59 protein-coding genes, 3 tRNA genes and 1 pseudogene (1 of these 63 running past the window's edge) are annotated in these 57,671 nt (G+C 44.7%); 28 read left to right on the top strand and 35 right to left on the bottom strand.

Annotated elements, in window-relative coordinates; all coding sequences use genetic code 11:
• Positions 1-407, bottom strand: partial view of a hypothetical protein gene (locus WD077_14560; protein ID MEX0968451.1) — the 5' portion only. 184 nt of this gene lie to the left of the window's left edge; only the first 407 of its 591 coding nucleotides appear in the window; its start codon is at positions 405-407; its stop codon lies beyond the left edge, outside the window.
• 149 nt (positions 408-556) lie between these two features.
• On the opposite strand from WD077_14560, the gene WD077_14555 reads away from it, so the two are divergent.
• Complete coding sequence (locus WD077_14555) at positions 557-790, top strand: hypothetical protein (protein MEX0968450.1); 234 nt, start codon at positions 557-559, stop codon at positions 788-790.
• Positions 791-853: 63 nt separating this feature from the next.
• Here the strand turns inward: WD077_14555 and WD077_14550 are convergent, their stop codons facing one another.
• Genes WD077_14550 through WD077_14540 form a run of 3 tightly spaced genes read right to left on the bottom strand, consistent with a single transcriptional unit; the run spans position 854 to position 2,845 of the window.
• Positions 854-1,261, bottom strand: a complete 408-nt coding sequence (locus tag WD077_14550; GenBank protein ID MEX0968449.1) for an acyl-CoA thioesterase — start codon at positions 1,259-1,261, stop codon at positions 854-856.
• A gap of 8 nt (positions 1,262-1,269) precedes the next feature.
• Positions 1,270-2,238, bottom strand: coding sequence for a GNAT family N-acetyltransferase (locus WD077_14545; protein MEX0968448.1), 969 nt, complete (start codon positions 2,236-2,238; stop codon positions 1,270-1,272).
• The gene (locus WD077_14540; GenBank protein MEX0968447.1) at positions 2,228-2,845 is read right to left on the bottom strand and encodes a TetR/AcrR family transcriptional regulator; all 618 of its coding nucleotides are present in this window, start codon (positions 2,843-2,845) and stop codon (positions 2,228-2,230) included. Before WD077_14540 ends, WD077_14545 begins: the two co-directional genes overlap by 11 nt.
• Before the next feature lie 383 nt (positions 2,846-3,228).
• Between WD077_14540 and WD077_14535 the strand changes: the two genes are divergently transcribed.
• The 3 genes from WD077_14535 to WD077_14525 all read left to right on the top strand — a co-directional run bounded on the left by WD077_14535 (position 3,229) and on the right by WD077_14525 (position 7,032).
• Entirely contained in the window at positions 3,229-4,932 is a 1,704-nt protein-coding gene (locus WD077_14535; protein ID MEX0968446.1) for a T9SS type A sorting domain-containing protein, read from the top strand.
• Between the two features lie 68 nt (positions 4,933-5,000).
• The gene (locus WD077_14530) at positions 5,001-5,585 is read left to right on the top strand and encodes a sigma-70 family RNA polymerase sigma factor (protein MEX0968445.1); all 585 of its coding nucleotides are present in this window, start codon (positions 5,001-5,003) and stop codon (positions 5,583-5,585) included.
• Positions 5,560-7,032: an outer membrane beta-barrel protein gene (locus WD077_14525; GenBank protein MEX0968444.1), complete on the top strand. Its 1,473-nt coding sequence runs from the start codon at positions 5,560-5,562 to the stop codon at positions 7,030-7,032. Before WD077_14530 ends, WD077_14525 begins: the two co-directional genes overlap by 26 nt.
• A 36-nt stretch (positions 7,033-7,068) precedes the next feature.
• Here WD077_14525 and WD077_14520 read toward each other — a convergent pair whose 3' ends face one another.
• From WD077_14520 to WD077_14500, 5 genes are all read right to left on the bottom strand, one after another.
• Positions 7,069-7,734 carry an NAD(P)-binding oxidoreductase gene (locus WD077_14520; GenBank protein MEX0968443.1) on the bottom strand — a complete coding sequence of 222 codons (666 nt, stop codon included), beginning with the start codon at positions 7,732-7,734 and terminating at the stop codon, positions 7,069-7,071.
• Between the two features lie 33 nt (positions 7,735-7,767).
• Positions 7,768-8,853: a PKD domain-containing protein gene (locus tag WD077_14515; protein MEX0968442.1), complete on the bottom strand. Its 1,086-nt coding sequence runs from the start codon at positions 8,851-8,853 to the stop codon at positions 7,768-7,770.
• An 11-nt stretch (positions 8,854-8,864) separates the two neighbouring features.
• Positions 8,865-10,058 carry an outer membrane beta-barrel protein gene (locus WD077_14510; protein ID MEX0968441.1) on the bottom strand — a complete coding sequence of 398 codons (1,194 nt, stop codon included), beginning with the start codon at positions 10,056-10,058 and terminating at the stop codon, positions 8,865-8,867.
• Positions 10,055-10,624 carry an RNA polymerase sigma factor gene (locus WD077_14505; GenBank protein ID MEX0968440.1) on the bottom strand — a complete coding sequence of 190 codons (570 nt, stop codon included), beginning with the start codon at positions 10,622-10,624 and terminating at the stop codon, positions 10,055-10,057. Before WD077_14505 ends, WD077_14510 begins: the two co-directional genes overlap by 4 nt.
• A 66-nt stretch (positions 10,625-10,690) precedes the next feature.
• Positions 10,691-11,959: a T9SS type A sorting domain-containing protein gene (locus WD077_14500; GenBank protein MEX0968439.1), complete on the bottom strand. Its 1,269-nt coding sequence runs from the start codon at positions 11,957-11,959 to the stop codon at positions 10,691-10,693.
• A gap of 448 nt (positions 11,960-12,407) precedes the next feature.
• Between WD077_14500 and WD077_14495 the strand changes: the two are divergent.
• Positions 12,408-12,716 (top strand): annotated as a pseudogene (locus tag WD077_14495) (VOC family protein).
• 225 nt (positions 12,717-12,941) lie between these two features.
• Here WD077_14495 and tsf read toward each other — a convergent pair.
• The 13 genes from tsf to WD077_14430 form a co-directional block, all read right to left on the bottom strand.
• Positions 12,942-13,778 carry a translation elongation factor Ts gene (tsf, locus tag WD077_14490; GenBank protein MEX0968438.1) on the bottom strand — a complete coding sequence of 279 codons (837 nt, stop codon included), beginning with the start codon at positions 13,776-13,778 and terminating at the stop codon, positions 12,942-12,944.
• Between the two features lie 24 nt (positions 13,779-13,802).
• Positions 13,803-14,567: a 30S ribosomal protein S2 gene (gene rpsB, locus WD077_14485; GenBank protein ID MEX0968437.1), complete on the bottom strand. Its 765-nt coding sequence runs from the start codon at positions 14,565-14,567 to the stop codon at positions 13,803-13,805.
• A gap of 10 nt (positions 14,568-14,577) precedes the next feature.
• On the bottom strand, positions 14,578-14,964 hold the full coding sequence (rpsI, locus tag WD077_14480) for a 30S ribosomal protein S9 (GenBank protein ID MEX0968436.1): 387 nt from the start codon (positions 14,962-14,964) through the stop codon (positions 14,578-14,580).
• 1 nt (position 14,965) lies between these two features.
• The gene (gene rplM / locus WD077_14475) at positions 14,966-15,409 is read right to left on the bottom strand and encodes a 50S ribosomal protein L13 (GenBank protein ID MEX0968435.1); all 444 of its coding nucleotides are present in this window, start codon (positions 15,407-15,409) and stop codon (positions 14,966-14,968) included.
• A gap of 240 nt (positions 15,410-15,649) precedes the next feature.
• Positions 15,650-16,996 carry an acetyl-CoA carboxylase biotin carboxylase subunit gene (gene accC / locus WD077_14470; GenBank protein ID MEX0968434.1) on the bottom strand — a complete coding sequence of 449 codons (1,347 nt, stop codon included), beginning with the start codon at positions 16,994-16,996 and terminating at the stop codon, positions 15,650-15,652.
• A gap of 56 nt (positions 16,997-17,052) precedes the next feature.
• Positions 17,053-17,568, bottom strand: coding sequence for an acetyl-CoA carboxylase biotin carboxyl carrier protein (gene accB, locus WD077_14465; GenBank protein ID MEX0968433.1), 516 nt, complete (start codon positions 17,566-17,568; stop codon positions 17,053-17,055).
• 100 nt (positions 17,569-17,668) lie between these two features.
• Positions 17,669-18,235: an elongation factor P gene (efp, locus tag WD077_14460; GenBank protein ID MEX0968432.1), complete on the bottom strand. Its 567-nt coding sequence runs from the start codon at positions 18,233-18,235 to the stop codon at positions 17,669-17,671.
• Positions 18,236-18,320: 85 nt separating this feature from the next.
• Complete coding sequence (locus WD077_14455; protein ID MEX0968431.1) at positions 18,321-19,331, bottom strand: beta-ketoacyl-ACP synthase III; 1,011 nt, start codon at positions 19,329-19,331, stop codon at positions 18,321-18,323.
• A gap of 10 nt (positions 19,332-19,341) precedes the next feature.
• Complete coding sequence (gene plsX / locus WD077_14450) at positions 19,342-20,283, bottom strand: phosphate acyltransferase PlsX (protein MEX0968430.1); 942 nt, start codon at positions 20,281-20,283, stop codon at positions 19,342-19,344.
• A 43-nt stretch (positions 20,284-20,326) separates the two neighbouring features.
• Positions 20,327-20,518 (bottom strand): 50S ribosomal protein L32, encoded by a 192-nt coding sequence (rpmF, locus tag WD077_14445; protein ID MEX0968429.1) that lies wholly within the window; start codon positions 20,516-20,518, stop codon positions 20,327-20,329.
• A 21-nt stretch (positions 20,519-20,539) separates the two neighbouring features.
• Positions 20,540-21,073, bottom strand: coding sequence for a DUF177 domain-containing protein (locus WD077_14440; GenBank protein ID MEX0968428.1), 534 nt, complete (start codon positions 21,071-21,073; stop codon positions 20,540-20,542).
• 122 nt (positions 21,074-21,195) lie between these two features.
• On the bottom strand, positions 21,196-22,260 hold the full coding sequence (pdxA, locus tag WD077_14435) for a 4-hydroxythreonine-4-phosphate dehydrogenase PdxA (GenBank protein ID MEX0968427.1): 1,065 nt from the start codon (positions 22,258-22,260) through the stop codon (positions 21,196-21,198).
• 19 nt (positions 22,261-22,279) lie between these two features.
• A complete protein-coding gene (locus WD077_14430; GenBank protein ID MEX0968426.1) occupies positions 22,280-23,728 on the bottom strand; it encodes a leucyl aminopeptidase in 1,449 nt (482 codons plus the stop codon).
• Between the two features lie 255 nt (positions 23,729-23,983).
• Here WD077_14430 and argS point away from each other — a divergent pair, with 255 nt between their 5' ends.
• The 3 genes from argS (at position 23,984) to WD077_14415 (ending at position 27,840) form a co-directional block, all read left to right on the top strand.
• Positions 23,984-25,768 carry an arginine--tRNA ligase gene (gene argS / locus WD077_14425; GenBank protein ID MEX0968425.1) on the top strand — a complete coding sequence of 595 codons (1,785 nt, stop codon included), beginning with the start codon at positions 23,984-23,986 and terminating at the stop codon, positions 25,766-25,768.
• A gap of 55 nt (positions 25,769-25,823) precedes the next feature.
• Complete coding sequence (locus WD077_14420) at positions 25,824-26,696, top strand: lysophospholipid acyltransferase family protein (protein MEX0968424.1); 873 nt, start codon at positions 25,824-25,826, stop codon at positions 26,694-26,696.
• 73 nt (positions 26,697-26,769) lie between these two features.
• Positions 26,770-27,840, top strand: a complete 1,071-nt coding sequence (locus WD077_14415) for a glycosyltransferase family 2 protein (protein MEX0968423.1) — start codon at positions 26,770-26,772, stop codon at positions 27,838-27,840.
• A 48-nt stretch (positions 27,841-27,888) separates the two neighbouring features.
• Here WD077_14415 and WD077_14410 read toward each other — a convergent pair whose 3' ends face one another.
• The 6 genes from WD077_14410 to WD077_14385 form a co-directional block, all read right to left on the bottom strand.
• A complete protein-coding gene (locus WD077_14410) occupies positions 27,889-28,662 on the bottom strand; it encodes a LytTR family DNA-binding domain-containing protein (protein ID MEX0968422.1) in 774 nt (257 codons plus the stop codon).
• Between the two features lie 11 nt (positions 28,663-28,673).
• Positions 28,674-31,562, bottom strand: coding sequence for a two-component regulator propeller domain-containing protein (locus WD077_14405; protein ID MEX0968421.1), 2,889 nt, complete (start codon positions 31,560-31,562; stop codon positions 28,674-28,676).
• A complete protein-coding gene (locus tag WD077_14400) occupies positions 31,559-32,128 on the bottom strand; it encodes a YceI family protein (GenBank protein ID MEX0968420.1) in 570 nt (189 codons plus the stop codon). Before WD077_14400 ends, WD077_14405 begins: the two co-directional genes overlap by 4 nt.
• Before the next feature lie 104 nt (positions 32,129-32,232).
• Entirely contained in the window at positions 32,233-32,799 is a 567-nt protein-coding gene (locus WD077_14395) for a YceI family protein (GenBank protein ID MEX0968419.1), read from the bottom strand.
• 306 nt (positions 32,800-33,105) lie between these two features.
• Entirely contained in the window at positions 33,106-34,167 is a 1,062-nt protein-coding gene (locus tag WD077_14390; protein MEX0968418.1) for an AraC family transcriptional regulator, read from the bottom strand.
• 192 nt (positions 34,168-34,359) lie between these two features.
• Entirely contained in the window at positions 34,360-35,196 is an 837-nt protein-coding gene (locus WD077_14385) for a hypothetical protein (GenBank protein MEX0968417.1), read from the bottom strand.
• Positions 35,197-35,437: 241 nt separating this feature from the next.
• Here WD077_14385 and WD077_14380 point away from each other — a divergent pair, with 241 nt between their 5' ends.
• The 6 genes from WD077_14380 (at position 35,438) to WD077_14355 (ending at position 40,927) form a co-directional block, all read left to right on the top strand.
• The gene (locus WD077_14380; GenBank protein ID MEX0968416.1) at positions 35,438-36,511 is read left to right on the top strand and encodes an SPOR domain-containing protein; all 1,074 of its coding nucleotides are present in this window, start codon (positions 35,438-35,440) and stop codon (positions 36,509-36,511) included.
• 1 nt (position 36,512) lies between these two features.
• Positions 36,513-37,190, top strand: a complete 678-nt coding sequence (locus WD077_14375) for a MotA/TolQ/ExbB proton channel family protein (protein ID MEX0968415.1) — start codon at positions 36,513-36,515, stop codon at positions 37,188-37,190.
• A gap of 2 nt (positions 37,191-37,192) precedes the next feature.
• Positions 37,193-37,594 (top strand): biopolymer transporter ExbD, encoded by a 402-nt coding sequence (locus WD077_14370; protein MEX0968414.1) that lies wholly within the window; start codon positions 37,193-37,195, stop codon positions 37,592-37,594.
• A 139-nt stretch (positions 37,595-37,733) separates the two neighbouring features.
• Positions 37,734-38,651 (top strand): energy transducer TonB, encoded by a 918-nt coding sequence (locus WD077_14365; GenBank protein ID MEX0968413.1) that lies wholly within the window; start codon positions 37,734-37,736, stop codon positions 38,649-38,651.
• Positions 38,652-38,837: 186 nt separating this feature from the next.
• Entirely contained in the window at positions 38,838-39,983 is a 1,146-nt protein-coding gene (gene gmd / locus WD077_14360) for a GDP-mannose 4,6-dehydratase (GenBank protein MEX0968412.1), read from the top strand.
• Positions 39,983-40,927 carry a GDP-L-fucose synthase gene (locus WD077_14355; GenBank protein ID MEX0968411.1) on the top strand — a complete coding sequence of 315 codons (945 nt, stop codon included), beginning with the start codon at positions 39,983-39,985 and terminating at the stop codon, positions 40,925-40,927. The genes gmd and WD077_14355 overlap by 1 nt, the downstream gene beginning before the upstream one ends.
• Here WD077_14355 and WD077_14350 read toward each other — a convergent pair.
• From WD077_14350 to WD077_14340, 3 genes are all read right to left on the bottom strand, one after another.
• The gene (locus WD077_14350; GenBank protein ID MEX0968410.1) at positions 40,924-41,871 is read right to left on the bottom strand and encodes a mechanosensitive ion channel; all 948 of its coding nucleotides are present in this window, start codon (positions 41,869-41,871) and stop codon (positions 40,924-40,926) included. The genes WD077_14355 and WD077_14350 overlap by 4 nt on opposite strands.
• Positions 41,872-41,971: 100 nt before the next feature.
• Positions 41,972-43,039 carry an o-succinylbenzoate synthase gene (locus tag WD077_14345; protein MEX0968409.1) on the bottom strand — a complete coding sequence of 356 codons (1,068 nt, stop codon included), beginning with the start codon at positions 43,037-43,039 and terminating at the stop codon, positions 41,972-41,974.
• A gap of 95 nt (positions 43,040-43,134) precedes the next feature.
• Complete coding sequence (locus WD077_14340; protein MEX0968408.1) at positions 43,135-44,034, bottom strand: 1,4-dihydroxy-2-naphthoate polyprenyltransferase; 900 nt, start codon at positions 44,032-44,034, stop codon at positions 43,135-43,137.
• 457 nt (positions 44,035-44,491) lie between these two features.
• On the opposite strand from WD077_14340, the gene WD077_14335 reads away from it, so the two are divergent.
• Entirely contained in the window at positions 44,492-45,634 is a 1,143-nt protein-coding gene (locus WD077_14335; GenBank protein ID MEX0968407.1) for a putative sensor domain DACNV-containing protein, read from the top strand.
• A gap of 51 nt (positions 45,635-45,685) precedes the next feature.
• On the opposite strand, the gene WD077_14330 is transcribed toward WD077_14335, so the two are convergent.
• On the bottom strand, positions 45,686-46,669 hold the full coding sequence (locus WD077_14330; protein ID MEX0968406.1) for a bifunctional phosphoglucose/phosphomannose isomerase: 984 nt from the start codon (positions 46,667-46,669) through the stop codon (positions 45,686-45,688).
• 59 nt (positions 46,670-46,728) lie between these two features.
• Positions 46,729-47,034 carry a hypothetical protein gene (locus tag WD077_14325; protein ID MEX0968405.1) on the bottom strand — a complete coding sequence of 102 codons (306 nt, stop codon included), beginning with the start codon at positions 47,032-47,034 and terminating at the stop codon, positions 46,729-46,731.
• A 130-nt stretch (positions 47,035-47,164) separates the two neighbouring features.
• On the opposite strand from WD077_14325, the gene WD077_14320 reads away from it, so the two are divergent.
• The 12 genes from WD077_14320 to WD077_14265 all read left to right on the top strand — a co-directional run bounded on the left by WD077_14320 (position 47,165) and on the right by WD077_14265 (position 54,696).
• Positions 47,165-48,238 carry a tetratricopeptide repeat protein gene (locus WD077_14320; GenBank protein ID MEX0968404.1) on the top strand — a complete coding sequence of 358 codons (1,074 nt, stop codon included), beginning with the start codon at positions 47,165-47,167 and terminating at the stop codon, positions 48,236-48,238.
• A 44-nt stretch (positions 48,239-48,282) separates the two neighbouring features.
• Positions 48,283-49,104, top strand: coding sequence for an N-acetylmuramic acid 6-phosphate etherase (gene murQ / locus WD077_14315; GenBank protein MEX0968403.1), 822 nt, complete (start codon positions 48,283-48,285; stop codon positions 49,102-49,104).
• 190 nt (positions 49,105-49,294) lie between these two features.
• Positions 49,295-49,370 (top strand) — tRNA-Gly (locus tag WD077_14310).
• A 98-nt stretch (positions 49,371-49,468) separates the two neighbouring features.
• Positions 49,469-49,554: transfer RNA gene (locus WD077_14305), tRNA-Leu, on the top strand.
• A 296-nt stretch (positions 49,555-49,850) separates the two neighbouring features.
• A complete protein-coding gene (locus WD077_14300) occupies positions 49,851-50,699 on the top strand; it encodes a hypothetical protein (protein ID MEX0968402.1) in 849 nt (282 codons plus the stop codon).
• Between the two features lie 143 nt (positions 50,700-50,842).
• Positions 50,843-51,112, top strand: coding sequence for a helix-turn-helix domain-containing protein (locus tag WD077_14295; protein ID MEX0968401.1), 270 nt, complete (start codon positions 50,843-50,845; stop codon positions 51,110-51,112).
• Positions 51,113-51,119: 7 nt separating this feature from the next.
• Entirely contained in the window at positions 51,120-51,350 is a 231-nt protein-coding gene (locus WD077_14290; protein MEX0968400.1) for a hypothetical protein, read from the top strand.
• An 893-nt stretch (positions 51,351-52,243) separates the two neighbouring features.
• Positions 52,244-53,251 (top strand): tyrosine-type recombinase/integrase, encoded by a 1,008-nt coding sequence (locus tag WD077_14285; GenBank protein MEX0968399.1) that lies wholly within the window; start codon positions 52,244-52,246, stop codon positions 53,249-53,251.
• A gap of 147 nt (positions 53,252-53,398) precedes the next feature.
• A tRNA-Phe gene (locus WD077_14280) sits at positions 53,399-53,472 on the top strand.
• Positions 53,473-53,542: 70 nt separating this feature from the next.
• Positions 53,543-53,761 carry a hypothetical protein gene (locus WD077_14275; protein MEX0968398.1) on the top strand — a complete coding sequence of 73 codons (219 nt, stop codon included), beginning with the start codon at positions 53,543-53,545 and terminating at the stop codon, positions 53,759-53,761.
• Between the two features lie 42 nt (positions 53,762-53,803).
• Complete coding sequence (locus WD077_14270) at positions 53,804-54,229, top strand: hypothetical protein (protein MEX0968397.1); 426 nt, start codon at positions 53,804-53,806, stop codon at positions 54,227-54,229.
• A gap of 26 nt (positions 54,230-54,255) precedes the next feature.
• Entirely contained in the window at positions 54,256-54,696 is a 441-nt protein-coding gene (locus WD077_14265; protein ID MEX0968396.1) for a type II toxin-antitoxin system PemK/MazF family toxin, read from the top strand.
• 41 nt (positions 54,697-54,737) lie between these two features.
• Here the strand turns inward: WD077_14265 and WD077_14260 are convergent, their stop codons facing one another.
• Positions 54,738-55,436 carry an N-6 DNA methylase gene (locus WD077_14260; GenBank protein MEX0968395.1) on the bottom strand — a complete coding sequence of 233 codons (699 nt, stop codon included), beginning with the start codon at positions 55,434-55,436 and terminating at the stop codon, positions 54,738-54,740.
• 305 nt (positions 55,437-55,741) lie between these two features.
• Between WD077_14260 and WD077_14255 the strand changes: the two genes are divergently transcribed.
• On the top strand, positions 55,742-55,993 hold the full coding sequence (locus tag WD077_14255; GenBank protein ID MEX0968394.1) for a hypothetical protein: 252 nt from the start codon (positions 55,742-55,744) through the stop codon (positions 55,991-55,993).
• Between the two features lie 83 nt (positions 55,994-56,076).
• Here WD077_14255 and WD077_14250 read toward each other — a convergent pair whose 3' ends face one another.
• Positions 56,077-57,624 (bottom strand): hypothetical protein, encoded by a 1,548-nt coding sequence (locus WD077_14250; protein MEX0968393.1) that lies wholly within the window; start codon positions 57,622-57,624, stop codon positions 56,077-56,079.
• Positions 57,625-57,671: the final 47 nt, after the last annotated feature.

The raw sequence follows: 57,671 nt of genomic DNA, 5'->3' as shown, positions 1-57,671 counted from the left end.
AGCACTTCTGTTTCTACATTATTGCTGGAGTTGCTATAGCTCCAGGTATCGCCAATCTTGGCATTTTGCTTATAACGGATAGAGCCGCCATCGCCATCCCAAGCTTTCAACAGATTGCCATCTATGTACCAATACATATCTTCTTCAACGCCATCACGTTCGTTTTTCACCTTATACACACCATTTTGAACCTGGCTGGAAATGGTTACAACCTGAGTGGCTTTGTTTCCGTAGAAATCCTCCAATTCATACGTCCACGAATTGCCTACCTTGACAAAGTCAATAGGAATGGAAGATGTGGGAGCGGGAAATGGCAGGTTCGATGCCGGCTCATTGTCGTCATCATCTTTCTTACAGGAAAACAGCACAAGCAGCAGCATGCTGACAATTAGGATAAGATTTTTCATGGGTAAATTTTTTTTTAGGAGGGAAAAGTAGACTTTTTTTTGGTTTTGAGGAAAAATCAGAATGGAGCGTGTCCTAGGAAAAGCTCCATTATTTTCCGCCTGAAAAAAATAAGATTTCCTACCTTGCCAATGAACATTTTTAAAAGGACATGAAGGAATTTCTTAAGCGGATAAAACTCTTAGATCATTTAACCACTTCGCTAGAACTGGAGAAAAATGAATTTGTGACAAGATTCAAAGAACACGTGGATGAAGGGGATATGGGCTTCTTCGATCTTACATTTGAAGTTTTCTCCACAAGCAAGAATGAATATATAGGGGCATATTGCCGGGATTGCTCTGAGAGCACGTCATTCATTATTCGTTCAAATTTTGGTTCATGACGACTCCAGAGAGAATACTGACGGTTTGCCTGTAGTTCTCAGTGTCTATTTTCACGGCATATTTCACTTCAGTTTCTCTATATTCATTCTCAGGTTGTCCGGAATGGTCAGTTTTCTGTTTTTATTAAAATCGTAAAGCACCATTGTATCTTTACCCAAGGCTGCAATTTCACTATTGTCGTCCTGAATGGAGTATTCCAAACCAAAACTGGTATTTTTTATAAAAACCGGTGCATATTTGATAATTGTATTTCCAGGATATAGAAGTGGTTTTTTAAAATCTATACTTGCAGATGCAAGCAGTGGTGCAATACCTTCCTTTTCATACATGCCATACAACCCTATCTGCTCCCAAAACTTAACCCTGGCTGATTGGATGTATTTGTAAAACATTACATTGTTCACATGACCAAATAAATCAAGTTCGCTCCAGTCTATTCTCAGCTTAATTTGTAGAGGATGTTTTGTCATAGGGATGATTACAATAGATTGAATTGTTTAAAGTGGTGGGTAAAATGCTTGTTATGGAATTTTACCCATTCGAGATAATTTAATCGGCCGAGAACCGGATGAACGGTTTGAGCTTTGATATCGCAGGAAAAATGCTTGTGAAATTCCTGCAATGCCTTTTTGAGTTCTCCAATCGCTGTTTCCAGATCAGGTTGTGTAAAGGGCGGTAAGTTATCTCCCATTCCCGGAAACATAATTCCCTCCGGTAGTTCTTTGTCTGTGTTCACAACAAAATTTTTTGATCGCTCTTCCTCTTCCTTTGAGACGGAAATCGTTTGGGCGTCTTTACCATAGGAGAATAGAATAACAAATGTCAGGTGCTCTACCATGTGCTGTGCGCTCATTTTGCCAAACCGTGGAAGAGTATCCGGACGGAGCAGGCTGAGCTTTTCAAAAATCTCTTTTGGGTTCGTGAGATCCAGAAAACGTCTTTCTTTAAGAACCACGTCATACCGTTGCTCTCTCAGTGTTTTTCCGAAAGCTGTTGATGGTATCTCTTCTGTAAACTGGAAGCCATATTTTTGATACAGATGGGCAGCCCTGCCAAGCTCATGGGTAGTCCAAAGGAAAGATGACTGGTAGCCACACTCTTTCATGAAATCCATATACAACCGCATTAATCTATTTCCAAGCCCGATACCCCTGTATTCAGGCATGATAAGGAAATAACGCAATTGGGCTGAATGGCCTCTGTCAGCCAATAAAAGAAATCCGATTATTTGTTGCCGGTGTTCACATAGCCACACCCTCTCACGCTTTGGATTGTAGGAGCTATAGAATTCATGTAGCCCTCCGGCTACGTAGGACTCAAATTCAATTCCATGACTGCGCTCCCGGCTGTAGAGTATACCGTGCAGGTAAATTATGTGCCCAATATCTCCAGGCTGCAATTGATTGCGAATATGAATTTTTCTGATATTTAAGTTTTCAGTATTCATGTTCTATTGTTCTGTATTGCTCAAGGCCTTTCTCTGTAAGATGAGGCAACATTATTTTCCACACATGCACTACCTCACTGTTCGAGTCAATTGAAGGATGGTGCTCACCTAATATTTTTGTTTGCTGCAGCCAGAAAGTGGACATTACCCATATTCCATGCACCAGTGTTTTGTAGTAACCAGGTTCCGGTTCTGGCTTGAGCAGTTCCATTTCTATAAGGGTATTAAATAGCAACTTGAATTGATCCCTCCTAATTTTTATGGTGTGCCTGTACCGTTGGATGATCTCAGGGTGGTGACGGGAGATTTCCAGGATGTCCATGTAAAAGAAGCGGTATTTCTTCTGAAAATTGCTGATGCGCATGAACAGGTTGTTGAAATGAAAAAGGTCGATCTTTTCTTTTGAGGGGTAAACGGTAGTAGCCATTTCTTCATCCATTCGGGTATAGATCTCACCCAAGATGACTCCTTTATTGCTGTAATGATAAGCCAGATTGCCATGACTGATACCTATCTCGACTGCAATCTGGCGAAGCGTTACAGTAGTCAGCCCGTGCTGGTTGAATAGCTTTATAGTCGCTTTTACGATCTTATCTTTGGTAGTCATGCCAGCACAAAGTTAGAACAAATGTTCTAACTTTGTATCCGGGTTGATTGATTCTTGGACTTGTGGGTAAGTCCTGCTACTTCAGGTGGGACTAATAAACACTGGGGGTATTATTTTATTCCCATTCATAATCACCGGATTTGACCGGCATCTGGCAGCGCTGTTTCCTGCTACCGGATGCGGCAGCCTTTGCACCCAGCAGCAGAATGCAATAAACCAATTCTGGTTGTCGAACTGCTGGGGTATCCTGATGCCCGGATACAGGAGTTGTGATTTGATGCAGCTTTTCACCTGCCGGAAATTTTTCACCACCGTAAAAAAAACCCTACCCAACCATTGCTCCAACCTTTCGTATATAGGAGTAACAAAACAAAATCTATATTATGAAAAAAGTATTTACAATTCTTCTGATGGCAATCTTACTTATAGCCGGGCCAGATAAGATTTGGGGCCAAACCAATGTACCCGCTCTTATCCAGACAAATCAGGTTTGGGACATTTCAGGCAGTCCCTATGTGATTAGCCAAAACACCTACATTGATACGGGTGTTTCGGTAAAAATTCTGCCTGGTACGGAGGTGTTGTCACAAAGCACTGTTTACACTTTGCTGGTTGGGGGAGAATTACAAGCCCTGGGCACCCATGATTCGACTGTTCATTTTGAAAATTTACAAATTGAGTTAAATAAAGATGCCTGGTCTTATGACAGCTCGAACGGAACTGGAGCATTATTTAGCTATTGCTCGTTTATAACTCCAGGTATAGGTAAGCGGGGAATTTATGCTAATAGCACAGGGGTAAGAATTGAAAACTGCCTTTTCACGGATATTTATTATGCCGTTTATGCCATGGCATCAGGGTCTGCTATACGATTAGAAGTGATCAATTGCACTTTTAATGACAGTACAGGAACATCTTACCCCATTTATGCAAGCAGCACATACATTGATGCTGTTATTATCGGAAACACCTTTAATAACTTTAACAAAGGCGGAGGATTCTTCCTAACCAATAATTCTCTTTATATGGTCCGTAACACCATAAACGGCCAAAACAGGGTTTCCATTAAAGCTGTTGGCTCCAACATCAGTTGCAACCTTTTCAAAAATCTGAGGTCGGGAGTTGAAATACAACTGTATGCTAAAGACACAATAAACAGTTGCATATTTATACACAATACCCTTGACAGCAATGGGAGTACCCTTACAGGTGACGGTATGTTAACAGTTTACAAGTTGTTTAATTTGAATAATTCACGCTTTAACAACAATAATTTCCTTAAAAATAGTGGCACCAATGAGAAGGTAACTATCAACGGTTATAATCCCAACCCTGCCTCTTCCGAGCCAGTAGATATGACAGAAAATTACTGGGGCAGCACTGACTCTGCAACCATCGAAACCTATATTAAGGACTATTCAGACGACATCAACATATTTGGCCGTGTGGACTTCTCCGGATTTCTGAATGCCCAGGATACTACCTGTGATGAAGATCCCTTCGTTTCAACCTGCAATGCCTCATACTACCTGGCTGTTGACACCAGTGATATTTATTCACTCTACGTCATTCACAACAGCACGGGAATAACTTCCAATACTTCTTTTCATTGGGATTTCGGTGATGGGTCAACATCAAATCAAAAATATCCAACACATGATTACGCTTCTTTTGGCAAGTACAACCTGTGCCTTACACTTTATGATTCAGCGGAAAGCTGCAGCAGCATCTACTGTGATAGCATCGGAATTGACAGTGCAGGCAATCTTTTAAAGAGGAATGCATTCAGGATAATCGTGATTGATGAATCCGATGTAACCAGCATAGATGAGCTGAACCTGCAAAATGCCATCAGTATTTTTCCAAATCCTTCCAACGGCACGATAAATATTGAGACTCAGGAAAAGGGCCGGATGGAGGTGTCTGTTATGGATTTGACGGGCAGACAGGTATACGGATCAACGATGGAAACATTTACCGGCCAAACCAACTCAATGAATTTGTCTAACTTGCCGAACGGAGTTTATCTGTTACAATTTCAAATGGGAAGTGACAATTTCACGAAAAAAATTGTGATCAACAAATAAACTCATATCGCATATAAGAAGTTAATTTTAAATCAAAGGACAAGGTCTATACCTTGTCCTTTTTTAAGGTGACAGAAAAAGAACTTATAGCAGGATGCATCAAAAACGACAGGAGATGCCAAAGTGAACTATACAAGCGGTACTTCCTTATGATGAGCAATGTAGCCATGCGGTACTGTAAATCGGAGGATGAAATTCTGGCAGCGATAAATTATGGATTTTTAAAAGTGCTTCAGAATATTTCAAAATATAACGACAAGTATTCGCTGGCCACCTGGATAAGGAATATACTAGTAAATCACTTGATTGATGAATTTCGGAAATCCGTGAAGCAAATTCAAAATGTCGCGATTGACGAAAATACCTCACCGAAATCAGTAACTTATAATCTTGCGGAGTATCATTATTCTGAAATGGAACTCCGTTCAATGCTCGGTCAATTACCTTATGTGACCCGGACTGTTTTTAATCTCTTTGCTATTGAGGGTTATAAACATGCAGAAATTGCCAAATCACTGAATATATCGGAAGGTACTAGTAAATGGCATGTAAATGAAGCACGTCAACGTTTGGGGGCAATGTTGAACAAGACTTTACAGAATCAAAAAAAAACAATAAAGACAACAAATGAGCGAGAAGAATTCCATAGATGAACTGTTCCGCGATAAATTGGACGGAGCAGGTTTAAAATATACTTCCGAATATTGGGAGCAGATGGATGCTTTGTTGAATAAAAAGAAACGGAGATCCTTCAAAACTGCTAAAGCAGCAGGCTTGATAGCTGCTCTGCTCCTCCTGCTCGTTCCGGTAGTTTACTTCACAACCGGAAAAATGGAGAAACAGACAACCCATAACTCACAAAAACCAAATATTTCCCAAACGGAAAAACCAGAGCATGAAAAGCAAATAACAACGGATATAGAAATCACAAAGCCATCTCATAAACAAAATACATCAACACCCGAACTCACGCCTTCCGGAAAAGACCTTATTAAAACTGAAGTTCCTCAGGTTGATGACGATCAAACTGTCACGGTACAGAAAAATGATGTCCGCCAGGATGAAGACGGTCGAACTGCCGCAGTACAAGTAAATGATGTTCCCCATGTTGAGGATGATCAAACCGCACCGACACAAGGAAATGATGTTCGGCAAGTTGAGGGTGACCAAACTGCTACAGTAGAAATAAATGAATTTGGTCAAAATTCGGAGAAGCCAAATGAAGCCCTTGCAGGCTCATCCACCACGGCAGGCTTACCCTTAGTTCCGATGCCTACCATTGGATTAGTGTTTCCGGTAGTGGCACAAAAGGAAATTGCCGAAAGAATTACCCTGCGTCCATCCACCAAGCCAAAACATAAGTCTCCCTACGTTAATATTTATGCAGCACCATTTTTTAATTATGGTTTAATTCGGCACCGAGGTGATGAAACCGTGGCCGACTGGAAATCTTCCCGGGAGGAAACCCAGCCGTACATCAACTACGGATTGGATTTGCGCCTGCAGAAAAAAAGATTGGGTTTGCTTTTAGGTTTAGGCATCATGCAATGGAGCGAAATCACCAATTATACGAGCCAATTAAACCACTATACCTTTGACACCAGTTTATTCATGGTTTCACGGAATTACAAACAACGGCCGGATAGTTCTTATGTGGCTTTAATTGGTACCAGGATAGACACCACCTCTCACACCACCACCGATACTGCTTATTGCCCAAATTGTAAAGTAAAGTTCCAATACTTTACCTTGCCCCTGGCCTTTCGCTACGAAGTGGGTCACGGCTCCTGGCAATATTTCACCGAAGTCGGAATTAGCCTTTCCTTTTTGCTCAAAACCCAGGGCGAATACAGCACCCAATGGAATATCGTTGACAATGAAAGAAACGGAATGCAGACCGAAAATTCCGGCAAAAAGTATTTTACCAACACCCTCATACACTCCGGCTTGTCTTTGGGCGTTAAATACAGCCCAACTCCCAACTTAGGAATAAATGCCCGCCTGCGCTACAACAGGGCGATCAACTCGATGATGCAACGGTATAACCAACGTCCTGATTTCTACGGTATTGGTTTGGGCATTGAATACAGGTTATATTAAATGTATACCGGGTAAAGAATGGCAGGCATTCTATTCTTATTTCTTGGATATTACAATTTTTTTTCTGATCAGTTCGGTTTCATTTAAACAGCCCACAAGATACTGAGCTACACTTTGTCGGCTTATAGTCAGACTTGGTTTAGGCTTATTGTCAATGGTTTCTTTAATATTTTCCTCCCTCATTGAATTTGTCAGTCCAACAGGTCGAATAATAGTCCAGGCCAATTTTGATTCTGTAACTAATTTTTCTTGTCTCTCGTGATCTTCATATGTAATTCCGATATTACTATTTTTAATGAACCATTTAAACCATTTTGGAATATCATTATTAGTTTCAGAAGCTCCCCAAGCTGAAACTACAGCCAGTCGGTTAATATTCTTTTTTTCCGCGATTGAAACCAAAAGTTTCATTACATCTGACAGATAATTTCCAGGTGTTTTTAATTTCGCCCAGGGAAAATCAGATCTTCTTGAGATATTCAAAACGCTGATTACTGCGTTGCAGTCTGAAATAGCTTTTTCTAAGTCCGGTTTATGGTTCGGATTTCCTTCAAACAAGGTTAATCCATTTTGTTTTTCAATTCGATCGGAGTTCCGTGAAAGGCAGTTTACTGCATAGCCGCTTTCAACTGCTTTTTTTAAGACTAGTTTTCCAGTTCTTCCGGTTGCGCCAAGTAATAGTATCTTTCTCTTCTGTTTCATAGTGCATAGGGTTCCGTGAGAGATTAAAGCGCTTCAGGGATAGGCTACTCCAATTTCTCCACTGAAATCCTCAAACTTAATAGAGTCTGTATCAGAATATAACCAGCCATCAAACTGCACACTGAGTTTCATGGTTGGTTGTTGATTTTCGTTTATTTCATATTTTTCTGAATTCAATACCCTGAAATAACTCTGAGCCGGCTGTGCCCTTATCCCAGATGAATAAATTTTCCCGTTTTCGTCAATCCAGGTGATTGTTACCTTTGAAAAATCAGGGGCGTTAAGCAGTGTGTAAGTAAAATTAGCCGCGCAGTTTTGCGTAAGAACATTTACATTACGGCTATACGTTGAAAGGCAGTTGATAGAATCCATTACCTCAAGTGTAACTTCATATACCCCAGGCTGCCTGAAATCATGAACCGGATTTGGATCGTTGGAAAAAACAGTTCCACCAACTGACCAGACATGCCTCACAGGGTCACTCCCGGTTGGGTATGAAAAAAACGACACAATGGAGCTATTGGGTGGGTCATGATCAAAATAGGTATGGCAATTTCTATTCGCGAAATCAATAATATTCGTAATTGAACTAATACACCCCACGCTATTGGTTATGGTAAGAGTAACAGGAAAAACTTGCCGTTGAGGATCAACAATATTAAATACATGTAGAGGACTTGCTTCTTGGGAAAAGGTATTGTCACCAAAATCCCAGTTATAATAACCCTGGCCCATTTTGAGAGTATCTGCCATGAACTGCACAACATAAGAAGGGAGCGGACTCCGGAAGGGATAATCACCCGGAGCAAGAGCCTGTTCAATATCCAGGAGCCCCCCAGCTTGTTTGTCACGAATGGTAATAGTTAATGTCCCGGGACAGTTGCTAGAGCAGTTCAGCTTCCTGAACTCCCCTGTGAAGGAAATCACTTGATGTGTGTCGCGGCCATGGGAGGTGAACATATAATAATCGTGTTCACCAGCAGTAATTTCCATTTGGTTCCCGTTAATCATTCCTTTCACGAAAAATACCGGATCACCATTCTGTGGCTGTGGAAGGTCATTTTCCCGACAACCTGATAGTAATGCGATTAAAAGTAATACAAAAGAATATATTTTCATATTCGAAGTCATTAATAGAACCTGTAACGGAATAGAAACTTTAATCCCAGGTTCCTGTCCACTGAAGTATTGTTAAAATGGCCATCAGAGGTTATATCCAACAAGCCATAATGACTTCGTAACAGTATGCTTGCCCGCTCATTCATGATCATCTTGCACCCAATCGTTAATTGCAGGTCATAATTATTGAAGCCTTTGGTATAACCCCAAGCAGGTTCAATTGACTGTTGTGTCGGTTCAGTTGCGTAAGATACTTTTCGTTCCACATTCCCTGAAGTGTTCAGGAGATAAGTACCCTGCATTCCGGCAAGAACAGAATATCTGCCTCCGGTCCTCAGTTCAGCATATACTGGAAGCTCCAGGTAGTGCAGGCGTTTGATATCCACACTAATCTCTTCCTGATGAAGGCCAAAGCTATAATGCTTTCCCTGCATGGTTGTATCGGCATTTAAGCCGGCCCGTGATGTATAATTTAATTCTGTATTGATTGAGAGAAAGTAATTGATCAGACGGCCAAAATAAATACCTACAATAGGATTCGCAGCAGAGGTTATAGCTCTATTACCTCCATTTTCAAATCCCCTTATTACATGGAAGCCACCTGTAATTCCAATTTCAACTGGGCGGAATGTTTTGGCAGGCAAATTAGGATTAACCATTTCAATGCTTTCAATTAATCCCAGAAACGTGGCTTCTTCTGCAGATATGGTTTCCAGGGCCTGTAATTCACTTGGCATCAATAAGTGTAGCCTCTGAAGTGCCATGCCCGTAATCCCTGTTGCTACACTATGCCGTGAGGAGGTTTTATGCCCGGATAATTCATCATACCTCGAATACTTTTGAGCCGGATTTTTCATTTCCGGTTTACGGACAACGCCATTTGCTTTGCCCTGAGAAGTTCCAGGTTTATCTTTAATTTTAATTTTAACGGGACTGGGAGTTAAGAATTTCTTACCATTAGTTTCCCGATATTCAACTATTCCTGAACCACCTTCTTTTTCTTTATCATTAGTTCCCGGGCTGAAATACATTACACCCGCTGTAAACATCACGGCTAAGGGTAACCAAAACAGCCACATGATGAAGCGCTTTCGCTTGCTCTTGTTGATCAGCTTTTCCGCATCCTGCCAGGCATGCTCATTGAAAATGACCTGTCTTTGACCGAGTTTCCTCCTGATTAACTCGTCTATATTTTTATTTTTCATAGCGTAATTGCATTTATCATCATCATGAAACTTTGCCTTAATACCTGCTGAAGTTTACTTCTTGCATTGCTCACGTGCCATTTTGAAGTCCCATCAGAGATATTCATCATCTGTCCGATTTCCTTATGTGTATATCCGTCAATTACATGCAGGTTAAATATTTTCCTATTCATGGCAGGTAATGCTTGCAACATTTTTTCAATATCTTCGGCTGTCAGGTTGTTTTCTGCTTCGCTCAAAACATTTCCTTCCAATTCCCCGTTTTCGTCAAGTTCACCAAACTGCATATATTCCTTGTACTTTTTGTTTTTCCTGAATTCGTCAATAATCGTATTTATTGTGATCCTTTTACACCAAATTTCAAAAGGTATTTTCTGATTATGATGCTTCAAACTATTTAATATCTTCAGAAAAGCGAGGTTTAGCACAGCATGGGCATCATCTTCATTTTTTTCATAGCGCAGGCAAATCCGCATCAGAAATTCATAACAATCCTGGTAAAGCTCAAATTGCGCTTTTTTCTCCTTTTTTCTGCATCGGATCAATAGCTCTTTCGATATACTCATTTAGAACTGTAAAAATGCCGGGCATTCATATATATATAATGCCCGGCTTGATTTTTTTACTTGTGATCAATACTTTAACACCTTTCTCTGAATAGTATATTCTCCATTGGCTGAAGCTATCCTGAGAAGATAGATACCTTGTGGATAAGTTGTCATGTCCAGGATATAATCAAAATTCCCTTTAGTTGCAGACACTTCATGATTATGCAACATTTTGCCATTCAGTGAAGTTAGCCAGATAATAAATTCTCTGTTTTCGCCAAGATTGAACTGCATGAACAGCTTATCTTTTACCGGATTGGGATACATCCCTTTAAATTCATACTTGTAGCTCATAATCCCGGTGGTAATGGAAGTTTTATTCACTACAAACCCGATATCATTCACGCTGTTGTTCTCACTATCAAGCAATACTTCCTGCGGAACACAAATTTTCCCCGGAATATCTACATACAGTTTATAGCCGCCCAATGCCAGGTTGTTGAAACCATATTTGCCATCTTCATCCGTATGAATGTATGCAACTGGCTCATCATCATCCGTCATCAGGATAACCATTGTATTTTTTACAGGGTCACCCGGGCCATTTCTTTTATTGGCGCCTTGTGAAACATAACCTCCGATAAAGCCAGGACCGCCCGGATTATTCCCGGAAACTAAACTGATGTCAAGATTTTTGAGGTTACCGGTTACCACTACCGAATCGGCATTCGCCCAAAGTACAGATGATCTGTAGTATGTCGGTAAATAGGATGATTGATTAGGGGAGGAAGGAAGCAAAGCCGCCTTTAGGTAGTAAGTTTCTCCGCTGTCTAAATCATGGAAGAAATAGTAGCCTTGTCTTACTTCTATAGAATCAACCACAGTAAGATATGGATTTGACTGGCTGCTGTCTTGTGTTATAAGGTAAGCCATGCCATCCGTGATTGCAGCTCCTGCGGCACTAATAAAACCTTCAACCGAGAAAATGTTGTTTCCTCCGCCACCTGAACTCTTGGGTTTACAATAGTTGAAGTCAGAAACCACATAATTGGCATTGCTGCTAAATACCCCTCTACCTGGAACCGAGTCGCCATGGCAGTCAGTAATCCAAATGATAAGTACACCTTGCTGGGCAGTAACGGGTATGGTATCGGCATAATTACCTCCGGCATCTGTGGCCACTGTATTGGTATAGCTGCCATAGGCTGGGTCTAATTCGATGTGCACCTGCACATTTTGAACCGCTTGGTTGAGCGAATCGGTCACTGTGCCGCTCACATGAACATCATAGGATTGTGCATGTATGAGTAAAGAGGTGACCATGAAGCTGAATAGAAAAGTTAAGATTTTCATTGATGTAATTTTAAAATTAGTTTTAAAAAAAATGGTATTGAAAGCTTTCAATACCATACACGTAAATCAGGAGAAGATGGTTGGTATTCCCCTGCTTTTTCGCTCCCAAGGAGAATAATGGGTCTGTACTACCAACATGCCGCCTCTATGAGGTTATTAATACGGTTTAACAGGGAAGAGTGGTTCCCCGTGTTGGCGCGCGGCTTTGACGCATGTCTTTTGCCGCCCCCTCAGTCGCCCGGCTCCTGCATGTCCGGTGGCCTTTGGCCGGATTGAGGAAGCGCCCATGGCAAATCAATTGAACCAACCTGATAGTGAGGAAAATTACTGAGAGAAGCAGCTTTACACTTGGATTTGTAATTTTTACCTTTATCAAAAAATAATTTATATGAAAAACTTAGTTTCAATCATAGAAATTCCGGTAATTGACTTTTGACGAGCGGTCACTTTTTACCAGGCAATTTTAGGCGTGAGCATTGAGGAAGTTGATATGGACGGAACTCAATTGCGGGTTTTGCCAGGCGATGGAGAAACCGTAAATGTTGTAATGGTAGAAGGAAATGACTATAATCCAACAACTGATGGTGCAGTCCTTTACCTGAACGCAGGAAACGATTTGCAACCTACTTTGGATAAAATAGAAACCAATGGAGGAAAAGTAATTGTTCCGAAAACGGAGATCAGTCCTGAAATGGGATGCTATGCCATGTTTGTTGACACGGAAGGAAATAAACTGGGGCTGCATTCAATCCATTGAAACCCAATCTTACGATATTAGAAATGTCGATTAAATAATCACAAACTTTATTTTTTGCGATTAATATTTAATAAATAAACTTAAAACAGGAAGGCTGCCGGACAGTTCCAGACAGCCTTTGTTTTAATTCTATAAATGGTATTAACGATTTACTATAGCCACCAAAATAATTTATCCGTTTCGGTAAATATAAAACAAAAAAGGAAGCTTTCGCCTCCCTTTCTCCTATCCTCCGATTTCCACTCGTTTGAAATCAGTTATTTTTAATTCCTTATCAATATCCTCCAGCAGCTTCTTCACAGTCTTTGAAGGATCTTTTACGAAATCCTGGTTCAAGAGTGTACGCTCTTTGTAGAACTTGTTGAGCTTGCCTTCAGCAATTTTGTCTACCAGATTGTCTGGTTTGCCCTCTGCACGGATTTGCTCACGGGCTATTTCAATTTCGCGCTCCACAGTTCTGGAGTCTACCTGATCTTTGTCCAGGGCTACCGGGTTCATGGCTGCAATCTGCATGGCCACATCCCTTCCGGCTTGTGACACTTCTCCGTTGCTGCCGCCTTTGCTCATCGCCACCAGCACCCCGATTTTATTTCCGAGGTGATTGTAAGCCAGCACATGTTCGCTTTCCACGCGCTCATATTCCGAGAGGTCAATCTTTTCACCGATCTTGCCCATCTGGTCAGTCAGGTGATCAGCAATTGCTTTGTCATCAACCTGCTTCTGCTTCAGTTCATCGAGCGTGGCCGGCATTGACTTCAGCGCCTCATCAGCAAACTTGTTGGCTATCTCTATAAAATCAGCATTTTTGGCAACAAAGTCCGTTTCGCAACTCAGTGCGATTACAATTCCCCTTTTGTGGTCATCTGAAGTTTTGGCGATCACCACACCTTCGGTCGCCTCGCGATCAGAGCGCTTTTCAGAGACCTTCTGGCCTTTTTTGCGGAGATAGTCAATGGCTGCTTCAAAGTCGCCATTCGTTTCCTGAAGCGCCTTTTTACAGTCCATCATACCTGCACCGGTTACCTGGCGCAGTTTATTTACATCTTTGGCAGTAATGCTCATCTTAATATAAGTCTGTTTTAAGAATTAGTCGTTTTGTTCCTCGGCTACGGCTTCTTCCTTTTGCTCAGAATCAGCGCCCTCCTGGCGTGCCTGCTTGGTTTTCTTCCTTTCTTCCAGGCCTTCAGCAATGGCATCGGTCATATAGCGGGTAATGAGCGCGATAGACTTTGATGCATCATCATTGGCGGGAATAGCAAAATCCACAAGGTTTGGATTGGAGTTAGTATCCACCATTCCAAAGGAAGTAAGGTTGAGTTTAATGGCTTCGGAAACGGCAATATGTTCACGCTTAATATCAACGATAAAAAGTGCTGCGGGAAGCCGGGTCAGGTCGTTAATTCCGCCAAGTACTCTTTCCAGTTTATCGCGTTCGCGCGTCAACTGAAGCCTTTCCCGCTTTGCGATATTCTCAAATGTACCGTCAGTGCTCATCTTTTCGATGTTGCTCATTTTCTTAATGCTCTTGCGAACAGTTGAGAAATTGGTGAGCATTCCTCCGAGCCAGCGATCCGTAACGAACGGCATGTTCACACGTTGGGCGGATTCCATGACAAATTCTTTCGCCTGCTTTTTAGTAGCCACAAAAAGTATTTTTCGTCCGCTCCTGGCAATATTTTTAATTGCGAAGGCGGCTTCTTCAAGCTTTCTGAGCGATTTGTTCAGATCAAGTATGTGAATTCCATTGCGCTCCATAAATACATAAGGCGCCATGTTGGGATCCCACTTGCTCTTCAGGTGGCCAAAGTGTACACCTGCTTCTAGTAACTCCTGTACTGTGAGTTTTTCCATTATTAATATTTTATCTCTTGCTGAATTGGAAACTCTTGCGAGCTTTTTTCTGTCCGTATTTCTTTCTTTCCACCATTCGCGGATCGCGCGTCAGGAGATCATGGGGCTTCAGCAATGCGCGATATTCCGCATCAATTCCCACAAGCACGCGCGAAATGGCCATGGCCACTGCGTCTGCCTGTCCGTTTATTCCTCCTCCCTTCACATTAACTTTCGTGTCATACTTTCCTCCGGTCTCGGTTACCCCATAAGGATGTTGCACTCTGTCCTGCAAAACTGCCAGGGGAAAATATTCCTCCAGCTTTTTGCCGTTGATATTGAAATCGCCATTTCCGGGTGTAACGTAAACCCTTGCAATGGAGGTCTTCCTTCTGCCTACTGCTTGTTTTTGTTCCATCTTACAATTCTAACTTTTGGGGTTGTTGGGCCGTATGAGGATGTTCGGCTCCTTCATATAAAAAAAGATTTTTAAGACAAGGCTTTTGAAGTTTGTTGTGAGGAAGCATTCCCTTCACGGCTTTCAGCAGCACTTCCGTGGGCTTTTTCGCCATAAGCTCAGCCGCAGTGGTTTTGCGCTGGCCGCCAGGATAGCCACTATGCCGGAGGTAATATTTGTCAGACATCTTCTTGCCCGTGAGCTTTACTTTATCTGCATTGATTACGATCACCTTATCGCCTGTATCAGAATGCGGAGTGAAAGTAGGTTTATTTTTTCCCCTGATGATCTTGGCAAGTTCGGAAGCCAGTCTTCCAACTACTTTATTCTCGCCATCCACTATATACCAGTTACGGGTTATGTGGTGTTTATCAAAGGATCGTGTGATCTGCGTTACCTGACTCATTGTCGTATGAAAAAATTTAATGCGGGTGCAAAATTATCGTTTTTCTCTTTCTCTAAAAATATTCATTTATTATTTATACCGGGTTTACCGGTAAATAAGTTTTTCAAAGCGGGCCACTTTTGCTTCCGGATGCCGACTCCTGCTATGCCTGTGCCGGAAAGAAGCCTGTGTTTCCGGTAGTTAATTTTAAATTCTGGCTGCCGGCAATTAATTCGATGCAATCCATTTATTGGCTGGCGACTACCCTTTTGAGGACAGATCGAAGTGGTCCATAAAGCTGGTATCAAATCGCCCTTCCTTAAAATTCTTATCGTCCATAATCCTGAGGTGCAACGGGATGGTAGTCTTCACGCCTTCGATGATAAACTCCTCCAGGCACCGTTTCATCCGCACGATGGCTTCCTCACGCGTACGTGCGCTGACGATGAGCTTCGCGATCATGGAATCGTAATGAGGAGGGACCATATAACCGGCATACACATGGGTATCCACCCGCACGCCATGTCCGCCCGGCTTATGCAGGTTCAGTATTTTTCCGGGGCTGGGTGAAAAATTGTTGAAAGGATCTTCAGCATTTATCCGGCATTCAATCGCATGTTTTTCCGGAAAATAATTTTTCCCTGAAATGGGAACACCCGCAGCCACAAGGATCTGCTCTTTTATGAGATCATAATTTATGACTTCCTCTGTAACAGGATGTTCCACCTGAATACGTGTATTCATTTCCATGAAATAAAAATTCCGGTCCTTATCCACCAGGAATTCAACTGTCCCCACGCCTTCATAATTCACGGTTTTGCCGGCAGCAATGGCCGCTGCTCCCATTTTATCCCGGAGGTCGGGCGTCATAAACGGGGAAGGTGCTTCCTCCAGAAGCTTCTGGTGCCTGCGCTGTATGGAGCAATCGCGCTCCGATAAATGGCTGATGGTGCCGAACTGATCACCGATGATCTGGATCTCAATGTGGCGCGGCTGTACGATGAATTTTTCAAGATAAATATCGTCATTGCCAAAGGCAGCTTTGGATTCCTGGCGGGAAGATTCCCAGGCTTTCTCCATTTCCGATTCTTCCTGAACAATTCGCATTCCTCGCCCTCCACCACCCGCAGAGGCTTTCATGATCACAGGATATCCAATTTCTATTGCAACCTTCCTGGCTTCATCCAAATCGTTGATCAGGCCATCTGTTCCCGGCACACACGGGACGCCAGCTTTCTTCATGGTTTCCTTTGCCCGGCTTTTGTTGCCCATCGCGTTGATCATCTCCGGTGAGGAGCCAATGAACTTAATGCCGTGAAGCTGGCATATTTCGCTGAACTTGGCATTCTCTGAGAGGAATCCATAACCGGGATGGATCGCGTCAGCATTCGTGATCTCCGCAGCGGCAATGATGCCGGGGATCTCAAGATAGGACCGGCTGCTGGGAGGAGGGCCAATGCACACCGCCTCATCGGCAAAACGCACATGAAGACTGTCGCGGTCTGCCGTGCTATACACGGCCACAGTTTTTATTCCCATTTCCTTGCAGGTGCGGATCACGCGCAAGGCTATTTCTCCCCGGTTGGCTATCAGTATCTTTTTAAACATTCTGGTGCGGTTCCTATGTAATTGAAAGAGGAAAATTCACGGCAGCAATCGCCACATCAGGAGGGATCAAGGATGAAGAGCGGCTGATCAAATTCCACCGGGCTTGCATCATCGGCTATCACTTTCACAACTTTGCCGCTGATCTCTGCCTCTATTTCGTTGAACAGTTTCATGGCTTCTATGATGCAGACTACATCTCCTTTGTTGATATTATCGCCCACCTTCACAAAAGGATCCTTGTCAGGCCCGGCAGAGCGGTAAAAAGTTCCGACCATCGGTGCTTTGATCTCCACATGATTACTGGCCAATGGAGGCTCTGTAGCGGCTGCTGGCCCGGCAGGAGCCTCTCCTGAAGGGGGTTGTTGCCCCGGCTGTTGCTGTGCCGGTACCATCATGCCGGGAGCCGGCTGGTTCGATGGCATCATCTGTATGTATGACGTTCCACTGCCTTCAGCAGGACCTTGCGCTCCTGTTTTTATGACTATCTTAAAATCATCTTTTTCAAGCTGAACTTCATTTACGCCAGATTTTGACACGAACTTGATCAGTTCCTTGATGTCCTTTAATTCCATGGTTGGTTCAGTTTAATTTTATTGCGAAACATAGGCAAAAATTTCATCATGGATGAAACTATGAGATCAATATAGAATGTCTTTACCTTCAAATGCAAAGCTATTTCTTAACCCGCTCTGCATAGGAGCCGTTGCGTGTATCTATTTTAATAACTTCTCCCGTATCTACAAAAAGCGGTACCTGAACGGTAGCGCCAGTTTCTACAGTGGCAGCTTTCAGTGTATTGGTTGCGGTATCGCCTTTCAGACCGGGCTCAGTATAAGTGACCTGCAACTCCACAAAAGGCTTCAACTCAGCGCTCAGTGGTGTCTCCGTATCGGCATGGTACAGGATGTCCACCATCTCTCCTTCTTTAAGAAACTGCGGTGAATTGATCAGGTTTTCCTGAATTGAGACTTGCTCGAAGTTTTCAGTATGCATAAAGATGTAACCTGTGTCATCTTTATAAAGAAACTGGAATGGCCTGTTCTCAATACGGCAGGTGGTTACTTTGGTGCCCGAAGAAAACGTATTGTCAAGCACCCTGCCCGTGGTAAGGCTTTTCAGCTTGGTGCGAACAAATGCGGGTCCTTTTCCAGGTTTCACGTGCTGGAAATCCACGATTTGCATCAGGTCATTATTCCATTCGATGCACAAGCCATTTTTAAAATCAGCAGTAGTTGCCATAGATGAGTGATTACTAAATTAAGATTGACCTAAATATGTTTTAAAATTTTTGATCCTGCATTCGCTGAAGACGCAGGAATTGGATCTATCCGGAGACAGACGCTCCGTCATACGCCCATTTCAGGTAAATAGCACCCCAGGTGAAACCGCCTCCAAAGGCTGAGATGATCAGGTTGTCCCCTTTCTTCAGCTTAGGTTCCCATTCATTGAGGCAGAGCGGTATTGTGCCGTTCGTGGTATTACCAAACTTCTGAATATTGATCATCACTTTTTCCGGGGGGAGCCCCATCCGCTGGGCAGTGGCGTCAATGATCCGGAGGTTTGCCTGGTGCGGCACCAGGTAAGCAATATCATCTGACTGCAGGTTATTCCGCTTCATGATCTCATAAGATACCTCAGCCATATTGGTGACAGCAAATTTGAATACGGTTTTTCCCTCCTGAATCACATAATGTTCTTTGTTCTGCACCGTCTCTAATGTAGGCGGATAAGCTGAACCACCAGCTTTCTGGTAGAGAAACTGCCTGCCAGATCCATCAGCCCGCATGATTGTATCCATAATTCCCACCTCTTCTTCCACGGCTTCCAGAAGCACAGCCCCTGCCCCGTCTCCGAAGATGATGCAGGTAGCACGATCTGTATAATCTATGATGGATGACATTTTATCGCCCCCAACTACGACTACTTTTTTGGCCGCCCCTGACTCAATATATTTCGAGGCCATTGTAAGCGCGTAAATAAACCCTGAACAGGCCGCCTCGAGGTCAAAGCCAAATGCTTTTTTCATTCCCAGTTTATCAGCCAGAATATTAGCTGTGGCAGGAAAAACCATATCAGGGGTAACGGATGCCAATATGATCAGCTCAATTTCTTCGGGTGCGGTATTCGTTTTCTCCAGCAGTGTCCGGATGGCTCTTTCTGCCATAAACGAAGTGCCATTGCCCTCTCCCTTTAAAATTCTCCGTTCAGAGATTCCTGTGCGGCTTTTGATCCACTCATCGGTGGTATCCACCATTTTTTCCAATTCTGTATTGGTCAATATGTAATCAGGAACATACGCCCCAACACCTGTAATTGCCGCCCGGATTTTTTGCATTAAATAATTTTTAGGATTCAAACGCGTCCCTGATCTTGCCGATCACCTGAGACTCAACCATGTCCCGGCCCAGCATAATCATGCTTTTGAAGGCGGTAGGGGAAGACACACCGTGGCCAATCAGGACAGGTTTATTTACTCCCAGAATGGGCGTGCCCCCGTAATTCTCGTAATCAAATTTGTCAAAGTATTCATCCGTCAGTCCTCTCCGCTTCATGATATGCCGGATGGATTCTGCTGCCTTCAGGACAACATTCCCCGTAAACCCGTCACAAACGATCACATCCGCTGCATCTGAGAAAAGGTCATAGCCTTCAATATTCCCGATAAAGTTGATTTTAGAATGCTCTTCCAGCAACGGATAAGTGGCCTGGGTAACGATGTTGCCTTTTTCTCTTTCTGATCCAATGTTCAGGAGCCCCACTTTTGGCTGTGGGATGTGGTAAACATTTTTGGAATAAATGCTCCCAAGCATCGCGAACTGCACCAGCACTTCCTGCTTGCAATCAAGGTTTGCCCCTACATCCAGGATAATCCCATAGCCGCCATTTTCTTTTGGTATAAGGGAAGTGATGGCGGGCCGCAGCACTCCGGGAATCGCTTTAATGCTGTAGAGTGCGCCTACCAGCATAGCCCCGGTATTGCCCGCACTCATGAACACATCAATCTCAGCATCATGGAGCATTCTAAAACCTTTTGCAATGCTGCTGTCAGTTTTCTGCTGAATGGCTCTGGTAGGGGAATCGCTCATACCAATTACCTGGGAGGCTGCTACCACTTTCACATTTTGGCCGCCAGTATGATTCTTTTCAACATACTCATTAATGATCGCTTCGTCTCCAATCAGCACAAGCTCGTGCTCATCGGGAAGTTCCCGCAGGGCTAATGATACTCCTTCAAGGGCTGCAGAGGGGGCATAGTCGCCTCCCATAATGTCTATTCCTGCTCGCATTCGTGGTGGGTAGTGGGTGGGCTTAGTTTTACCAAAAAAATGATCAGGACTTTTCTTCCTTGTCGATCACTACTTTTCCTTTGTAAAACAGCTTGCCTTCATACCAATGGGCGCGGTGATACAGATGGGGTTCTCCTGTGGTAGAATCTATAGCAATGGTAGGCGTTGATGTCTTGTAATGTGTTCTCCGTTTGTCTCTTCTGGTTTTGGAGATTTTCCGTTTAGGATGTGCCATTTAATTTTTACGCTTTAAAATTTAGTTATTATTCTTCTTCTTCAATAAATCTTTCAAATCATTCCAGCGCGGGTCCGATTCCGTCTTTTCTTCACGCTCATGTTCTTCCAATATTTTCAGCATTTCCGGGTTGCAGTCCTTCCCGACAGATTCACACAAAGAACGCATCGGCATGATGAGATGAATGTACTCAAAAATGTATTGTGCTACGTTAAGCTGCTGTGTCTCTGCAGGCAGCATCACCAGGTCATCGTCTTCCTCAGGTTCTTCTGCTTCGCCAATTTTAATGTAAAGTTTAAACTCTTCGCTGACCGGATAATCAATAATATTCAGACAGCGATCACATTCAAGGCCTAAAGTTCCTGAAAGTTGGAACGTAAGGACAAATAAAGTTTCCTTTCGTTTCTCAAAAATCAGGTTCACCTGTACATCACCTTCCTGAACCTGCGTTTCTTCAAAATTCTCAAAGAACTTATCATCCACCTGGTACTGAAAGTGATGCTCTCCCTGCCGGAGGCCCTTGAAATTAATAGTATAGGCTTGAAGATGATCCACAATCACGCTAAAATAGAGCGGGCAAATTTAAGGAAATTTGCGTATTCCCTACAATCTTCAAAAGCTTGAGGCTTCCTGAGCGCCTAAGCATTGAAACCCAGCGACAGCCCCTGGCAAAAACCTCATTTCTCTTTTTCCCTCTGCCTCCTGGGTTTAAGCCTGTTCTGCTGGAGATCCTCATAGTCGTTGCGCTTCTTCAGAATATCAACTGCGGTATAGATCGCTTCGCGGAATGAACTTTCATCCGCCACTCCTTTTCCCGCAATGGCAAAGCCCGTCCCATGATCAGGCGAAGTACGAACCACTCGCAGGCCGGCTGTGAAATTCACGCCCCGCTCAAATGCCAGCGCCTTAAAAGGGATCAGCCCCTGGTCATGGTACATGGCGAGCACTGCATCGAATTCACACTGCATTCGCGAAGCAAAAAAACCGTCTGCAGGATAAGGTCCCATAGCCAGCAGTCCATTTTCACGGGCAGATTCAATTGCCGGTTGCATAATTTCTTTTTCTTCGCTTCCCAGCAGGCCTTCCTCGCCTGCATGAGGATTAAGCCCTAAAACAGCGATTTTCGGACGTGGAATGCCGAAGTCAACCTGAAGTGATCGGTCCATCAATCCAAGCTTTGTCAGAATGTTTTCCTGCGTAATATTTTGCACTACCTCTTTTAATGGAATATGCCCGGTAACCACGCCCATTTTCATTTCGGGCGTTACCAGGAACATGAGTGCATTGGTCGCTCCGAATTCGCTGGCAAGGAATTCTGTATGTCCCGGAAATTCAAAATCCGCAGACTGAATATTTTTCTTTTGAATGGGGGCCGTAACGATGGCGTCCACATTTCCCTCTTTGGCATGAGCCGTTACGGTCTTAAGGCTGTAATAAGCAAACTGGCCTGAGTGCTCTGTAGGATTGCCGAATTCTACAAACGAATCATCCTGAAGGCAGGTAAGCAGGTTGAGTTTCCGCTCCTGCACCTGCGAAATATCTTCTATCGTATGGAGGTTTACGCCTCGGATGTTCAGCCGCTTACGGTGGAAATGCACAAGCTTGGAAGATCCGTAAATGACGGGGGTGCAAAACTGCGTCATCCGCGGGTCACGCAATGATTTCAGGATTACTTCCAGCCCTATTCCGTTATAGTCGCCAATGCTGATACCGATGACCGGGATTCTGTTTGTTTCTGCCATTTTCTGTAATAATATACTTTTATTCGGCTCCGGCCATGGTTTGAAGATATTGACAAAGCAACCTCACTCCCGCTCCTGTTCCATTCTTTCCGCGATAACTGTCCTTCTTGGTCAAAAAAGCAGGTCCGGCAATATCCATGTGGATCCAGGGAAAATCAGTGAATTTCTTGAGGAACATGCCGGCTGTTATAGCGCCACCCACTGATCCGCCAATATTCTTCATATCAGCTATATCGGATTCCAGCATTTCATCATATTCGTCCCAAATCGGAAATTCCACCAACCGTTCATAAATGCGCCTGCCGCTTTCTTCCAGTGCTTTCTTTACGTCACTATTTGCAGTGCCCATCACCACAATTCCGTAATGACCAACTGCTGCATGTGCTGCTCCGGTCAGGGTAGCAAGATCTATCACGAGGCTAGGCTCATATCGCTTGGCGTAGGTAAGCGCATCGGCCAGGATGAGACGGCCTTCAGCATCTGTATTAAGCACCTCCACGGTTTGCCCATCAAACATGGTGATCACGTCTCCCGGAGTGATGGCTTTTTCTCCGGGCCTGTTATCCGTTGCAGGAATAAGTCCTATCACGTGCAGCGGCAATTTGCTTTTGGCAACAGAATAGAGCGTTCCCACAACGGCAGCAGATCCCGCCATATCGCTCTTCATACTGTCCATTGATCCGGCTGTAGGTTTCAGGCTCAGGCCGCCTGTGTCATAAACCACTCCCTTCCCTATCAACACCACCGGCTGTTTGTTAACCGCCTTTTTGGGCTTATATTCTAATATGTTGAAAGTAGGAGGATCCTGGCTGCCAGCATTGACGGCCAGCAAACCACCCATTTTCAGGCTCTGCAATTTGGGTTTGCGGAGCACTTCGGTTTTATATCCCGCCTCATTTCCATAAGCCGTGATCTGCTTGCTGAGTTCTTCTGCTGAAAGAAAGATCACCGGTTCATTTACAAGATCACGGGCGATGCAGGTGCCTTCAATATTGGCATTAAGCTGAACAAGTTTTTGCTTTCCCAGTTCCGGGGCCAGTGCCATGATCTTCCGGATGGAGCTTTCCTCCTTGCCGCTTTTGTATTTCAGAAACCGGTAATTCGCCAGGGCCATTCCTTCTGCAAAGGCCAATACCAGGTCCTCATCTGCTGGAAAAGTGAGCAGTTGCACTTCAGCTATTTTCTGCTCGTTGAGCGCCTGCTGCAATTTATCACCGGCTTTTCGGGCCTCCTCCAATTGCTTATACCGGACAGGCTGAGCCGGAACTACCTGTACCACCACCGGTTCTCCGGGTTTGTGAAGAAAAATTTGCTTCACCCCCGCTGCAATCTTCTTCTGAATATATTCCTGCTCCTGTGCTGATAGCGGTACATTGCTTAGTTGCGGTTCTGTACCTGCCTCCACAAGTATTGCAATTGCTTTTTCAGGATCTGTTTTTTGGATTTTAATAATTGGGGTGGCCGGCATAATATCAAATTTTTTTGTCTGGAAAAGAGGGCAAAAGTACAGGTGTGCCCCTGAATTAACAAAGGCCGGAGGCTGAGGGTTTTGCTGTCAGGCCGCTGCAAATATGGTAACCGGAATTTTGAAATTATCCCATTTTCGGGATAATCTTATACAGGAGGAACTTATTTCATCTCGGCTCCGCGCTCTCAGAATGAGCTAAAGGGGCAGTGCATTGCCACATCCGCTCTAACTTCGCAGGCTTAATTTCAAAACTCAATGCATATTCATAATATAATACAGGAAGCGGCAGCCGCTGCTTTTCAGAAGCTGTATGATGTAGAAACCGACCCGCAAACTCTTCAGGTGCAGGAAACGAGAAAAGAATTTGAGGGCGACTATACGCTTGTAGTTTTCCCCCTTACCCGCCATAGCCACAAATCGCCAGAACAAACGGCAACTGACGTGGGTGAGCAACTGATAAAGCTCAATGAAATAGAGACGTACAGCGTGGCCAAAGGTTTTTTGAACCTCACCATCGCTCAATCATTCTGGCATTCCTACCTAAAGGAAGCGATCGCAGAAAAAGACCTTCCCGGTTTCGCAAAGCCGGAACAGCCGAAAACCATCATGGTGGAATATTCTTCGCCAAATACCAATAAGCCGCTTCACCTCGGCCATATTCGCAATATCCTGCTGGGATATTCCATTGCGGAAATACTGAAGGCGCGCAGCCACAACGTGATCAAGGCCAATCTGGTGAACGACCGGGGCATCCACATTTGCAAATCAATGCTTGCATGGCAAAAATTCGGAGAAGGCAAAACACCGGAAAGCGAAGGCATAAAGGGAGATCATTTTGTAGGCGACTATTACGTGGTCTACAACACCGAATATCAAAAGGAAATGCAGCACATGATCCGGGAAGGGGCTGCACCTGAGGAGGCGGAAAGAAATGCTCCGATACAGCAGGAAGCCAGGAAAATGCTTTCGGACTGGGAGCGAAATGACCCGCAGGTGCGTCAGCTTTGGGAAACCATGAACGGCTGGGTATACGAAGGATTTGAGAAAACCTACGAAACCCTGGGAGTGGATTTCGATAAATTCTATTACGAATCAGAAACCTACCTGCTGGGAAAAGAATTGGTGCTGAAAGGACTGGAAAAAGGCGTTTTCTTTAAAAAAGAAGATGGTTCCATTTGGGTAGACCTGGCAGATGAAGGTTTGGACCAGAAGCTCCTGCTGCGCGCGGATGGTACCTCTGTCTACATCACTCAGGATCTGGGAACGGCTCAGCTAAAGTTCGATGATTATCGCCTGGACCAAAGCGTTTACGTAGTGGGCAATGAACAGGATTATCATTTCAAGGTGCTTTCCCTCATTCTCAAAAAACTGGAACACCCCGTTTGGGACAAAATATATCATCTTTCTTATGGTATGGTGGATTTGCCCACAGGGAAAATGAAAAGCCGCGAAGGAACCGTGGTGGACGCTGACGACCTGATGCTGGAAATGTTTGAGGTGGCTGAAAAATATACCCGCGAATCAGGCAAGCTGGCTCACCTCGAAGAAGACGAAAGGCAAAAACTCTATCGCCAAATCGGCCTGGCCGCCCTGAAATTCTTTATCCTGAGCGTGGATCCTAAAAAGAGAATGACCTTTAATCCCCAGGCCAGTATTGACTTCCAGGGCCACACCGGGCCATTCATCCAATATTCTTACGCACGCATCCATTCGTTGCTGGCCAAGGCGAAGGAACGCGGCCTGGCGTCAAGCGAGCTTCCCTGCCCCGAACTGCATTCCTTTGAGATAGAGTTGATCAAACTACTCTATCATTTTGGCGATAAACTACAGGAGGCCGAAACGCAAATGAGCCCCGCAGTAATTGCAGAATATGGATTTGAACTGGCAAAAAGCTACAACAAGTTTTATCATGAACTGCCAATATTGCCTGAGCCGGACGAGCAAAAGCGTCAATTCCGCCTCCGGCTTTCTGAGAAAGTCGGCACCACCCTCATAAATGCGATGAAACTGCTGGGCATCGAAATGCCTGAAAGAATGTAAAGACCTGTGCTGAAACCCGTTCTTCTAATTTTGCCCTGAATTAATACCACGTTTTTTGGCCACCCGCATCGTTTACTCTCTGCTTTATATTCTCTCCCTGCTTCCGCTGGGTGCATTGTATGCGCTTTCGGATATATTTTTTCTGATCAACTTTTATGGAGCGGGATACCGCAGGGAGATCATTCGTTCCAACCTGCAACATGCATTTCCTGAAAAAGACCGGGAAGCGCTGAGGCGAACAGAAAAGCAGTTTTACCGGCACTTTGCGAACCTGATGGCAGAAACCGTTAAGCTCGTGAGTATGTCAGCCGGATCCCTGCTTGAGCGCGTAAAGCTAGTGGAAAACGAGGATTTTAAACACCTGGCCAATACGCCAAAAACAGCTATTGTGCTGACTGCTCATTATGGCAACTGGGAATGGGGCGGAATGGCGCTGGACCTGCACATGCAGAAAAAAACAATGGCCGCTTACAAAGTGCAGCGAAGCGCCATTGCCGACAACCTGATGCACAGGCTCCGCAGCCGCTTTGGTATTGAGCCGGTGCCAATGAAGCTGATCCTTCGCAGGTTGCTGCGCGAACAGGATACGGCTCCCATCGGCATTTTTATAGCCGACCAGACCAGCACGCAGGGGGAAGCGGGATTATGGATGGAATTCATGCACAGGGAAGTGCCTTTTTTTGCCGGTCCGGAAAGCATGGCAAGACGATTCGATTTACCGGTTTATATGCTCTTCATCCACCGCAGGAAGCGGGGCAGGTATGAGATACGGGTGGAACTGATAAGTGACAACAGCAACGAGATGAGGGAGGGAGACATCATGAAAATGTACATCCGGAAACTGGAAAATGCGCTGAGGCAACAACCTCCATTCTGGCTCTGGAGCCACAGGCGCTGGAAACATGCTGACAGGCGCGTTATCTTTTGAGATTAAAATTCAATTCCTTTTATATATTTTTTATAAAATCAGAACGGTTTCATTTAAACTTAAATATTGAAAAATGGTAATTCCCGATCCGCATCGAAAAGCGCTGCCAGAGGTTTCTGTTGTGATCCTGAATTGGAATGGGCGCCACTTCCTTGAAGAATACCTGCCTTCAGTGCTGAACACAACCTATCCGAATCTGCGGATCATTATAGCCGATAATGCCTCTACAGATGGTTCAGTGGAATTTCTGCAGCAACAGTTCCCGGAAGTTGAGATCATCGTTAATGCCACCAATGAAGGATTTGCCGGAGGCTACAACACAGCGCTGAAGCAGATCCGGACGGATTATTATGTATTGCTGAATTCGGATGTGGAGGTGACAAAAAACTGGATATCACCGGTGATTGAGGTGATGGAGCAGGACAAAAATATTGTTGCCTGTCAGCCAAAGATCAGGATGCTCGCCAGGCGCAGCCATTTCGAATATGCCGGTGCTTCAGGCGGATATATTGATGCCTACGGCTACCCCTTTTGTCGGGGCCGCCTTTTCTCTGAATTAGAAGAAGATGAGGGACAATACAATACGGTGGAGGAAGTTTTCTGGACTTCTGGCGCCTGCATGTTCATCAGGCCCAATATTTTCCACAGGTTCGGAGGTTTTGACGAGGACTTTTTTGCGCACATGGAGGAAATAGATCTGTGTTGGCGTATGAAGAATGCCGGCCATTCCCTGAAGGTTGTGCCACAATCTGTCGTTTACCATGTGGGTGGAGGCAGCCTGCCCAAGGATAATCCCAGGAAAACATTTCTGAATTTCCGGAACAGCCTTATTATGCTTCAGAAAAATTTGCCGCTCAAGGCTGCTTTCTCAAAAATATTTACCCGCATGGTGCTGGATGGCGTAGCCGCAATGGAGGCACTGGCCAAAGGAAAATCAGGGTTTTTCTTCGCCATTCTACGAGCCCATCTCAGCTTTTATTTTTACCAGCCAAAGTGGATCTCTAAGCGCAAGGAAATTAAAAAACGGCTTGATTTCCATCACGTTAAAGGCGTATACAGGGGAAGCATCGTCAAAGCGTTTTTTGTTAATGGCAAAAAGAAATTCAGCGACCTGAACCCGGAATTGTTTAGTAGTGAACAGTGAGGCAGTTATCAGTGAGCAGTGAACGTTGAACATTATAACGTTGAACAGTTATTCCCCTTCCAGCCAATTTTTGAACTTAGGTGAGCGCTCCACACTCACTACGGTTTGTTCCGGAGCAGGCGGTTTCAGGGTTACTTTTACTCTGCCTTTGGAATAAGCGTACATGCTGTCAATCGCTTTCATATTGATAATAAACTGGCGGTTGATCCTGAAAAAGAGATGGGGGTCCAGAAGCTCCTCCAGCTTGTCAAGCGAATAATCAACAGGATAGCGGTGGCCATCAAAAGTGCAGAAAAAAGTAATTTTTTCCTCGGTGTAGCAAAATGCAATTTGCTCAGGCTCCACAGCCCTCAGCGATTGGCCTATTTTCACGAGGAAACGCTTTTGGACCTGCTGCTCCTGTTTCCGTATTTCCTTGGCCAGTTCATGGTAATTGAGTTGGGCTTTTTCACCCTCATGCAGCTTTTTAAAGCGCTCTAACGCCTGCTGCAGCTCTGGCTTTTTCACCGGCTTCATGAGGTAATCAATGCTGTTGAGCCGGAATGCCCTGACAGCATATTCATCATACGCAGTGATGAAAATTACCGGGCTTTTCACTTCCATCTGCTCAAAGATCTGAAAGCTGGAACCATCCGCCAGATGAATATCCATGAGTATCAGATCAGGTTTTTCTTCTTCCTTCAGCCATTTGACAGATTCCTCAATGCTCTCCAGTTTTGCCAGGATTATGCTTTCAGGCTCAATTTGCTGCACCAGCTTTTCAAGCCTTCCTGCCGCTGCTTCCTCATCTTCGATAATAAGAATTCGTAAATGTTTCATCATATTTAATTCTTTTATAAAGGTTTCGCTTCTATCAATGGAATACTTACCGTAAAGTGATTGCCTTCCCCGGCTATTAAGATCTCTTCACTCGTCATCATGCCATACCGCTTTCTGATGTTCTCCAGTCCTATCCCCGTTGAACGCTCAGGTTTCTGCTTTTTCTGTAGGGTATTTCGGATAATGAGATGATGGTTATTGGTGGAAAAGATCTCTATTTCGAGCGGTTTGCTTCGTGAAATAATATTATGCTTCACAGCATTTTCCACGAGCAATTGCAAGGTGAGGGGCGGAATATATTTTTCCAGGTCCTGGGTATGAATATTCACATTCAGGCTAAGGTTTGTGCCATACCGTTTCCGTTGTAAATAATAGTAGGCATTGATCAGTTCAATCTCTTCGCGGAGGGGAATCACCTCCCGGTCGCGATACTGGAGAATATTTCTGAAAAATTCGGAGAGATTTTCCACGTATTCCACAGCCACCTCCTTGTCCTCCTCAATAATGCTGATGAGCGTATTAAAACTATTGAAGAGAAAGTGCGGATTTACCTGGCTTCGCAGCGTCTCAAACTGGAAGCTTATCTTTTCTCTTTCCAGTCTTTGCTCAAGTTGCATTTGTCTTTCGCGGAGTTTCACAATGCCATAAATAATGGCGGCCGTGAATAGCGCACACAGGGCATAAAACCACCAGGAAGTCCAGAATGGAGCCTGGATGACGAACGAATAGGCAATGACCGGAATGCCGGCAAAATCATTATTTGCAGTGGCCCTGACCTGAAAATTGTACTTGCCTGGCGCCAGGTTCGGGTAGATCACCATTCTGTCCTGCGTTTGTATCCATTCTTCATTAAAGCCCTCAAGGCGGTATTGAAAGCTTACCTGTCCGGGATTTTGATACCAGAGCGCAGTGAATTCAAAGCTGACATGGTTCTGGTTGTGCTTCAGCGTTTGTGAGAAGTCTTCTCGCGGTTGCAGGTAAATCAGCATTTCGTCCAATACCGTTTTGGGATGCTTCCATCTTCCGCTCTCTATCGCATGATATCGCAGCAATCCCTCCTGCGTGGCGATCCAAACGTTGCCGGCATTGTCCCTTGAAAAAGCATTAAGATCAGGATTTATATCCCCTATCCCGGCTTCGCTTCCGTAGTTCTGAACCGTCAGCGATTTTCCATCCACCAGGTCAATTCCATCCTTGTGCAATACAAGAAGATCAGTACCTGCATTTATTACTGCGGTAATTTCCAGGTCGCTAAGCCCTTCTTCCTGCCCGATATGAGTGACGGTATCGCCTCCTAACCGGAACAGCCCTTCTGAAGCCGTACTGAACCAGATGTAACCCGCATCATCAGCAGCTACGGAGTACACACTTTTTATGTCATGCCCACCCATCCCATTAAAACTTCCGAAGTTGCCATTGCTGAACCGGGCCAGGCCCTTGCCGTCTGTAGCAAACCAAACATCTCCTCTATTACCGGGTGTAACCTGATAAATGTAGTTGGTGCCGAGGCCTTCACGGCCACTGAAATTCCGGAAATTCACCTCTTCACCCTTAGTGAGTTCTGCATTGCTGACTCCGCCCAATGTGGCAAACCAGATCGTTTTGCCCTCACCATTGATCGAAAGCACATTATTATTTATCAGTCCGTTTTCTTCGGTAAAATGGCTTTTGTTTCCTGCTTCATCAAACCGGTAAAGCCCGTCCCCAAAAGTGCCGGCCCAGATGAATCCGAAGGTGTCCTGATAAAGACTTATCACAAAATGATTTTCATCCGTGTGGAGCAATTGAGATAATTCTTTGGATTTAAAATTAAAATTATATAAACCCCGGCTGTCACTGAATAGGAGTTCATTACCGTTAACTGCCAGCACCGCATGAAGGTCTTCAAGCTTTTTATTGCCGATCATTTTCAGAAAGCTGAACCTCCGGCTGGCGGAAAAAAGACCCCCATACTGCGTAGATATCCAGACGTTGCCTTCAGCATCACCCGTTACGTCCAATACTTTGGTGGACAGCAACTCCGGATAATTGAGCTGTCGGTGCAATTTATTATGTTGATCAATGATCACAATTCCATATCCATCTGTTCCCGCCCAGATCTCATCATCAAAAACCGTCAAATCCTTTAGCGGGCCATACTGCCAGGTTCCAGGCTGGGCCTCAGCGAATCGCTCTTCTTTGACAATGTACTTTGCTACCCCGGCATCATGCATCCCGATCCAGATATTTCCTTCTTCATCGGCAGCAAGGGCTGTCACTATGTTGTCCGGCAACCCATCTTCAGTGTTGATCTTTACAATCACTTTCCGGTTATTCCTAAAGCTACATATGCCGATGCCGCCATCCGTTCCCGCCCAAATCCGGCCTTGTTGATCCTTTGCAATATCATAGACTGTATTGTCAGGAAACCGGTCGGTTTCACTCATATTATACAGCCTGTTATTGGTAAAATAAAAAAGTCCCTCGCCATAGGTGCTGAACCACAGAATATCATCCGACCCGCTGATGATCCCTGTAATGGCGGCTGCCGGCAATTTCCCCGCAGGTTCAAAGCGCTGAAAAATTCCCTGGCTGAAACGGGCGATGGTGCCATCACTGAAACCTGTCCAGAACTGGCCATGCTCATCATGGTGCAGTGCTGTTACGGCCGGGGCCTCAACGCTATCAAGGTTGTACTGCTGAAATTCGGTGCCTGAAAAACGAATCAGTCCCTCGTTGGTGCCAAACCATATAAATCCTGTGGGATCCTGGTACACCACATTTACCTGTATGCCCGGAAACTTCTTTTCTACATCATACTGACGGAAATTGGGAACCTGTGCCCAAGCTTCACCTGCCGCTATAAGAATAAGTATCAGAGCTAAGCTAAATTTCATCCTCCAACCGGGCAGCAGGCGTGTCATAGTTTCTTCAGTTCCACATGCATTTCCACCTGGATTTCCTGAGCAATCTTTTGATAAACAATTTTGGGAATACTGATTTCATGCTCCTTTAACGGCACAAGAAAACTGGAGCTGATGGTAAGCACATTGTCTTTTACCATAATTTTAGCATTCATAATCCTTTCCTGCGCCACACCATGAATTGTCAGCATTCCTTTCGCCCGGACCTCATGGCTTCCGTCTGCCTCAAAGTCAATGTCTTCAATGATCTTTCCCGAAAAGGTACCCTGTGGAAAGCGATCCGTTTCGAGGTAGCGCTCATTAAAATGTTCCTGCTGCAGCGGGCTGTTAAATCCATGGAATGATTTCATCTCAATTGAAAATGCAAAAGTTCTCTTTGCAGGATCAATTAATCCTTTGATATTTTGCGATGATGCCTTAATCAGTTCCAGCGGTGCCTCGCTTGTAAAATTCACATTCCCGCTGCTTACCGTGTACAACTGCGACTGGCTGAAAGCATAAAAAACTCCTGGCTGGATTAGCAACAGGAGGAAGATCAATGTATGATAAAATTTAATCTTTTTCATTTAATTCAATGATATAAAAATAAAACGGAAAGTGGAGGGCTTTTTTGACATAGCGGTGAGGCCGGCCCTCGCACTTTCCTGGAAAAAGAGATAATGAGATTTCTTTAATTGGAGGATGACTTTGTGTGAGGAGTGTAGGTAATATCTACTGTTACTTCCACTACTTCGGCTATATTTTTTACCAATAATTTCGGAATTTCTATATCATGGTCTTTCACCGCCACCGGAAATTTTGCTTTTGCTATGATCTGTTCACCTTTCACTTCAAGCGTTCCTTCCACTTTATATGGTTTGGTAATGCCATGAATGGTCATATCACCCTCTACAGTTGCATCGTATATTCCATCCTTGCTGAAATCCACCTCATCTACATTGATGATCCTGCCTTTAAAATTTGCTTTGGGATATTTATCCGTGTGCATATATTTTTCGTTGAAATGCTCCTTCATCAATGACTTCTCAAATTCAAAGCTGCGGATAGGAATTGCGAATACCAGGTCACCATTGGTTTTAAGAAATGAAGTGACGCGATTATTATCAGCCTTAATATCTTCTACCGGGGCGCTGGAATAAAAATCCACATGGCCATTGTCAGTATAATAAAGTTCTTGTGCATAGAGCCTTACTACTGATACCATTAAAATAACCACGCCTATTGCTGCTTTTTTCATTGTTCCCATTTTTGATTATTTTTTATTTTACCTGAAAGTGCTTTTGTTCTTTCACGATACAAATATTACCCGGTAATGATGTATTGAAAAATAACAATGCCCGACCGGGAAGAAATGGGGGATGAACAGGTGAGAGTGATGGCAGAGCGCCTGAAAGAGGATGAGAAAAAAACCGCCCCTGGAAAAGGAAGTGTGGAAAGTGGCAAGTAACCGGGATAATCACCAGGGGCGGTTGAGGTACAAATGTAGAGAGCCGATCCTGCAATTTTCATTTTCAAAAGGACTGAGACTAACCTAAAACGAATTTTAGCCGCCTGGACCAATCGTGATGAAATGCCCGTTATCGCGCTTTTCAGCTTGGACGCCCTTAACGAAATCCTTAGGAAGCACGCCATAAATTCGCTTGAACTTATTGGAAAAGTGGCTCTTGTTGTTGTAGCCTACCCGTTCTGCGATTTGCGAAATATTTAGTCTACCCTCTTCCAAAAGCTCTTTTGCTAATTTAAACCGGGCAATAATAAGGTATTGATAAAGCGTAATGTAAAAGACCTTTTTGAATCCCTTTTTAAGCTTATTTTCATTGATCCCAACCTTTCGGGATAACTCTTTGATGGTGGGAGGATTCCTGATATCATGTACCAATTCATCTCGCGCTTCCATAATGCGCTCCCAGTCATAGCGGATCATATTACGCTGGTTGTTCTGTCCATTCTCTTCTGCCTCCAACTGTTTCATCTGCCATGCTACCAGTTGAAGCACGGCCGCCTCCAAGGCAAGATACTCGGAAAGCATGTTTCCATCTGAGGTAAAAATTTCATTTGTGATTCGGGCGATCTCACTGTTTTTACCCAATTGCCTGAAAAACCCCGGATGGTCATGGTCCTGCAAAAAAAAAGGTTGAAGCGAAGCAGGCAGCGCGTCCATTTCAGCTTCAGCCTTTTTCATCAGTTTCACCCGGTCCACGATCACCATCACGCATTTAACTTCCCTGGCAGCCGGGAAAATAAAATGAATGGGTTGTGCTGCCGTTTTTGAATTTATGCAGCTATCAAGGGGTGTAACCAAAATTTCTGCAGAATGAGCACCCTCGGTTTTGAAGCTGAATTTCCCCTGCAGGCAGAAGCTGAAACAGAGCAGGTTGTTATCCTTGTAGTCCAAAAGCAGGTCCATTGGCTCTTTCAACTTCATAGAAAGCTGAATGAATGCAATATCGCCATCAAAAGCAATTGCACGAACTTCCCCTTGCCCATGCTTTTGCTTCAGGGAAAGAGAGGTTTTCTTCTCACTGTGATATTTATCAGATGTAAAAAAGCTTGCTGATTTTGCAAGAGATTGGGGTAGCCTATGGGCATCAAGGAAAAGTTGCATTGGGTTCGGCTTTAAAAGAACAGCAGCAATTACAACGCTCTTATAAACAAAAAGTTAAAACACTTCTTAATGCTGTAAAAGCCGGTTTTGGGATATTAAATATTACAACGACCCTGATATAAAAGCAAATAGCCTGACTGAAGGCCAGACTCTCCTATTTAAAAACAAAAATTATCATTTTCCGCAAAATAATCAGCGCGGTTTAGCTTTGTCCGATCCATTTTTCGCATTCCTGCTTCTCCTGTCGTCTTTCGCTTTCTTTTCATCAACCGGAATATTTCCGGGCTTGGATGCGCTTTCTTCCTGGCCCGTGTTTATTTCCGATTCGCGATGCTTCTCATACTGCGGGTATTGGCGCTCAGCACTGGAAGGATAATTTTCCCGGTTCTGATTCCAGTTCTGGCTGTAGTCCTGATGCGTATGGCCCATAGACCTCCCGGTTTGCGGCTGCCCTTCGTAGTATCGCTCCTGGCTGCCCTCCTGATCTTCCTGCTTTTGCCAGCTATTCCTGGGCGGCTCATTCTGCCAGAAATCCTGCTCCGAATAGCCTCCCTGGTTTACCGGCCAGCCTTCGTAACGCTCATAATTGTCGGCAGGCCGCTGGAATCGTTCATCAGGTTCACTACGATCCTCCCCTTTTTCAGAAATTCCGCGATCACGGTCTCCTTCGGATTCTGCGGAACCACTTTGTTCATGGGGCTTTTGCATTTCTGACGAGTTTCCATACCGGTCGGGCCGGCCATGGTTCTCCACGGGAGAGGAAGCATCACCCCAGTGATAGCGTGCGCCATCACTCTCGCTGTCTTTTCGTGCATTGACGGGCAAGTTATTCGTGCCATATTCCTGCCTGCCGTATTTTCCGGGGGCAATAGAGGGATGCTTATCATTCTCTTCTCCGTGTTTCATGCTGCTTCCTTCAAAGCTATCATATATACGCTCATCGCGCTTTGGTCCAAACTGCTTCTTAGAACGATCATTGGCTTCCTTGCCTGACCATCCCTGTGTACGATCAAAATTGTGCTTTGCCATTGTTCTAACTGTTTTAATGAGTGACTAAGGAAAATTCGTGTTTGTTACTTATAAACACGTAGTTTGGCATTTTGTGCATTATTTTTTTGAAAAAAACACCTATGTATATTTACTGCTATCTTTGGCAGATTCACAACCTTAAATTGCTGATCCCAACATTTTTCTTCAGGTTCCTTCATTTTGCCCTCTCCACAGCTTGCGCAAAACTTCTGTAGAACCTTTCAGTTAAAATTTTTAATCTTTGCCAAAAATCGCCTCAATAGTGCATCTTGAGAATCATATCAGGTTCCTTTTACAGGAAAATAACTGCGTAGTAGTGCCAGGTTTGGGCGGGTTTTTAACCCACTATCAACCTGCCCGGCTTATAAAAACCCGCCAGGTTATCACTGCTCCATCCAAAAAAATTGCCTTCAATGAAGCGCTTCAGGCAAGCGATGGATTGTTGATTAACCACATTGCCAAAATAAACGGATACACTTACGCAGAAGCAGAGGAGCAGGTATCAAAGCAAGTGGCAGGATGGAGGGAAATGCTTCAAAACGAAGGAAAGGTATATCTGCAGGAAATAGGAACCTGCACGCTGAATGACGAAGGGAACATCTATTTTTTGCCGGATCCCAAAGCGCCAAATCTTTTGCTGGATTCTTTTGGAATGGAAGAAGTGGAGGCCATTCCCGTAGAACGACAAAAGACCGATATAAGCCAGCACCTGCAAAATGCAGCAACGATAGAAGCCCCCACGGGGGATCGCAAGCGCAAATGGGGTTGGGCCATGGCGGCAGCCATTATTTTTATTGGTTTTTTTTTATTGGTTGGCGGCTATCTCATTTTCACAAAACCTGACATTCAGGAAAACCTAAGCGGATTTTTTACCGGAAGAACGAATGATACCGAAGGCGCCATTCAAGATGAACAACCAAGTACGGAAGAAAGCCGCCCAATAATTTCAGACGCCCCCGAACCACAGCCAGACAATAGGATCGTGAATGATGAGACCCTTTCTGATGAACCACAGATGACAGGTTTGGAAAATTCAGATCCTTTGGTTGATGAACCGGATCTATTGACTGAAACCGCACCCGTATTGGAAGAAGACGTGTATTATATTATTGGAGGTTCCTTTTCCCGCCAGCGAAATGCTGAAAAATTGGTACGGTCGCTGGAGCGTAAAGGTTATACGCCCGGCATTATTAATACTGACTTCGGGCATTTCAGAGTTTCTATAACAAAAACCAGCAAGGCCAAAGAAGCAGACAGCCTCCTGAGCATTATCAGGCAAAAGGAAAATTCCAGCGCCTGGATACTAATAAACTAGAATGATCTACAAACTTATCCTGCAGATAGACACTTCTGCAATCGGCCAGAGTGGCGAAGAAACCTTACCTCTTTTTGAATTGCTGCTGAAAGGCGGCTGGCTGATGATCCCGATCTTCATCCTGGCTATTGCTGCCGTCTATATTTTTATAGAGCGGTATCTCACCATCAAAAAGGCCGGAGAAATGGAGCAGAACTTCATGAATAAAATCCGCGACATGGTGGTGAATGGCAATATTGAAGGTGCCATAGACCTTTGCCGCCAGCACAATACGCCTTCATCACGAATGATCATGAAAGGGCTGACGCGTATCGGGAATCCGTTAAAAGATATTGCAGCCTCCATAGAAAATGCAGCAAACCTGGAGGTATTCAAACTCGAAAAGAATCTGGCCACACTGGCTACCATCTCTGGTGCTGCGCCTATGATCGGATTTTTGGGTACCGTAACCGGGATGATCCGCGCATTTTACAATCTTGCCAATGCGGGCAACAACATTGATCCGGGCATGCTGGCCGGGGGTATATATGAAGCCCTCATTACCACAGCAACGGGACTGGCCGTGGGCATCATTGCATATATCGGCTACAACCTGTTGACGGCTATGATCGAGAAAGTCGTTTTCCGTATGGAAGGCGTTACCGTTGAGTTTATAGACATTCTTCACGAACCTGCTTAGCGATGGCTATTAAAAAAAGATCGAGGGTCAGGGCCGAATTCAGCATGGCATCTTTGACAGATATTATTTTTCTGCTGCTCATTTTTTTTATGCTGACCTCGTCATTTGTTACGCCCAATGCGCTGAAACTTCTTCTGCCAAAGGCAACCGGCACTACAATGACTCCCCAGAACGTAACCGTAAATATTACACCTGATCTGGAATATATAATAGACAATGAGAAGGTCCCGCTGGAGTCGCTTAAAAACAAGATGCGGCAGGATCTTGCTGCAATTCCGGCTCCGGCAGAACCGGCCATTGTGGTAAATGCCGATAAGAGCGTACCCATTGATTATGTGGTGAAAGTGATGGTAATGGCGAATGAACTAAACGCCAAAGTCATTCTGGCAACGGAGCCTGAGTAATCTCTTCCGCAACTCCTGTTTGTTTCAAACCTATAAATTTCGTTTTCCTTTTTTCTGAATTATGGAATTTAGCGCCCTGTTACATCATTTTTGCAGATTCATCGTTTTAAGAAAATAATTGATTCAATTATTAATACAGATGCAAACTTCACGGAATTCAATTGTAACAGAGGAAGAACAACAATTAGAAAAGAAAAATAAAAGGACTTCTGCCATTATCACCGCAGCCTTTTATGCTTCACTCTTAATCCTCTTTCTTTTTATTGGACTCACTACACCTCTGCCGCTTCCCGCAGAGCAGGGATATTTAGTGCAGTTCGGTAACGAAAGCATGGGCGATAATCCAGTGCCTGATGATGCACCTGCCGTTTCCGAATCGCAGGAAATTGAGGATGAGCAGGTACAGCCGGAGCAGGCATCTCAGCAACCTGTGGAAGATGCAGTTCCGGAACCTATAGAAGACATTGTAACCCAGGATGTGGAAGATGCGCCCGTAATAAAACCGGAAGAAAAAAAACCGGAAGAAAAGCAGCCTAACGAGGTAACAAAGGAAGTGATAAAACCTTCTGATAATCCGGAGGAGACGACTTCTGAATCAGATAAGCAAGTGGATGAACAGCCGAAAAAACCTCCCAGAGAGTCCAATCCGGCATTTGAGTTTCCCGGTCAGAAATCAGGCGAGGGCGGATCCGGTAACAGACCCGACAAACCGGGCGATCCTGATGGCAGCAAGGAAAGCGATCAGAAAGGAGCCAGCGGAAGCAGTGAACTCGGAGGCGAAGGCATCAACTTCAGCCTTACAGGCCGCAAAATGGTAAAAGCTCCGAAAATCAATGACGAAACCCAGGTGAGAGGAATTGTGGCAGTGGAAATTAAAGTGGATAAGCAAGGCAATGTGCTCTCCGCAAAAGCCATTTTAAGAGGCAGCACCACCACTGACACCCGCCTGTGGCAACTCGCTGAAAAGGCCGCCAAAGAAACCAGGTTCTCACCCGGAAGCTCCACCACACCCGAAGAACAATTCGGCACCATGCACTTCAACTTCCAGTTGAGATAGCAGAAATGGATCAGGATAGGATTTATTCTAAATAAGGATCCCAGGATCAACCCTGATTTTTCTTGCCATCTGAAGAAGCTAACTGGAGAATCCCACCCTGCACAGTGAGCACTCATGCAGATCGTTCTCCAGTTGAAAAGCCAGCATTACATTTATATCTTTGCGTCCCAAATCCAACCAATTTTAATGAGTAAATCCAAAGTTGCTTTAATTACTGGCGTAACCGGCCAGGACGGAGCCTATCTTGCCGAACTGCTGCTGAATAAAGGTTATGAAGTTCATGGCATAAAAAGGCGCAGTTCCTTATTCAATACCGAGCGTATTGACCATCTATATCAGGACCCTCATGAAAAATCGGTTCGCTTTAAATTGCACTATGGCGATCTCACTGACTCTACCAACCTGATCCGCATCGTGCAGGAAGTGAGGCCTGACGAAATATATAACCTGGCCGCCATGTCCCACGTTCACGTGAGTTTTGAGACACCGGAATATACAGCCAATGCCGATGCCGTAGGAACATTGCGCCTGCTGGAAGCCGTAAGAATGCTGGGGCTAAGTGATAAAACGAAGTTTTACCAGGCCTCTACCTCTGAGTTGTATGGCAAAGTCAGGGAAATTCCTCAGACGGAGAACACTCCTTTTTATCCGCGCTCGCCTTATGCCGTTGCAAAACTTTACGCATACTGGATCGTGGTAAATTATCGCGAAGCTTATGGAATGTTCGCAGCCAACGGCATTCTCTTCAACCATGAATCTCCTATTCGTGGTGAAACTTTCGTGACGCGTAAAATCACACGCGCAGCAGCCCGCATAGCGCTGGGATTACAGGAGACTGTTTTCCTGGGAAACCTGAGTGCAAAGAGGGATTGGGGCCACGCAAAAGACTACGTGGAAGCCATGTGGCTGATGCTGCAACAGGAGGAGGCGGAAGACTTCGTAATTGCCACTGGAAAAACCACTTCGGTTCGCGATTTCGTAGCCATGACTTTTGGCGAACTGGGTTTCACCATTGAGTTCTCAGGAGAAGGCGTAGCAGAAAAAGGATACGTCAGCGATGTTGATACAGAAAGGCTGGAACATCTAGGCCTGACAGATACAGAGCTAAAACGGGGAATGGAAGTGGTGAGCATTGACCCGCGATATTTTCGTCCTACCGAAGTGGAACTGCTCATTGGAGATGCCACAAAAGCAAATGAAAAACTCGGCTGGAAACCGAAATATGAATTGAAGGCCCTGGTAAAGGAAATGGTACATGCTGACCTGGAAGTGATGAAAAGAGAGAAGTACCTCGAAAAAGGAGGATATCAAACGCTTAATTATTTTGAATAATGGAAAAATCAGCACGTATATATGTGGCAGGTCATCGCGGTATGGTGGGTTCGGCAATTGTCAGGCTGCTTAACAGGAAGGGTTATTTAAATATTATCACCCGCACTTCAGCCGAATTAGACCTGCGAAACCAGGCAGCAACAGAAACATTCTTTGAAATTGAAAAACCTGAATACATATTTCTGGCGGCTGCCAAAGTGGGCGGCATCATGGCCAACAATAATTATAAGGCGGATTTTATTTATGATAATATCCAGTTGCAAAACAACATCATCCATCAAAGCCATCAAAATGGAGTGAAAAAGCTTTTGTTCCTGGGAAGCAGTTGCATCTATCCCAAATTTGCGGAGCAACCTATGAAAGAGGACTACCTCCTCACTGGAAAACTGGAACCCACGAACGAGGCCTATGCCATCGCAAAAATTGCCGGCATTAAAATGTGCCAGGCTTATCATGACCAGTACGGCAGCAATTTTATCTCAGTGATGCCCACCAATCTTTACGGGCCAAACGACAATTACGATCTGCAGAATTCGCATGTACTGCCTGCACTCATCCGCAAATTTCATGAGGCTAAACTTGCAAACCACCGGGAAGTTGAGATTTGGGGCACTGGCTCCCCCAAAAGAGAATTTCTGCACGTGGATGATCTTGCGGCTGCCTGCTTATTCCTTATGGAGAAATATAATGAGCCTGAAATCGTGAATATTGGTACAGGAAAGGACATCTCCATTAAGGAACTGGCGCTGCTGGTAAAAGACATCGTGTGTTTTGAGGGTGAATTAAAATTCGACACCTCCAAACCGGACGGAACACCAAGAAAGCTGCTGGACGTAAGCAAGCTAACCAAAATGGGTTTTGAAGCACAGATTTCCTTGCGGGATGGAATTACCCGCGTTTACGAAGATTTTAAAGCTCAATACGCGGATTACGCTATCAATTAATCTTTCCCGCCTTTTGCGGTGCCTTCACTTATTTGACGGCCATTACGCTGCTTGCTGAGTTCTGTCGCATCCAATATTTCATTGAGCTTTTCCCCTCCTTTAATACCAAAATCCAGGGTCCTGATAGGGAACGGTATTGTGATGTCATTTTCATTATAAGCCTTCTTCACGGCCATAATGCCATTGCTCAATGCTGAGCGGTAATCCACCTGGCGGGTAAAGCTGATCCAGTAGCGCGCATCGAAATTAATGGAGCTATCGCCAAATCCAGTGTACATCACTTCCACAGCGCGGTCCTTGTCTACTTCTTCAAGCTTGCTGATGGCTTCGATGGTCACCTGTTTTACTTTCTCAAGGTCTTCACCATATGATACTCCGATTTCAAGATCAATCCTTCGCTTTCCTAATTTTGAATAATTGATAATGGCATTTTGAAAAACCTCTTTGTTTGGAATAAGGATCATTTGACCCTGTGGAGTCATTACCTCGGTAGATCGTAAACTAATACTTTGAACGGTTCCAAAAAATTCCTTTGATTCGATTACATCTCCAATACGAATTGGCTTTCGCAGCGCCATTAAAATACCCGACATGAAATTAGCCGCAATATCCTGAAATGCAAACCCTAGCGCCAAACCGATAATACCGGCTCCGGCCAATAAAGAAGTCACCGTTTTATCCAGATTCAGAATGCCAAGAGCGATAAAAAGGCCGAGTATCATCACAGCTATGTAAAGGATGGTTCCCACAAGCTGATTAATGCTTTCATTCTGACTCACCTTTCCCAGCAACCTGACGAATAATTTCCTGACCAACTTGGCAACAAAAACGAATGTGACCATGATCAGCACCGCCAACAGCAAATTCGGCAGCATAGCAATCAACGTCTCCAGCCAGTTGTACAGTTTATCCGTTACAAGCTCGTAGGCATCGTTTGCTCCCATTTTAATGTTTTGTCTATTAAAGCCGGATTGAAGATTATACCGCACAGGTACTTGCATTAAATACGCACATTTCTGAGCAGCTTAAAACAGGAACCTGCACCTATTGTTTTTCCCGAAATTCAGAACTGAGTACAGGGGAAAGGTCCCAACTCCCTTCTGGATTCAGGTACAAAAAGCCATTTTTAATTTCGAGGGGAGAGGAAATATTATTGACAAACAATTTCCCGGTTCCAAGTCCCTGCGGGATCGTTACATCATTTGCGGCTGCAAACTGTGCAATGGCGTTCAGCCCGATGTTGCTCTCCAGGGCGGAGGTTATCCACCAGCCAATATTCTCTTTTTCCGCTGCTTTTATCCATTCCCGCGCTGCAATGAATCCTCCCGTGAGCGATAATTTCAAAATGATATATGAAGGCTGAATCGCCTGGAGCAACTTCTGCTTCATTCCGGAGCCGATAATTCCTGTCAGCTCTTCATCAAGCGCTATGGGAATAGGCGAGGCTGAGCATAGTTTGGCCATACTTTGCCATTGTCCCTGCCGGATGGGTTGCTCTATTGAGTGAATTTTAAATTCTGATAATTCCTTAAGTTTACTCAGCGCATCTTCTTTCTGAAATGCACCGTTCGCATCCAGGCGAATTTCAATTTCATCTGCCGAAAATTCTTTCCGAACCTGCTTCAGCAGTTTCAGTTCCTGCTCAAAATCCAGGGATCCTATTTTCATTTTAATGACGCGGAAGCCTTCTGAAATCCTGTCTTGTATTTGTTGCAGCATTTTATCCGGTTCTGCCATCCAGATGAGGCCATTGATAGGAAGCTGTTGTTCTCCCCTGGCAAACTCACTGGAGAATAGCTGCCGCATTCCGCCATGTTTCAGATCCAGCCTGGCCGTTTCCAGGGCAAAGCGAATAGAAGGAAAAGTATTCAGATCGTCCACCTCAAGGGGCGAGATTCCGCTGTTAATGTGCTGACATACTTCAGCCAGCTTGCCCGGCATTATTCCAGGATCGTCAGGACTGATGCCCGGAATCAGAGAAGCCTCGCCAATACCGGTTATGCCATTCTCTTCCAGAAAAATGAAGTAAGAGACTTTGTCATTCAGCACACCTTTGGAAGTGCCAGCGGCTTGTTTAAAGCGGAGCGTATATTTTGTAAATGAAGCTTTCATAATTATACCTTAATGGCAAACGTAAGCAATTGTGTTAACTCAAAATTATGGGCTGGGGGATTCGGCCCGGTCGCAGAAATATCAACTGCAAGAGCTCAGAACAAAAGGCACACGCCAAAAACCATAGACAGGGCAAAAGTGATAAGCGCAAGTTGTTTTAAGTAAGGATTAAACTCTGCCGGCCTGTTGGTCTTCATTATGCCTAATATATGAATACCGAACAGCAGAAACACCGGAAGATAAGACCAGTTCACCCAATGTTCCGCCATGAGTACTGAGTAAACGATCAAGGCAAAACACGCTCCTCCAACCAGCAGAAAATGGTAGCTTTTTGCGGCATCCCGTCCTATTCTCACGGGGATAGTATGTTTACCTGCGATGCGGTCCGTTTCAATGTCACGCATATTATTCACGTTGAGCACTGCCGTACTTAGCAAACCATAAGCTGCAGCAGGAAGAAAATCAACAGCAGAGAGCGAACCTTTTTGCAGAAATATCGAACCCGGAACCGCCAGCATCCCGAAAAACAGGAATACCGAAATATCTCCAAGCCCAGCGTAGCCATAAGGTTTATCACCTGCCGTGTAGGTAACCGCAGCGATGATAGCCGCTATCCCCAGTGCCAGCATTATTCCTGCGCTCATCCAGCCAATCCTGGACGCACTGATCCAGAGCAAGATAACACCGGAAACCAACGAGAGCAACGCCAACACAAGGATGGCTGCTTTCATGGCAGCAGGCGAGATCAGCCCAGTCTGTACTGCACGTTGCGGCCCCTGGCGGTCGGCATTATCAGCCCCGTGCATAAAATCGCCATAGTCGTTGGCCAGGTTGCTTAGGATTTGCAGAAATATCGCAGTGAGCAGGCTTAGAGCACAAACCCACCCGTTGAATGCCCCGTTGGCAGCTCCCATAAAATTACCAAGCGCAATGCCCCCAACGGCCAGCGGCAGCGTATGCGGCCTGAAGGCTTCGATCCACGATCGTATCATCATGCCGCAAAAATGAGGAGAAAATCACTGGAGGAAGGAATTGAAACAAAAGAAAGAATTGCGTTTTAACAAAACCCCTGTCATTTAATTTATTTTATTAAAAATTGAGTTTTATATTTTATACTTTTAAATCTAAAATATTAAATTAGTTATTGAGCATGACATTGAGTAAAAGATTGAATTATATATACAATGATTTTAAAAAATTAATTAAATGGTTCCCTGCCATATTGCTATTGCACTCCTTCCAATTTTATTCTAGTTTTTATGATTGTTGTTTCTATAATGTTTACAATCCTTCGAAAATTTTCTGCTTTCATCCCGACCACCACTTTAAAAGTATTCCCTAAAAAATCGCAGGAGCTAACTCTTATGTTAACTGCTAATGGCTAAAAGCTAACAACCAATTGCTTTTTTATGATCAGGAATCCCGGTTCTTTGCAAGTAAAATATGACCCGAATGAAAAGGCGATCCACGTATGAAGCAGCCCGGATAGTTGCTCCGGCTATCCACACTCATTTCGGAAGGCTTGTGGCTGAAGCACAGGCTTCCGGTGCGGAAAATGTCTCCTCCCCTCCTGATGTTGCAACCATTGAAACGATGATTGACACATCGTTCTGGACGAGCCTGAGCCGGGAGGAGGGACTGTCTCCGCGCATTTCGCTGGCCTGGGTCAACCCTGAGCAGGCCGGAAATCCGCTTATGTTCCAGCACCGTCTGCCGCTCACTACACAGGCACTCATCAAGATTGCACCGGGGATGGAACGTTCGGGAATATACCTTGGCGTTTGGCATGACAAGGACCAGCTCTACGTCTGGGGCAGCACCAGCCACCTTCCAGATTTCTGCCTGGTGCTGGACGTTTCTGAACCGGGGTTGCTGGTGGTGAAACACAGACGGGTGCATGGTTTCGGGAAGTTTGCCAATGTAGCCGTGCTCACTGGCGACCAAGTAAAGCTGGTGAACGAAGCACAGGCCAGTGACCCGGATTGCCCTGCCATGCTGGCTTCTCTGCTCAAATTCAGCGGAAATACAATTTGGAATAACTCGGTGAATGTGCTGGTGCAAATGGCGGTGAGCATGCGGGCTCACAAGCGTGGAGGCGCCATTCTGGTTACGCCCCTGGATGCCACCGGATGGCAACATTCCATCGTGCAGCCCATGGGTTATCCCCTTCAGCCTTCGTTCAGCGGACTTACCGGGCTGCTACAGCAAAATCCCTCTGAGGAAGAGCATCCCGGCCTCCTAGAAGTGCTGAATCATGAGATAGACCTGATTGCGGGCCTCACTGCGGTTGACGGAGCCACCATCATTAACGACAACTATGAAGTGCTGGCGTTTGGCGCTAAAATCGGCCGCGTTGACGGAAAAGGAGCCGTGAACAAAGTGCTGCTTACCGAGCCTGTAATGAATGTGGAACCGGAAGAAATACATCCGGCTAAAATGGGTGGGACGCGCCACCTCTCAGCCGCACAGTTCGTGTACGATCAGCAGGATTGCATGGCGATGGTGGCATCTCAGGATGGCCGCTTCACTATCTTCTCCTGGTCGCCCTGCGAGAAAATAGTGCAGGCCCACAGGATTGATACCCTGTTGCTCTGAATCTCCCGGCCACTTCCAAAACGTAATTTTAATTTAAAATGCCAGATAAACTCAGGCCTGTTGATTTTCCTTCAGGAAAGTCTTCAGCCGGTTAATGTTTGGGATTTCAGCCGAGTTGATACCTTTTGCATCAGCCAGAAGCAGCGATAGCCAATCCAGCTTATACACCAGTTCGAGGTAAGAAGCCAGGTTCTTTTGTGCCAATTCCAGGGTGATGACGTGATTTTCTTTTTCTTCCAGAAGCGACTTCAGGAAGGTAAAACGGAGGTCAACCCGTGGATGGTCGTGTCCGTTCAGTATGATGAACATTGAATGGCGCTTGCCGGTATGCGATTCAATCACGTTATGGTTGGTTTCAGGAAGTGGCACCACAAAGGCTTCTCCTTTCGCATTTTCATTTACCTGCTGTGTAAACCGCAACGCCACAGGATACGTAAGCCGGTCGCACAGCACCTGTATGGTCATTCCTTTATCCGGAAAGTGCTCCATCAGCCCTTTGGCCTCTTTTATAAATGGCTCCTCATTTTCCAGTGCCGCAGCCGCCCGGAGCAGTTCCTCTTCAAATTCCTGAGCAGAGAAATCATTCAGTATAAGCAGCAAGTACGTGAGAGAATATCCCAGTGCCATCCGTGGCTGATACCCGGGATCTGCTTTGTAAAAAGGGATTCCTGCCTTTTCTGCAAGTTCCAGCAGCTTTCCTCCGGTACTCAGTGCAATCAATTTGGAGCCGCGGGCTTGTGCATCCTCATACATGCTCAGGGTTTCCTCAGTATTGCCGGAGTAAGAGCTGAGGATCACCAGGCTTTCCGGTCCCACATAGCCGGGAAGCTTATATTCTGAAACCACCTCTACGGGAACTTTCATTTCATCTTCCAGGTAATTCCGGGCTATTCGTCCGGCAATACCAGACCCTCCAAGCCCTGCTATCACTACGTTCCGGATGTCATTCCGCTCATAAGGATGGGGCTTATACCGGTCTACAGCTATACGAATTTGCTTTGAAAATGCTGAGAGGTCTTCGGCTTGGTATTTCATGTTTTTTCGCTTGATTTTTGGGCGGCAAATATAGTGGCAGGAAGCTAAGCAGAAGTCTTTCAGAGGTAAATGATGCTCACCTGCTTCAGGATCTTTGCTTGCGCCAATCGTTGCCGTTTCAGTTTGTGTTGCCTGTAAAGCCGGGAAGAAAAGAAAATGTTCAATCCAATACTGAAACCGGTGGCAAGCAAACCGTTAAGTGATTGCCAGCATGGATTTCCGTGAATCAGGGTGAGCGCTCTCAATCCTTTTTCATCGCAGGTGAAAGTTAAAATATGTATTTTTCCAGCCTTGTTAGCGCGACTCCTGCTTGAGAAATGCAGTTTGCACTTCCGAAGAAAAATGGCCGTTAAATGTACTTTCAAATTTGTCCACAATTATTCTGAATTCGATTTAGAAATAAGGAATCCGGTAAGGAAGCAGTAAAAGGCGGCTTTTCAATCATTTATAATAAAACGCCTCTGGAAACCGGCAGAGGCAAAACAGCAAACAAATATGAGATTTACCATTCTGTTCCTCCTTTTATGCTTTCCTATCCTTGAATTGGCAGCGCAAAAAGAAGAAGTGCTTTCGCTGGTACGTGAAGGCATTTCATTGCACGATCAGGGAAAGTATGATGAGGCCCTTGTTAAATACGAAGAAGCCCTGAAGCTTGAGGAAAACGATTATACAGCACTTTCTGAAATAGCCATTACACAATTTATGAAAGGAGATTACGAGGGCGCGATAGCCACTTGCCAAAAGGTGCTGCGCCTGTATCCTGAAAAGAAAACGCTAGCGAATGTATATGTGACCTACGGCAGCGCACTCGATCTTCTGGGGCGTCCGGATGAAGCGATCAAGGCTTACAGCCAGGGAATGGAAAAATTTCCTGATGTATATCTATTGCCCTTCAACAAAGGAATTACAGAATTCAGACAAAAAGAATTTGAAGCTTGTATGGAGAGTTTTGAGCGTGCCATTACCATCAATCCGGATCATGCCAGCTCTCATCGAACACTGGCCATTGCCGCTGCCATCCGGGATATGAGAATACCGGCTATCCTGGCCTCCCTGCGCTTTCTCGCCCTGGAGCCGCAAAGCACCCGCTCCGCTGAATCCCTCGAAATGTTGATGGACCTGATGGGAGGCAATGTGAAAAAATCCGGGAGAAAAGAGATCACCATTTCCCTCAATACCATGACCGTTTCATCTGACTCTACCGTTAAAGTACCCAACGATTTTTCATCGGTTGAAATCGGAATGTATCTGATCGAAGCACTTGATCAAACCAAAGAATTTAAAAAAATCGGGAAAAAGCTGGGTGAGGGAGGCAGGTTTTCCCGCAAGCTGGAAATGCTTATTTCGTTTCTGGATGAGCAGCAAAAAGACAATACCGGTTTCTTTTGGGAACATTATGTACCCTATTTAGCAGATATGAAAAAAGCCGGACACGCTGAAGCCTACAGCATGATGATCTTCAGCAGCAATAATGCATCGGATAAAAAGACAAAAAAATGGGTGGAGAAAAATCCGCTTGCCATCAGTAAATTTCTGCACTGGAATAAAACCTATAGCTGGAGCCATTAATCAGTGCTTTCAATATTTTAATTCCAATTTTTTTATTAATAAATATGGATGAAAAAATAACAGAACAAAGTTCGGCATACCGCCATCTGGAGCAGATGAGCACCTCGGATCTGCAAAAGAACATGAACAAGGAAGACAAAAAGGTGGCGTATGCGGTGGAAGAGAAGCTGCCGGAGATCACGAACCTCACTGAAGCCATTTACCTGAAAATGCGAAATGGCGGCAGACTATTCTACATTGGCTCCGGCACCAGCGGCCGGCTGGGGATTCTGGACGCTTCGGAGTGTCCGCCCACTTTCGGAGTGCCGCAGGGAATGGTGGTCGGCATAATAGCAGGCGGAGATGCGGCCATTCGCCAGGCCCAGGAATTTGCCGAAGATGATGCCCTGCGCGGCTGGCAGGATCTGCTGGAACATGATATCAGCGATAAAGACTTTGTGCTGGGACTTTCGGCCTCTGGCACCACACCCTACGTGGCGGGCGGCCTTAAACAATGCCAGGAGCAGGGCATCCGCACAGGATGCATCACCTGCAATCCCACCAGCCCTGTAGCCATGTTTGCTGACTATCCTATCGAGATCATCACCGGCCCGGAGTTCGTGACCGGCAGTACCCGCATGAAGGCCGGAACCGCGCAGAAACTCGTGCTCAATATGATCAGTACAGCGCTGATGGTGAGGATGGGGCGTGTGCGCGACAATAAAATGGTGGATATGCAGCTTAGCAACAAAAAGCTCATAGACCGCGGCAGCCGTATGATCGTAGAACTCTACGGCATTGGCTATGATGAAGCCCGCGAAATGCTCCTCCAGACAGGCAGCGTGCGGCAAGTGATAGAGGACCTCAACCGGCAAACCAAAGAGTAAATGCTACTGCCGCTGCTCCGTTTGCTGAAATCCGTTAAGACTTATTCCGTTGCCCGCCCCCCAAAGTAAGATTGCCGAACCAGGCACGTCAAAAAGCGGACAAGCATCCAATCAAAATCGAGCTAAATTTTTTGGGCAGGACTTTCATCACGTTCTCAAAAATGTTCTACTTTTGCGCAGCTTTTAATAAGCGGAAATAGCTCAGTTGGTAGAGCGCAACCTTGCCAAGGTTGAGGTCGCGGGTTCGAGTCCCGTTTTCCGCTCCATTTTTTTACAGGTTCAGATGAATTGGGATGTGAGTCCCAATTTTTGTTTTGGAAAACCCTGAACACGGAACCCTGAACGCTGAACCCAGAACATTTTTGCCCGGATGGTGGAATTGGTAGACACGCAGGACTTAAAATCCTGTAGGCAGTGATGCCTGTGCGGGTTCAAGTCCCGCTCCGGGTACAGGTTTAAAGGCGACAGGATTCTGTCGCCTTTTTTTTGGGTACAACATAGGTACAACATCTGGAAATTGAGTGATGGTTTGACCTATTTTTAAATTTCTTACCCATCCTTCCGCTAATGCAGTTTGAGCACTTGGGATAAATACACTGTGATCAAGGTTTAGAACAGTTTTCAGAAATTACTATGTCGCTACTATTGTTCTCGATAGTTGCAATTTCTTAAATACAAAAATACTCATCAGTGAGTATTGCAAGATCAGTTCTTAATTCAGAATTTCGTGGGGTCAAGTTTAATTAATGATCGATGCCATGAGAAAAATTATGTGGTTTACTCTTCTAACAGCTTTAATACCCCACTCGTTGTTGAGCCAAAATCAGGGTCAAACTATAGAGGATCCCTTTTATTACCAAGTGGCGGGTCTAGTGTACGTTAAAATCTTTGATCCCGTCCTTCGGAGTAAAACGCCCACAGTTAAAATTCCGAAAGAACCTTTAAAATTTAAAATTGTAGGAAAGGAAATAGAGCCAAGCGATAATTCCGTTTTTTATGTAATAAAATTTTTACCGATCAAAGATGAAACAGGTGCTATTTCTGCATTAAAAGGTAGCAGTAACTATGTAAATAGTTCTGATAACCATGTATTTTTTTGGATTAATGAAAATGAACTTAATCGTTATGTAGAAAATGGATTTATTGTAAAAAGCTATAAAGCTCCAAACGCGCGTCTTACTTATGGAGCTAATTTATCCTTGCCCTTCAAACTTCGCCCAAAACTCTCTGACCACAATATCAAAATTACACCTGATCTGACTTTAGGTGGATATATCGGAATTAAATATCGGCTCAGTCATACTGAGCCTTATTATCTATCATTTCCCCTTGTCACTTTAGGGTTGGCAACACTATCTATTACCGATGAAAATAACCCAGCATCACCTAATAAGGGAGACGGAACTGTCCTGGGGATCACAGCCAGTTGGGGAGGAGTATTTCAATTTGACGATTTTCAGTTTGGCTTAATGATGGGCTGGGATAGAGCAGCAGGGGAAATAGGTAGCGCATGGATTTATAATGATATTCCTTGGTACTCTTTCAGTATCGGATATTCATTTATTGGCAGAGCTTCTGATAAATCATCAGAATAAGCAGAGCGAGTTAAAATATATGTATAGATTAACCCTTTAAGGAAAAACCCTAAGTCTCTTCATTTAAATTTCTGCATCTTTTTTAGCATGAAATTCATAACTTAATAGGTTAAAGAGTTATATTTAGGGTAGATACATGAATTATGGAAGTAATTTGCCTTGAAACAGATGCCTTTTATCACTTAATTGAAGAAGTGGTAGACCGAATCAAAGAAAAGTATAGCATAGTAAAGGAACGATGGATCGTGACAGATGAGGCAATGAACTTATTAGGAATAAAAAGCAAGACAACCCTGCAAAAACTTAGAGATTCTGGCGAAATTCGTTACTCGCAACCAACAAAGAAAATCATCTTGTATGATCGCGAATCCCTATATTCCTATCTGGAGAATCACGCCAAGGATACATTTTAATGAAGATATGAAGGAAGATACAATATATATCAAGGGCTTCAATTACGGCTTCTTAATTTCTCAGTTCGCACCCTCTTTAGCCGCCAGGCTAAGAGGAATTGATAGTGCCTGGCCATTTTATCAAGCTTTGGCAAAAGGAATGGAGGAGTATGATAGATCAAGAAAGATAAGCAGGTTTGATGAACTTCGCAGAATCAGGGGCAACGATAAGGGTCAAGACAGAGATAGAGAGCGATAAGCCCAGTTGAAATATTTCTCCCTTGCGCAGCGCTACCCTTATTTTCTTGTAGAAGCCGAACAAGTTTTAAAGATCATGATGGTTAGGGAGGAACTGGAATAAATCGGACTGGATAGGAGAATTTATGCCGGGAAAATCCATTGCCACCCGTAGGGCTACAGTCATGTTCTTTTGCGCTTACCTTGTCTACGAGAATGTAAGGGTGTCCTATCTCCCGCGAATGGCCTCGGGGCCGGGAATTCTGGAGGAACGGAAGGTTCCCGGTCACAAGGTGGTTCGCCTCCTCAAGCGAACAGTGTAAGTGAGCCGTAGTGGCACAGATGTGCCGCTCGGCTTGCTTTCTCTGTGAGCGACCTCCGCGCGAATGGCTCTGGAAACTGGGGTTCCTGGAGGTACGGAAGGGTTCTCGGTTTTTAGAGTGGTTCGCCTCCTCCAGTGAGCACGCTATTCAAGATGCAAGGGTACGGATGTACCCAGCTTGGATAGGGTGAGAACGTCACTCCTGAATCCCATTTCTCCACACTTGTTGATAACGTATTCCCTGCTTTAAGAAATTTGGGTCTAAATTTACGGTCTAACAAAATTCTTAAAATTATGTCTGGTTCAACAGGTTCTAAATGTCAGCAAAGTGGCGTGTATCGCTGTTCTACTCATTCGGACAACACGATACCGTTGTCGAAAGGTGAAACATTTCCCCCATGTTCCAGAGGAAATGGACATGCAACTACGTGGATTCTTGTAAGGCCTGCCTAATAGTGTTGAAAAGTTTAGTTGACTTGTTAAATTGAGTTTGCTATACTTAAAGCACATTACAAGTTTAATAGTCACCCATTGATCCCCGAAAGGGGGCCATCCCGAAAGGGATAGAGATCAGCTATGGGTTCTACTGCCGCTTGACACATCCTTTCGACTATGCTATAGTGCCAATGCAAAAGACCCGCTGGACTGATCTCTGGCTGGGTCTTTTGTATTTTATGTATAGAATAAAAGATCAATACCAGGGATTTTACCAGTACCTTTCACGAGAAGGTTATTCCTATAAAACCATTGCAAAGCATGAATATTTTGCCCGAAGGGCAATCGTTCCTGCCCTTGGCGACATGGAGGTAGAAACCTTGACGCTTTACGATTTATCAAAGATCAAGTTGGAGGTAAGTGAGAACTTCAACGGCAATATCACCTATTCCCAACGCAGGGCGCTCATCTCTTTTCGCAGGTTCATGCGCTACATTCAGGAACGGGGTATCCCCACCCGCATGAACTGGCGTGACATCCCATTTCCCCGAAGGCCGGACAGCGACCCAGATTCACTGACGCAACAGGAGATTGAATACATGTTCAGTAAGCTCAACATCAACCATTTTCCAGACCTGCGCCTCCGTGTCCTGTTCGAGATATTGCTGAAAGCAGGATTACGAATCTCAGAAGCCCTATCACTGGATATTGAAAACATCGATTTCAACAATGAAGAAATCCAAGTGCAAAATGTGAAGTCAAAAAAGTTCAACTGGATCGGTATTCCGGGTGCTACAGCACTAATAGAGATGTATCTGCACGACCGCAAAGATGACCACCCCGCACTTTTTATTACCACCTCAGGATATGGAGCATGTAAACGACTGGACATGCAGGGCGCCAAAAGTGCCCTGAGAAGGTTCAAGAAACGCATCACCTTACGAAAACCATTGACCTTCCACATCTGGCGAAGAACATTCTGCACCATGCTATTGGAGCGGGGCGTGGACATCAAGTCCGTGCAGTTCCTGGCCCGGCACGAAAGCCCGTCCACCACCATGCGGTACTACATCGCAGTGAATCAGAAAAAGGCGAAGGAACAGCACCGAAAAGCCATGAACGCCACGCTTTATAAAGCAGGAGATTCCTTATCCACAGCCGCTTGAGTTGACATCGGAGTCGCAATCGAACTAGAATGATATCTGTCAGTAAAAACTGACCTGCACAAAACAGGGAAAGTTTGTCTCAATTTTTAGAAAGGTACCGACACCGGACTGAAGAGACAAGTGCTCTATGCAAGGGAGAAACCTTAGGCCGAGGTAGCTCAGTTGGTTAGAGCATTCGCCTGAAGAGCGAAGGGTCGTGAGTTCGAGTCTCACCCTCGGCACAAAACAATAGTATTAAATGGGACACCCCTGGGATGCGTGCAGCATATTATCAATAGTAACGTAAAATCTATGATTGCATTCAACGTATTCTCCAAGCGGGAATTTATTGCCGGGGGCGAACAAAAGCGCCTCTGGCACCGGGTCGGGATTATAAAACTCTCCCAAAGTGGCAGGATGTTCCTGCAGCTTTTTCATCAGCCTGATGTGGACTATCACTGCATTGAGCCGGAAGAAAAGCAGGTGCCCACCATTCAATTAGAAGATGAGGAGGAGGAAAGTGAAGATTAGCTTCGCTTTGCCCTTTTTGTTATGCTTCAACAAACAACCCCGGTGCCCAATCAAATCCTCGATGAGTACCTACCTGTACTTTCTGCGGTGGAGCTAAAGGTTCTCCTGGTGATCATTCGCTCAACGCTTGGTTGGGTGGATGGGCAACATGAGGGGCGCAGGAAAAAGCGTGATTGGATTGCGGGAAGCCAGCTTCGGAAACGGAGCGGCTGTTCCCGCAGGTCTGTCACGACTGCGGTGGAAAAGCTGGTGAACCGACTGCTGATTGAGGTACTGGACATGCACGGGAACCTGCTGGACACACCCGACTTACGCAAAGGCCAAACACGGATGTATTACAGGCTTTGCCCTGAATTCACACGCTCCACTGGTTCTCCACAGCATGAGCAAAGATTGCCCAGGACATGGGAAAAATCTGCACAGGCACTTGCGCAAAAAATGCGCATTACTAAAGAAAGTTTTTACTAAAGAAACCTTTACCAAAACCAGTAGCTGTGGATAACGAAAACACATGCTACAATATCTGTATGTTGAAATCATCAAAAGACTTTGATGGATGGAATGCAAAAAAGAAAACCATCCATGAAAAAGAAGTGGCCAATAACCTGTATTTCTATCCACGGGAGATTTGGTGGTGTAGCCTGGGCATCAATATCGGTTATGAAGTGGACGGCAAGAATGAAAGCTATGAGCGGCCAGTGCTGATCTTGAAAAAGTTTGGGAAGGACACTGCCTTGATTGTGCCTGAAACCACCAAAACAAAGAAAGGCGACTTCTACCATGCGTACCGGTTTGACGAAACGAGCTTTTATCTGCTCCTGACCCAAGCCCGTCTGATTAGCACCAAACGCCTTATCAGAAAGGTGCGGACATTAGACCCTGCAAATTTCCACGAGGCACGTATCAAATACGCCAGCCTTATTCTCAGCCAATAAAAAACCGCCAAAGCTCTTGCCCTGGCGGTTTCGGCTGTTTGTCAGCCATACATCTTCATCCAACACGCTGATTTTTCTACCTTGTCAATCTTAAAGATTCCAATAGGATTCATGTAGATACGATATCCGTACCTGAACCCATCTGGGCGCAAGGTGTCTCCGCAAACTACTTCTCCCTTAAATACTCCACTCAGAAAGAGATTCAGGGCAGTCATGCGGGCACAAACCGGATCAATATCCACCCCATAGTAGCGGTGCAGCGGGTTCTTGGCCACGCGGGTGGCTGCCATGAGCATCCTTCCGCTTCCACAAGCAGGATCAAGAATGTCCTTGGACTTATCATCCTGCTCATCATCATGAAAAATGGAACTCCGGGCCATGAATGTGCAGATCACCCAGGGAGTGAAGAAGATATTGGAGCTTTTAGGCATCAAATGCTTCTCATAAAACTTACCCAGGACATCGTAATTCTCTCCCGCTTCCGACAGCGAAGTCATTTGATCGGTCAATACCTTAAAGAGCTTGGGGAACTGCCATCGGCACTCAAGCTTTGCATACGGCTCGATGTATCTCAGGTATTCTTCCTCATAGTAGGATTTGCCGCTAAATGGATTTCTCGTAACAGAGCAAATCATCATGGCAAGAAAATCATCAAATACCCGCATCCGGTCGAATGGCCATTGTGTGTTGAGAAAAACCTTTTCAAAGGTGTCGTTCTCAAATAAATCTAAAGTTTTCATGGTGCTTTTTGCACCATTGTATCATAGAAGCTGCGGTGGCAATAGCTTTTGCCCGGGCTGTGCTTTGTTTAAGATGAAACTGTCCCTCACTTCTACCAAATTGTCCCACAGTGTCCCTTAATAGAGAGCCCTCAATTGAGCTACGTAATCGCTTAAATATCATTAAGTTGAATCCATATCGCAAACAATATCCGAAATGATACAAAGTTTCAAATCGTCCTTTACGGCTTATTGAGACCATTTTAGTGTCCTTTAGGTACCGCCTTCCCGATTCTATCATTGCTGAAAAATAAAATATAACGGCAATGATCAAAATTGTAATAAAAGATGAGGCCTACGATTTCAGCTTCAAGTATCAAAAGAAGCAAAGCAAGGCTAAGAAGGAACAGACTTTTCCGACTACAAAATTAGATCAAGGCAGGAAGAGACTCCTGGTAAAAAGAGCGGGGCGGATAATAAAGAATTTGCTCCGCATACTACAATGGCTGCTTCGGGCAAAATTTACTCTTTCCATGCTTCATCAAGATATTTTGCCGATTCTTGAGGGTATATCATAACAAACGAACCCCCGCACAAGGCGAGGGTTCTCGGAGGCCGAAGCCCAGATATGATTAGAGTGTAGCAGAAGGTTGGAAGAACGTCAAGTCAATTTTCTTAGGAAATTTACAAGATATTCTGCATCAATAAGTTCTGTTGGTAAAACTTCTTGATGGGCCTTGGTACGGTTAAGAATGAAATCAGCATAGTTTCCTTTTGAATCTTTCAACTGAAACCATCTATCAGGTTCTATTTCTTGAATTTTAATAGAAAGGGCCTCCCATACTTCAACTGGTACGGTATGACCTACATTGATCAATTTGGTATTCAATGTTTTATCATGATAAACCAAGATACCAAATCCGTTATTTCCACCAGCTCCATAATCTGCATTTATGATTGATTTCAGCACTGTAGAAACATTGGGAAAATTTGGATTCGTTAGAGATACATCATATACACGCAAAGGCGAATTCATGTCTAATTTTCTTTTTCGCTTATCAATGTCACGTTGTTGGGGGTGAAATTTGACCTCTGATATATCCAATCTTTGAATTTCTCCGAACGAAGTAACCTCCTTTACCACGGATTCGGAAAGTCCTATAACTTCCTTCCTAACTTGCTCATATGATATCTGATTCTGAAAAAGCATTTGCCAAACATGCATCATGATAAGATTTGCAATGGCGTCACCCCAGCACTTATGTAAGGCATAACAGACATAATGAAGAATTATTCGTTGATTACCTACGACTTCTCCGTTGTCGTCCTTCCACACTGCCTTATCAATTGTGGCATGATTTCCAACACGGAAATTATAAAGAAGCTTCTTGCAAACATCTTCAAAATTGTCCGCCTGAGAAGGAAGCAAAGAATTCGCTATAAAGTAGTCAATGCTTCTCTTGGTTACCTTTTCCAGTTTAAATTTTGCATTGTCGTCCAGAGATTCAGGTAGTAACTGATTCTCAAATAGATATACCATGCTTGCGAGACAGGAATCAAATAATGCTCGTTTCCAATTCTCGGTTAAATACTTAGTAATTGGTTCCTTAGTAATATTATCCCTTCCTACAAGGAACAGCATGTCATGAAATCCTGAAAGTAAGTTTTTAAGGTTATATTGATGAGAACCTCTATTGGCATCCGAATGGTTAACCTCATCCAACACTAGTTGAATAGAATCAGGTATATTAGAACCCAAAAATTCCTCAGCAACCAGTTGACTGCATGATGGTGCTGTACGACTGCCATCATCATGATGTTCGTCAAAAAAGGCCAAAGGCCTTGCCCCTTTAGCTTCTTCAGATCGAATCCCAAATACCACAGCATTAGGCCAAGATAGTTTAGCATACGAATCATCCTCTGTACTCATTAACACATGTTCCTCTACTTCAATGTCCTTGAGATGAGGCGGAAGAATGGCACGGAAAAGCAACTCGGCAAAATACTCATCAAGATGGGCGTTTTTATGTATTACTGTTCGCTTCAACTTCCGAGTAGCACTCTGATTGAACCTTCCAATATTATGCCCATTATGTTTTTCTAAGACCTTGTATATATATTGTGCGCTCGCAAAACTAAGCGCATTCAACACTCCTTGCTTATCAGCTATGTACTCCTTACCTAAGGATATTTGATTTGAGGTAAGCATCCGGCCACGCACATGTTGGATTAGTTATTTAACTCCTTTAGGCGGTT

This window comes from Bacteroidia bacterium (assembly GCA_040880525.1).
Lineage (GTDB): Bacteria > Bacteroidota > Bacteroidia > CAILMK01 > JBBDIG01 > JBBDIG01.
Note: the sequence above shows the minus strand (reverse complement) of the source record. Positions and strands in the feature narration are given on the sequence as shown.

Excerpts from the sequence above, each read along its gene's own strand:
- WD077_14555 (MEX0968450.1), top strand. The coding sequence starts at position 557 with ATGAAGGAATTTCTTAAGCGGATAAAACTCTTAGATCATTTAACCACT.
- WD077_14550 (MEX0968449.1), bottom strand. The coding sequence starts at position 1,261 with ATGACAAAACATCCTCTACAAATTAAGCTGAGAATAGACTGGAGCGAA.
- WD077_14545 (MEX0968448.1), bottom strand. The coding sequence starts at position 2,238 with ATGAATACTGAAAACTTAAATATCAGAAAAATTCATATTCGCAATCAA.
- WD077_14540 (MEX0968447.1), bottom strand. The coding sequence starts at position 2,845 with ATGACTACCAAAGATAAGATCGTAAAAGCGACTATAAAGCTATTCAAC.
- WD077_14535 (MEX0968446.1), top strand. The coding sequence starts at position 3,229 with ATGAAAAAAGTATTTACAATTCTTCTGATGGCAATCTTACTTATAGCC.
- WD077_14525 (MEX0968444.1), top strand. The coding sequence starts at position 5,560 with ATGAGCGAGAAGAATTCCATAGATGAACTGTTCCGCGATAAATTGGAC.
- WD077_14520 (MEX0968443.1), bottom strand. The coding sequence starts at position 7,734 with ATGAAACAGAAGAGAAAGATACTATTACTTGGCGCAACCGGAAGAACT.
- WD077_14515 (MEX0968442.1), bottom strand. The coding sequence starts at position 8,853 with ATGAAAATATATTCTTTTGTATTACTTTTAATCGCATTACTATCAGGT.
- WD077_14510 (MEX0968441.1), bottom strand. The coding sequence starts at position 10,058 with ATGAAAAATAAAAATATAGACGAGTTAATCAGGAGGAAACTCGGTCAA.
- WD077_14505 (MEX0968440.1), bottom strand. The coding sequence starts at position 10,624 with ATGAGTATATCGAAAGAGCTATTGATCCGATGCAGAAAAAAGGAGAAA.
- WD077_14500 (MEX0968439.1), bottom strand. The coding sequence starts at position 11,959 with ATGAAAATCTTAACTTTTCTATTCAGCTTCATGGTCACCTCTTTACTC.
- tsf (MEX0968438.1), bottom strand. The coding sequence starts at position 13,778 with ATGAGCATTACTGCCAAAGATGTAAATAAACTGCGCCAGGTAACCGGT.
- rpsB (MEX0968437.1), bottom strand. The coding sequence starts at position 14,567 with ATGGAAAAACTCACAGTACAGGAGTTACTAGAAGCAGGTGTACACTTT.
- rpsI (MEX0968436.1), bottom strand. The coding sequence starts at position 14,964 with ATGGAACAAAAACAAGCAGTAGGCAGAAGGAAGACCTCCATTGCAAGG.
- rplM (MEX0968435.1), bottom strand. The coding sequence starts at position 15,409 with ATGAGTCAGGTAACGCAGATCACACGATCCTTTGATAAACACCACATA.
- accC (MEX0968434.1), bottom strand. The coding sequence starts at position 16,996 with ATGTTTAAAAAGATACTGATAGCCAACCGGGGAGAAATAGCCTTGCGC.
- accB (MEX0968433.1), bottom strand. The coding sequence starts at position 17,568 with ATGGAATTAAAGGACATCAAGGAACTGATCAAGTTCGTGTCAAAATCT.
- efp (MEX0968432.1), bottom strand. The coding sequence starts at position 18,235 with ATGGCAACTACTGCTGATTTTAAAAATGGCTTGTGCATCGAATGGAAT.
- WD077_14455 (MEX0968431.1), bottom strand. The coding sequence starts at position 19,331 with ATGCAAAAAATCCGGGCGGCAATTACAGGTGTTGGGGCGTATGTTCCT.
- plsX (MEX0968430.1), bottom strand. The coding sequence starts at position 20,283 with ATGCGAGCAGGAATAGACATTATGGGAGGCGACTATGCCCCCTCTGCA.
- rpmF (MEX0968429.1), bottom strand. The coding sequence starts at position 20,518 with ATGGCACATCCTAAACGGAAAATCTCCAAAACCAGAAGAGACAAACGG.
- pdxA (MEX0968427.1), bottom strand. The coding sequence starts at position 22,260 with ATGGCAGAAACAAACAGAATCCCGGTCATCGGTATCAGCATTGGCGAC.
- WD077_14430 (MEX0968426.1), bottom strand. The coding sequence starts at position 23,728 with ATGCCGGCCACCCCAATTATTAAAATCCAAAAAACAGATCCTGAAAAA.
- argS (MEX0968425.1), top strand. The coding sequence starts at position 23,984 with ATGCATATTCATAATATAATACAGGAAGCGGCAGCCGCTGCTTTTCAG.
- WD077_14415 (MEX0968423.1), top strand. The coding sequence starts at position 26,770 with ATGGTAATTCCCGATCCGCATCGAAAAGCGCTGCCAGAGGTTTCTGTT.
- WD077_14410 (MEX0968422.1), bottom strand. The coding sequence starts at position 28,662 with ATGATGAAACATTTACGAATTCTTATTATCGAAGATGAGGAAGCAGCG.
- WD077_14405 (MEX0968421.1), bottom strand. The coding sequence starts at position 31,562 with ATGACACGCCTGCTGCCCGGTTGGAGGATGAAATTTAGCTTAGCTCTG.
- WD077_14400 (MEX0968420.1), bottom strand. The coding sequence starts at position 32,128 with ATGAAAAAGATTAAATTTTATCATACATTGATCTTCCTCCTGTTGCTA.
- WD077_14395 (MEX0968419.1), bottom strand. The coding sequence starts at position 32,799 with ATGAAAAAAGCAGCAATAGGCGTGGTTATTTTAATGGTATCAGTAGTA.
- WD077_14390 (MEX0968418.1), bottom strand. The coding sequence starts at position 34,167 with ATGCAACTTTTCCTTGATGCCCATAGGCTACCCCAATCTCTTGCAAAA.
- WD077_14385 (MEX0968417.1), bottom strand. The coding sequence starts at position 35,196 with ATGGCAAAGCACAATTTTGATCGTACACAGGGATGGTCAGGCAAGGAA.
- WD077_14375 (MEX0968415.1), top strand. The coding sequence starts at position 36,513 with ATGATCTACAAACTTATCCTGCAGATAGACACTTCTGCAATCGGCCAG.
- WD077_14370 (MEX0968414.1), top strand. The coding sequence starts at position 37,193 with ATGGCTATTAAAAAAAGATCGAGGGTCAGGGCCGAATTCAGCATGGCA.
- WD077_14365 (MEX0968413.1), top strand. The coding sequence starts at position 37,734 with ATGCAAACTTCACGGAATTCAATTGTAACAGAGGAAGAACAACAATTA.
- gmd (MEX0968412.1), top strand. The coding sequence starts at position 38,838 with ATGAGTAAATCCAAAGTTGCTTTAATTACTGGCGTAACCGGCCAGGAC.
- WD077_14355 (MEX0968411.1), top strand. The coding sequence starts at position 39,983 with ATGGAAAAATCAGCACGTATATATGTGGCAGGTCATCGCGGTATGGTG.
- WD077_14350 (MEX0968410.1), bottom strand. The coding sequence starts at position 41,871 with ATGGGAGCAAACGATGCCTACGAGCTTGTAACGGATAAACTGTACAAC.
- WD077_14345 (MEX0968409.1), bottom strand. The coding sequence starts at position 43,039 with ATGAAAGCTTCATTTACAAAATATACGCTCCGCTTTAAACAAGCCGCT.
- WD077_14340 (MEX0968408.1), bottom strand. The coding sequence starts at position 44,034 with ATGATGATACGATCGTGGATCGAAGCCTTCAGGCCGCATACGCTGCCG.
- WD077_14335 (MEX0968407.1), top strand. The coding sequence starts at position 44,492 with ATGAAAAGGCGATCCACGTATGAAGCAGCCCGGATAGTTGCTCCGGCT.
- WD077_14330 (MEX0968406.1), bottom strand. The coding sequence starts at position 46,669 with ATGAAATACCAAGCCGAAGACCTCTCAGCATTTTCAAAGCAAATTCGT.
- WD077_14320 (MEX0968404.1), top strand. The coding sequence starts at position 47,165 with ATGAGATTTACCATTCTGTTCCTCCTTTTATGCTTTCCTATCCTTGAA.
- murQ (MEX0968403.1), top strand. The coding sequence starts at position 48,283 with ATGGATGAAAAAATAACAGAACAAAGTTCGGCATACCGCCATCTGGAG.
- WD077_14300 (MEX0968402.1), top strand. The coding sequence starts at position 49,851 with ATGATCGATGCCATGAGAAAAATTATGTGGTTTACTCTTCTAACAGCT.
- WD077_14295 (MEX0968401.1), top strand. The coding sequence starts at position 50,843 with ATGGAAGTAATTTGCCTTGAAACAGATGCCTTTTATCACTTAATTGAA.
- WD077_14290 (MEX0968400.1), top strand. The coding sequence starts at position 51,120 with ATGAAGGAAGATACAATATATATCAAGGGCTTCAATTACGGCTTCTTA.
- WD077_14275 (MEX0968398.1), top strand. The coding sequence starts at position 53,543 with ATGATTGCATTCAACGTATTCTCCAAGCGGGAATTTATTGCCGGGGGC.
- WD077_14260 (MEX0968395.1), bottom strand. The coding sequence starts at position 55,436 with ATGAAAACTTTAGATTTATTTGAGAACGACACCTTTGAAAAGGTTTTT.
- WD077_14255 (MEX0968394.1), top strand. The coding sequence starts at position 55,742 with ATGATCAAAATTGTAATAAAAGATGAGGCCTACGATTTCAGCTTCAAG.
- WD077_14250 (MEX0968393.1), bottom strand. The coding sequence starts at position 57,624 with ATGCTTACCTCAAATCAAATATCCTTAGGTAAGGAGTACATAGCTGAT.